Annotated in this window: 48 protein-coding genes and 1 tRNA gene (2 of these 49 cut by a window edge); 33 read left to right on the top strand and 16 right to left on the bottom strand. The window is 67.9% G+C overall.

Going from position 1 to position 57671, the window contains the following annotated elements; all coding sequences use genetic code 11:
* Window positions 1–1372, bottom strand: the 5' portion of a protein-coding gene (cysN, locus tag R9B84_RS11475; protein ID WP_423758052.1) for a sulfate adenylyltransferase subunit CysN. 557 nt of this gene lie to the left of the window's left edge; only the first 1372 of its 1929 coding nucleotides appear in the window; its start codon is at window positions 1370–1372; the stop codon falls past the left edge of the window.
* Window positions 1372–2268, bottom strand: a complete 897-nt coding sequence (gene cysD, locus R9B84_RS11470) for a sulfate adenylyltransferase subunit CysD (RefSeq protein WP_423758051.1) — start codon at window positions 2266–2268, stop codon at window positions 1372–1374. Before cysD ends, cysN begins: the two co-directional genes overlap by 1 nt.
* 214 nt (window positions 2269–2482) lie before the next feature.
* Between cysD and R9B84_RS11465 the strand changes: the two genes are divergently transcribed.
* The 4 genes from R9B84_RS11465 to R9B84_RS11450 are packed head-to-tail and all read left to right on the top strand — an operon-like array spanning window position 2483 to window position 6613.
* A complete protein-coding gene (locus R9B84_RS11465) occupies window positions 2483–3592 on the top strand; it encodes a DUF1214 domain-containing protein (protein WP_423758050.1) in 1110 nt (369 codons plus the stop codon).
* Complete coding sequence (locus R9B84_RS11460) at window positions 3589–4782, top strand: sulfotransferase family protein (RefSeq protein WP_423758049.1); 1194 nt, start codon at window positions 3589–3591, stop codon at window positions 4780–4782. Before R9B84_RS11465 ends, R9B84_RS11460 begins: the two co-directional genes overlap by 4 nt.
* Window positions 4783–4823: 41 nt before the next feature.
* Window positions 4824–5615 carry an SDR family oxidoreductase gene (locus R9B84_RS11455; RefSeq protein WP_423758048.1) on the top strand — a complete coding sequence of 264 codons (792 nt, stop codon included), beginning with the start codon at window positions 4824–4826 and terminating at the stop codon, window positions 5613–5615.
* A gap of 17 nt (window positions 5616–5632) precedes the next feature.
* On the top strand, window positions 5633–6613 hold the full coding sequence (locus tag R9B84_RS11450; RefSeq protein ID WP_423758047.1) for an acetyltransferase: 981 nt from the start codon (window positions 5633–5635) through the stop codon (window positions 6611–6613).
* Between the two features lie 68 nt (window positions 6614–6681).
* Here the strand turns inward: R9B84_RS11450 and R9B84_RS11445 are convergent, their stop codons facing one another.
* Window positions 6682–7134, bottom strand: coding sequence for a nuclear transport factor 2 family protein (locus tag R9B84_RS11445; protein ID WP_423758046.1), 453 nt, complete (start codon window positions 7132–7134; stop codon window positions 6682–6684).
* 13 nt (window positions 7135–7147) lie between these two features.
* Window positions 7148–7627 carry an SRPBCC domain-containing protein gene (locus R9B84_RS11440; RefSeq protein ID WP_423758045.1) on the bottom strand — a complete coding sequence of 160 codons (480 nt, stop codon included), beginning with the start codon at window positions 7625–7627 and terminating at the stop codon, window positions 7148–7150.
* Window positions 7628–8212: 585 nt separating this feature from the next.
* Between R9B84_RS11440 and R9B84_RS11435 the strand changes: the two genes are divergently transcribed.
* Window positions 8213–9691 carry a cryptochrome/photolyase family protein gene (locus tag R9B84_RS11435; RefSeq protein ID WP_423758044.1) on the top strand — a complete coding sequence of 493 codons (1479 nt, stop codon included), beginning with the start codon at window positions 8213–8215 and terminating at the stop codon, window positions 9689–9691.
* 30 nt (window positions 9692–9721) lie between these two features.
* Here R9B84_RS11435 and R9B84_RS11430 read toward each other — a convergent pair whose 3' ends face one another.
* From R9B84_RS11430 to R9B84_RS11420, 3 genes are all read right to left on the bottom strand, one after another.
* Window positions 9722–9844, bottom strand: coding sequence for a hypothetical protein (locus R9B84_RS11430; protein WP_423758043.1), 123 nt, complete (start codon window positions 9842–9844; stop codon window positions 9722–9724).
* Entirely contained in the window at window positions 9835–11067 is a 1233-nt protein-coding gene (locus R9B84_RS11425) for an MFS transporter (RefSeq protein WP_423758042.1), read from the bottom strand. The genes R9B84_RS11430 and R9B84_RS11425 overlap by 10 nt, the downstream gene beginning before the upstream one ends.
* A 174-nt stretch (window positions 11068–11241) precedes the next feature.
* The gene (locus tag R9B84_RS11420; protein WP_423758041.1) at window positions 11242–12183 is read right to left on the bottom strand and encodes a LysR substrate-binding domain-containing protein; all 942 of its coding nucleotides are present in this window, start codon (window positions 12181–12183) and stop codon (window positions 11242–11244) included.
* Window positions 12184–12451: 268 nt separating this feature from the next.
* Between R9B84_RS11420 and R9B84_RS11415 the strand changes: the two genes are divergently transcribed.
* Both R9B84_RS11415 and R9B84_RS11410 read left to right on the top strand, forming a co-directional pair.
* Entirely contained in the window at window positions 12452–13492 is a 1041-nt protein-coding gene (locus R9B84_RS11415) for an alpha/beta fold hydrolase (protein WP_423758040.1), read from the top strand.
* 156 nt (window positions 13493–13648) lie between these two features.
* Complete coding sequence (locus R9B84_RS11410) at window positions 13649–14404, top strand: 4'-phosphopantetheinyl transferase family protein (RefSeq protein ID WP_423758039.1); 756 nt, start codon at window positions 13649–13651, stop codon at window positions 14402–14404.
* A gap of 21 nt (window positions 14405–14425) precedes the next feature.
* Here the strand turns inward: R9B84_RS11410 and R9B84_RS11405 are convergent, their stop codons facing one another.
* The gene (locus R9B84_RS11405; RefSeq protein ID WP_423758038.1) at window positions 14426–15346 is read right to left on the bottom strand and encodes a glutamate/aspartate ABC transporter substrate-binding protein; all 921 of its coding nucleotides are present in this window, start codon (window positions 15344–15346) and stop codon (window positions 14426–14428) included.
* A gap of 214 nt (window positions 15347–15560) precedes the next feature.
* Here R9B84_RS11405 and hutH point away from each other — a divergent pair, with 214 nt between their 5' ends.
* From hutH to R9B84_RS11355, 10 genes are all read left to right on the top strand, one after another.
* A complete protein-coding gene (gene hutH / locus R9B84_RS11400; RefSeq protein WP_423758037.1) occupies window positions 15561–17084 on the top strand; it encodes a histidine ammonia-lyase in 1524 nt (507 codons plus the stop codon).
* A gap of 4 nt (window positions 17085–17088) precedes the next feature.
* The gene (gene hutC / locus R9B84_RS11395) at window positions 17089–17784 is read left to right on the top strand and encodes a histidine utilization repressor (protein WP_423758036.1); all 696 of its coding nucleotides are present in this window, start codon (window positions 17089–17091) and stop codon (window positions 17782–17784) included.
* A gap of 39 nt (window positions 17785–17823) precedes the next feature.
* Window positions 17824–19512: a urocanate hydratase gene (hutU, locus tag R9B84_RS11390; RefSeq protein ID WP_423758035.1), complete on the top strand. Its 1689-nt coding sequence runs from the start codon at window positions 17824–17826 to the stop codon at window positions 19510–19512.
* Window positions 19513–19514: 2 nt separating this feature from the next.
* Window positions 19515–20126 carry a HutD family protein gene (locus R9B84_RS11385; protein ID WP_423758034.1) on the top strand — a complete coding sequence of 204 codons (612 nt, stop codon included), beginning with the start codon at window positions 19515–19517 and terminating at the stop codon, window positions 20124–20126.
* A 4-nt stretch (window positions 20127–20130) separates the two neighbouring features.
* Window positions 20131–21354 (top strand): imidazolonepropionase, encoded by a 1224-nt coding sequence (hutI, locus tag R9B84_RS11380; RefSeq protein WP_423758033.1) that lies wholly within the window; start codon window positions 20131–20133, stop codon window positions 21352–21354.
* A 153-nt stretch (window positions 21355–21507) separates the two neighbouring features.
* Entirely contained in the window at window positions 21508–22884 is a 1377-nt protein-coding gene (locus R9B84_RS11375; protein WP_423758032.1) for a formimidoylglutamate deiminase, read from the top strand.
* 59 nt (window positions 22885–22943) lie between these two features.
* On the top strand, window positions 22944–23741 hold the full coding sequence (gene hutG, locus R9B84_RS11370; protein WP_423758031.1) for an N-formylglutamate deformylase: 798 nt from the start codon (window positions 22944–22946) through the stop codon (window positions 23739–23741).
* 746 nt (window positions 23742–24487) lie between these two features.
* A complete protein-coding gene (locus tag R9B84_RS11365; RefSeq protein WP_423758030.1) occupies window positions 24488–25294 on the top strand; it encodes a gamma-glutamyl-gamma-aminobutyrate hydrolase family protein in 807 nt (268 codons plus the stop codon).
* A gap of 12 nt (window positions 25295–25306) precedes the next feature.
* Window positions 25307–26644, top strand: a complete 1338-nt coding sequence (locus tag R9B84_RS11360) for a glutamine synthetase family protein (protein ID WP_423758029.1) — start codon at window positions 25307–25309, stop codon at window positions 26642–26644.
* A gap of 28 nt (window positions 26645–26672) precedes the next feature.
* The gene (locus R9B84_RS11355; RefSeq protein ID WP_423758028.1) at window positions 26673–28070 is read left to right on the top strand and encodes an aspartate aminotransferase family protein; all 1398 of its coding nucleotides are present in this window, start codon (window positions 26673–26675) and stop codon (window positions 28068–28070) included.
* Between the two features lie 209 nt (window positions 28071–28279).
* On the opposite strand, the gene cysC is transcribed toward R9B84_RS11355, so the two are convergent.
* The 3 genes from cysC to R9B84_RS11340 all read right to left on the bottom strand — a co-directional run bounded on the left by cysC (window position 28280) and on the right by R9B84_RS11340 (window position 30104).
* Entirely contained in the window at window positions 28280–28822 is a 543-nt protein-coding gene (gene cysC, locus R9B84_RS11350) for an adenylyl-sulfate kinase (protein WP_423758027.1), read from the bottom strand.
* A gap of 642 nt (window positions 28823–29464) precedes the next feature.
* A tRNA-Val gene (locus tag R9B84_RS11345) sits at window positions 29465–29539 on the bottom strand.
* A gap of 82 nt (window positions 29540–29621) precedes the next feature.
* Window positions 29622–30104, bottom strand: a complete 483-nt coding sequence (locus tag R9B84_RS11340) for an Lrp/AsnC family transcriptional regulator (protein ID WP_043190434.1) — start codon at window positions 30102–30104, stop codon at window positions 29622–29624.
* Between the two features lie 191 nt (window positions 30105–30295).
* On the opposite strand from R9B84_RS11340, the gene R9B84_RS11335 reads away from it, so the two are divergent.
* From R9B84_RS11335 to R9B84_RS11320, 4 genes are all read left to right on the top strand, one after another.
* Window positions 30296–31510, top strand: coding sequence for an amino acid aminotransferase (locus R9B84_RS11335; RefSeq protein WP_423758026.1), 1215 nt, complete (start codon window positions 30296–30298; stop codon window positions 31508–31510).
* A 31-nt stretch (window positions 31511–31541) separates the two neighbouring features.
* A complete protein-coding gene (locus R9B84_RS11330; RefSeq protein WP_423758025.1) occupies window positions 31542–31928 on the top strand; it encodes a RidA family protein in 387 nt (128 codons plus the stop codon).
* A 71-nt stretch (window positions 31929–31999) separates the two neighbouring features.
* On the top strand, window positions 32000–33070 hold the full coding sequence (locus R9B84_RS11325) for a porin (RefSeq protein ID WP_423758024.1): 1071 nt from the start codon (window positions 32000–32002) through the stop codon (window positions 33068–33070).
* Between the two features lie 91 nt (window positions 33071–33161).
* Window positions 33162–34580 (top strand): amino acid permease, encoded by a 1419-nt coding sequence (locus R9B84_RS11320; RefSeq protein ID WP_423758023.1) that lies wholly within the window; start codon window positions 33162–33164, stop codon window positions 34578–34580.
* An 18-nt stretch (window positions 34581–34598) separates the two neighbouring features.
* On the opposite strand, the gene R9B84_RS11315 is transcribed toward R9B84_RS11320, so the two are convergent.
* Window positions 34599–35501 carry a LysR family transcriptional regulator gene (locus R9B84_RS11315; protein ID WP_423758022.1) on the bottom strand — a complete coding sequence of 301 codons (903 nt, stop codon included), beginning with the start codon at window positions 35499–35501 and terminating at the stop codon, window positions 34599–34601.
* A gap of 173 nt (window positions 35502–35674) precedes the next feature.
* Here R9B84_RS11315 and R9B84_RS11310 point away from each other — a divergent pair, with 173 nt between their 5' ends.
* The 3 genes from R9B84_RS11310 (at window position 35675) to R9B84_RS11300 (ending at window position 40146) form a co-directional block, all read left to right on the top strand.
* Window positions 35675–37426 (top strand): acyl-CoA dehydrogenase family protein, encoded by a 1752-nt coding sequence (locus R9B84_RS11310; protein WP_423758021.1) that lies wholly within the window; start codon window positions 35675–35677, stop codon window positions 37424–37426.
* Window positions 37423–38631: a CaiB/BaiF CoA transferase family protein gene (locus R9B84_RS11305; protein ID WP_423758020.1), complete on the top strand. Its 1209-nt coding sequence runs from the start codon at window positions 37423–37425 to the stop codon at window positions 38629–38631. Before R9B84_RS11310 ends, R9B84_RS11305 begins: the two co-directional genes overlap by 4 nt.
* Before the next feature lie 102 nt (window positions 38632–38733).
* Entirely contained in the window at window positions 38734–40146 is a 1413-nt protein-coding gene (locus tag R9B84_RS11300) for an MFS transporter (protein ID WP_423758019.1), read from the top strand.
* A 139-nt stretch (window positions 40147–40285) separates the two neighbouring features.
* Here R9B84_RS11300 and R9B84_RS11295 read toward each other — a convergent pair whose 3' ends face one another.
* Together R9B84_RS11295 and argA are read right to left on the bottom strand one after the other, a co-directional pair.
* Window positions 40286–40561 carry an oxidative damage protection protein gene (locus tag R9B84_RS11295; RefSeq protein WP_006478357.1) on the bottom strand — a complete coding sequence of 92 codons (276 nt, stop codon included), beginning with the start codon at window positions 40559–40561 and terminating at the stop codon, window positions 40286–40288.
* Window positions 40562–40611: 50 nt separating this feature from the next.
* Window positions 40612–41991, bottom strand: coding sequence for an amino-acid N-acetyltransferase (gene argA, locus R9B84_RS11290; protein ID WP_423758018.1), 1380 nt, complete (start codon window positions 41989–41991; stop codon window positions 40612–40614).
* 23 nt (window positions 41992–42014) lie between these two features.
* On the opposite strand from argA, the gene hrpA reads away from it, so the two are divergent.
* From hrpA to R9B84_RS11265, 5 genes are all read left to right on the top strand, one after another.
* A complete protein-coding gene (hrpA, locus tag R9B84_RS11285; RefSeq protein WP_423758017.1) occupies window positions 42015–46214 on the top strand; it encodes an ATP-dependent RNA helicase HrpA in 4200 nt (1399 codons plus the stop codon).
* 180 nt (window positions 46215–46394) lie between these two features.
* Window positions 46395–47384, top strand: a complete 990-nt coding sequence (locus R9B84_RS11280; RefSeq protein WP_423758016.1) for a beta-propeller fold lactonase family protein — start codon at window positions 46395–46397, stop codon at window positions 47382–47384.
* Window positions 47385–47400: 16 nt separating this feature from the next.
* The gene (locus R9B84_RS11275) at window positions 47401–48375 is read left to right on the top strand and encodes a sterol desaturase family protein (RefSeq protein ID WP_423758015.1); all 975 of its coding nucleotides are present in this window, start codon (window positions 47401–47403) and stop codon (window positions 48373–48375) included.
* A gap of 111 nt (window positions 48376–48486) precedes the next feature.
* The gene (locus R9B84_RS11270; RefSeq protein WP_423758014.1) at window positions 48487–49320 is read left to right on the top strand and encodes an EI24 domain-containing protein; all 834 of its coding nucleotides are present in this window, start codon (window positions 48487–48489) and stop codon (window positions 49318–49320) included.
* On the top strand, window positions 49317–50132 hold the full coding sequence (locus tag R9B84_RS11265) for a competence/damage-inducible protein A (protein ID WP_047898512.1): 816 nt from the start codon (window positions 49317–49319) through the stop codon (window positions 50130–50132). The genes R9B84_RS11270 and R9B84_RS11265 overlap by 4 nt, the downstream gene beginning before the upstream one ends.
* A gap of 103 nt (window positions 50133–50235) precedes the next feature.
* Here the strand turns inward: R9B84_RS11265 and R9B84_RS11260 are convergent, their stop codons facing one another.
* A complete protein-coding gene (locus tag R9B84_RS11260) occupies window positions 50236–50700 on the bottom strand; it encodes a rhodanese-like domain-containing protein (RefSeq protein ID WP_423758013.1) in 465 nt (154 codons plus the stop codon).
* Between the two features lie 406 nt (window positions 50701–51106).
* Between R9B84_RS11260 and glnA the strand changes: the two genes are divergently transcribed.
* From glnA to R9B84_RS11240, 4 genes are all read left to right on the top strand, one after another.
* Complete coding sequence (gene glnA / locus R9B84_RS11255) at window positions 51107–52522, top strand: type I glutamate--ammonia ligase (protein WP_262534294.1); 1416 nt, start codon at window positions 51107–51109, stop codon at window positions 52520–52522.
* Between the two features lie 161 nt (window positions 52523–52683).
* Window positions 52684–53826, top strand: a complete 1143-nt coding sequence (glnL, locus tag R9B84_RS11250; protein ID WP_047898510.1) for a nitrogen regulation protein NR(II) — start codon at window positions 52684–52686, stop codon at window positions 53824–53826.
* 46 nt (window positions 53827–53872) lie between these two features.
* Window positions 53873–55390, top strand: coding sequence for a nitrogen regulation protein NR(I) (ntrC, locus tag R9B84_RS11245; RefSeq protein WP_423758012.1), 1518 nt, complete (start codon window positions 53873–53875; stop codon window positions 55388–55390).
* A gap of 89 nt (window positions 55391–55479) precedes the next feature.
* Window positions 55480–57597, top strand: coding sequence for a prolyl oligopeptidase family serine peptidase (locus tag R9B84_RS11240; protein WP_423758011.1), 2118 nt, complete (start codon window positions 55480–55482; stop codon window positions 57595–57597).
* 19 nt (window positions 57598–57616) lie between these two features.
* Here R9B84_RS11240 and xth read toward each other — a convergent pair whose 3' ends face one another.
* On the bottom strand, window positions 57617–57671 hold the 3' end of the coding sequence (gene xth / locus R9B84_RS11235) for an exodeoxyribonuclease III (protein WP_423758010.1). Its footprint extends 722 nt past the window's final position; the window shows 55 of its 777 coding nt (coding positions 723–777); the start codon falls outside the window, past its right edge; it ends in the stop codon at window positions 57617–57619.

Genomic DNA, 57671 nt, shown 5'->3' with positions numbered 1-57671 from the left:
CGACGTCGACGGCCTGCCAGTGCACGTTGTGCGCGCGGCGCAGCGCGAAGTGCAGCATCCCGGCGCCGACCGTGTCGTTGGTGAAGCGGTCGATCACGATGAAGCCGCCCGTATGGCGGTTCCGGTCGTACGGATCGAACGCGACGGGCCGGTCGAAGCTCAGGTTGCACACGCCGATCTCGTTGAGCGCGAGCGTGCGCGCCGCGAGATGCTCGCGCGTGTTCACGTCGATCTTGTACTTCGGCGTCGCGCAGGTCGCGCCGACCGTCTGCGTGCCGAGCTTCACGAGATACGGGCGGCCGGGCAGCAGCGGCTCGTCGTGCATCCACACGAGCGTCGCCTCGAACTGGTCGGCCACTTCCGGCGGCGCGTCCGCGCGCGCGATCAGGTCGCCGCGGCTGATGTCGATCTCGTCGGCGAGCGTGAGCGTCACCGCGTCGCCGGCGCGCGCGACGTCGCTTTCGCCGCGCTGCGTGATCACCGACGCGACCCGGCTCTCCTTGCCGGACGGCAGCACGCGCACGCGCTCGCCGACGCGGATTTCGCCCGATGCGATGCTGCCCGCGTAGCCGCGGAAGTTCAGGTGCGGGCGGTTGACCCATTGCACGGGCAGCCGGAACGGCTCGTCGCGCGTCACGCGCGCGGCGAGCGGCAGGCGGTCGAGATGCTGCATCAGCGGCGGGCCCGCGTACCACGGCATCTGCGCGCTCGGCACGATCACGTTGTCGCCGCGCAGCGCCGACATCGGGATGCTGACGATCTCCGCCAGCCCGAGCTCGGCCGCGAACGCGCGATAGTCGGCGTCGATGCGATCGAACACGGCCTGGTCGTAGTCGACGAGATCCATCTTGTTGATCGCGAGCACGACGCGCTTGATGCCGATCAGCGCGACGAGATGGCTGTGGCGGCGCGTCTGCGTGAGCACGCCCTTGCGCGCGTCGATCAGGATCACGGCGAGATCGGCGGTCGACGCGCCGGTGATCATGTTGCGCGTGTACTGCTCGTGGCCGGGCGTATCGGCGACGATGAACTTGCGCCGCGCGGTTGCAAAGAAGCGGTACGCGACGTCGATCGTGATCCCTTGCTCGCGCTCGGCCGACAGGCCGTCGACGAGCAGCGCGAAATCGAGTTCGCCGCCCTGCGTGCCGACCTTCTTCGAATCGGCCTCGAGTTGCGTGAGCTGGTCGTCGAACAGCATGTTCGATTCGTAGAGCAGGCGGCCGATCAGCGTGCTCTTGCCGTCGTCGACGCTGCCGCACGTAATGAAGCGCAGCAGGTCCCTGGTTTGCGCGTCGTCATCGGCGGCGGACGCGGCGGACGCGGCGGAGTCGTGGCGCGCGAGCCTGTCGGGCGCGGTGAGTACGTGTGCCATCAGAAATATCCCTCCTGTTTCTTCTTTTCCATCGAACCGGCCGAATCGCTGTCGATCAGGCGCCCCTGGCGCTCGGACGTGCGCGTCTCGCGCATCTCCTGCAGGATGTCGTCGAGCGTCGTCGCATCGCTGTCGATCGCGCCCGTCAGCGGATAGCAGCCGAGCGTGCGAAAGCGCACCTTGCGCATCTGCGGCACTTTGCCTTCGCGCAATGGCAAACGTTCGTCGTCGACCATGATCAGCGCGCCGTCGCGTTCGACGACCGGGCGTTCCTTCGCGAAGTAGAGCGGCACGATCGGGATGTCGTGAAGCTGGATGTATTGCCAGATGTCGAGTTCGGTCCAGTTCGAGATCGGGAATACGCGCAGGCTTTCGCCTTTGCGCTTGCGCGCGTTGTACAGCGACCAGAGTTCGGGACGCTGGCGCTTCGGGTCCCAGCGGTGCTGTTCCGAGCGCAGCGATACGATGCGCTCCTTGGCGCGCGATTTTTCCTCGTCGCGGCGCGCGCCGCCGAACGCGGCGTCGAAGCCGTAGTGATCGAGCGCCTGCTTGAGCCCCTGCGTCTTCCACACGTCGGTGTGCACGGCCGAGCCATGCGTGAACGGATTGATGTCGTTCGCGACGCCGTCGGGGTTGATGTGCACGCGCAGGTCGAGGCCGAGCCGTTCGGCCGTCTGGTCGCGAAACACGATCATCTCGCGGAATTTCCAGGTCGTATCGACGTGCAGCAGCGGAAAGGGCGGCTTCGCCGGGTAGAACGCCTTCATCGCGAGATGCAGCATGACCGAGCTGTCCTTGCCGATCGAATACAGCATCACCGGGTTCTCGCTCTCCGCGACCACCTCGCGCATGATGTGGATGCTTTCGGCCTCCAGTCGCTCCAAGTGGGTCAACATCGTTCGTCTCCTTGTTTCATGCCGGCGCCGCGCGACATGTGCGGCGTTTCGTGCATGACGCCAACGGTATCGAGCGAGGGGCATGCCGCTCTTCGTCCGGGTGGACTAAAAGGCGACCTGGCAACGCAGCGGATCTTTCCTTAGTCCACCCGGACGAAGTGGCGCGCGACACGGGCGCTTAAGGTGAGCGCTCGACCATCGGCGGAGACGACACATGACGGACGACACACGTGCCACGCAATTGCTTTCGGGCCAGACCTGGGCCGATTTCTGCGACACCCTGAAACGCAGCGGACAACAGATCCTGCGCGCCGAAGCGCCGGACGATCCGCTGACGCGCGCGGAAGGTTTCCGCTACCTGAGCCGGCTGATGCGCATCGCGCTGGAAATGCACGTCGAGTTCGCGGACGGCGCATGGCCCGGCTTCTTCTCGCCGTCGCATGAGACCGCGAAGATCGGCGCCGACAATCCCGACAACCTGTACCAGTACGCACGCGTCGACGGCCGTTGCGAATACCGCGTGACGGGGCGGCGCGGCACGGTCGCGTACCTGAGCTTCGGCACGCAGAAGGGCGGCTACGAAACCGACGGCAAGATGCTGCAGACGGGTTTTCTCGATGCGAAGCAGCTCGAGATCGCGGCGGACGGCAGCTTCGAGATCGTGCTGAGCGAAACGCCGTGCGCAGGCAACTGGGTGCGCATGGAGCCCGGCACCAACGCGCTGCTGGTGCGCCAGACCTTCCTCGACCGGCGCGCGGAGACGCCCGCGCAACTGAAGATCGAGCGCATCGGCGCGCAGGATCGCCCGGCGCCGCTCGACCCGCTCGTGCTGCAGGGCGGGCTCACGCGCGCCGCGCAGTTCGTCGAGCAGACGTCGAAGCTGTTCGCCGACTGGGCCGCGAGCTACCGGTCGCACGTCAATGTGCTGCCGCCCGCCGACCAGGCGCTGTGCCAGTCGGTCGGCGGCGACCCGAACATCTACTACTACCACTCGTGCTGGTCGCTGGCCGACGACGAAGCGCTCGTGATCGACGTCGACACGGTGCCCGACTGCGATTTCTGGAACGTGCAGCTCAACAACTACTGGATGGAGTCGCTCGACTACCGCCACTTCGACATCTGCGTGAACAAGAACAGCGCGCGGCTGAATGCCGACGGCGGCGTGACGGTGGTCGTCGCGGCAGCACGGCCGGGCGACGCGAACTGGCTCGATACGGCCGGGCACCGCACGGGCACGATCTGCTGGCGCTGGGTCGGTGCCGCGCAACCCGTGCATCCGCGCACGCGCGTCGTCAAGCTCGCCACGCTGAAGGAGGCCGCATGAACGCGCCGCTCGACCGGATCCGCACGCTGCTCGCCGCCGACGGACTGATCGCCGAAGCCGTGTCGCGTACGGGCGGGCTCACCGCGTTCGGCGACGGGCCGTATCGCGACGCGCTCGACGTGATGTGCGCATCGCTGATCGACGAAGCGAAGCTGTCCGCGCGCGGCGCGGAGATGATGCGCGAGAAGCTCGTCGGCCAGCTCGTGAACCGGCTCGTCGTCGAGTATTACTTCCGGCGTCATCCGGAGATCGCGGATATCGCGATCGACGATCCGCTCGTGATCGTCGGCCTGCCGCGCACGGGCACGACGCTGTTGCAACGGCTGCTGGCCGTCGACCCGCGCTTTCATTCTGCGGCGTGGTGGGAAACGCGCTACCCGGCGCCGCTCGCCGGCGAGACGCTCGACGCGCCGACCGTGCGCATCGCACGCGCGCAGGCCGAGGTCGCGACGATGATCGACTGCATCCCGCAGATCCTGGCGATCCATCCGCTCGACGCGATGCTCGCCGACGAGGAGTTCATGCTGATGGAGCACGCGTTCGTGTGCGCGATGGATTCGTACGCGAACGTGCCGCGCTATACGGCATGGCTCGCGCAGCAGGATCTCACGCCGGTCTACACGTACCTGAAGCGGATGCTGCAGTTCCTGCAGTGGCAGAAGGCGCAGCGCGGCGTCGCGCCGGCCGAGCGCTGGCTGCTGAAGACGCCGCAGCACCTGCATGCGCTCGACGTGCTGTGCCGCGCGTTCCCGCGCGCGCAGGTCGTGCTCACGCACCGCGATCCGGCGCAGACGATTCCGTCGATGGCGAGCATGGCGCACACGCTGTGGCAGATGTATGCGGACGATCCGGATCCGCTCGCCGTCGGCGCGCAATGGAACGCGGGGATGGCGCGCGCGATCGGCGCGGCGATGACCGCGCGTGACGCGCTGCCGGCCGACCGGTTCCTCGACGTGCGTTTCGAGGACACCGTAGCGAATCCGCTCGGCGTCGCGGAAGCCGTGTACGCGTTTGCCGGCATGCCGCTCGATGTGCGGCAGCGCGCGGCGATGACGGACTGGATGGCGCGCAATGGTCGCGACAAGCGCGCCGCGCACGACTATTCGATCGCGCGCTTCGGCTTCACCGATGCGCAGCTCGCGCACGACTTCGCCGCGTATCGCGCGCGGCACCTGCGGGCGGCCGGCTGACGGCCGCATCCGCGAGACGAACGACAACCAGGAGACAACCCATGTTGCTGAAGGACAAGATCGTCGTGATATCCGGGATCGGGCCGGGCCTCGGTGTGAAGCTCGCCGTCGAGGCCGCGCGCGAGGGGGCGCGCGGCGTGGTCGTCGCGGCGCGCACGTTGGAGAAGCTCGACGATGCCGAAGCGCGGATTCGCACACTCCGCGTCGATTGCGACGTGCTGAAGGTGCAGACCGACATCACCGACCGCGCGCAATGCCGGCAGCTCGCGACGCAGGCCGTCGAGCGCTTCGGCCGGATCGACGCACTCGTGAACAGTGCATTCGTGCACGGCACGTTTCCGGAGCCGGTCGAGGAAGCGGATCTCGACGGCTGGCGCGCGGTGTTCGACACCAACGTGTTCGGCACGATGGCGCTCACGCAGGAGGTCGTGCCGCACATGAAGCGCGAGAAGTGTGGCGCGATCGTGATGATCAACACGCAGGCGACCCGCAAGCCTTTTGCAGGCGAAGGTGGCTACGCTGTTTCGAAGGGTGCGCTCGCAGTTGCGGCAAAATACCTGGCGCGCGAACTCGGCGTGCACGGCATTCGCGCGAACAGCATCCACATGGGCTGGATGTGGGGCGTGCCGACGCAGGCGTATTTCCGCCAGGCGGCCGCCGAATACGGGATGACGGAAGAACAGATCATCGCGCCGATCGCGTCGAACATCGCGCTCGCGAAGCTGCCGACCGACGACGACTGCGCGCGCGCGGCGCTGTTTCTCGCGTCCGACTATGCGAACGCGGTGACGGGCGCGACGCTCGACGCGAACGGCGGCGATTTCATGCCCTGACGATGGAGCAAAGGATCATGCAGGACAACCACGACGCGCGGCATTTTTTCGCGTTCAACGGCGACGCGGACGGCCTGTGCGCGCTTCAGCAACTGCGGCTCGCGGAAGGCGTGCACGGCACGCTCGTGACCGGCGTGAAGCGCGACATCAAGCTGCTCGAACGGATCGATGCTCGTGCGGGCGACCTCGTCACCGTGCTCGACGTGTCGCACGACCAGAACCGCGACGCGTGCGCGCGGCTGCTGCGCGACGGCGCGACGGTCCGCTATTTCGATCACCACTTCGCGGGCGAGCTGCCCGACGATCCGCGTTTCGACGCGCATATCGACACGGCCGCCGATGTTTGCACGAGCGCGCTCGTGAACCGCTATCTCGGCGGCCGGCATGTGCGCTGGGCGATCGTCGCGGCATTCGGCGACGAACTGCCGGCGCTCGGTAACGCGCTCGCGCAGGAGCACGGGATCGACGAGGCCGGGCGATCCACGCTCGCCGAACTCGGGCTTTACCTGAACTACAACGCGTACGGCGATTGCGTCGGCGATCTGCACTTCGATCCGGCGGCGCTCGCCGACGCGATGCTGCCATGCGTCGATCCGCTCGATTTCGTGTGCGAGACCGCCGTGTTCGCCGCACTGCGCGACGGCTACCGCGACGACATGGCGCGTGCGTGCGCGCTCGCGCCGCTGCGCGAGGTGCCGGGCGCGACGCTGGTACGGATGCCTGATCAACCGTGGGCGCGGCGTGCAACAGGGATGCTCGCGAACGAACGGATGCGCAACGCGCCGCATGCGGCGCTCGCGGTGCTGTCGCCGCGCGCCGATGGCGGGCTCGTCGTCAGTGTGCGCGTGCCCGACGGCCGGCCGCTCGGCGCCGACGAGTTCTGCCGCGGCTTTGCGACCGGAGGCGGGCGCAAGCGCGCAGGTGGCATCAACCATCTGCCGGAAACCGAGTTCGACGCATTCGCCGCGCGTTTCGAGGCGGCGTTCCGGCTCGATTGATTTAGCGATCCTCGACACGCGCGCCGTGCGGCAATCGCACGGCGCGCGTCGTCGCCGGTTCAACCGGATCAGCCGGTCGCGCCCGCGAGCACGGCCGGCACGTTGTGGCCGTAGCAGCGCTCCTCGACGCGCTCGGCGATGCGCCATCCCTGCGCGGTGCGCACGAACCGGTCGACGTACCACAGCCCGAGAAACATCACCTGCGTGCCGCCGTCCGGCAGTGCGACTTCCATCGGATTGAAGCAGATCGTGCGGCCGCGCGCGGTGTCGCCGTCGAGCCGGATCGACAGGTTGCCGACCATGTGCTGGTACTGCGGGAACTGCGGCAGCACGGTGCGCAGCCACGCCTTCACGTCCGGATAACGGCCGGCGATGCCGCCCATCGCGCGATAGTCGATCGCCGCGTCGGGCGTGAATACGGCATCGAGCGCGTCGAAGTCGCGCGTATCGATCGCGCTCGAATATGCGACGACCATTTCGCGGATGTCGTGATGGTCGGACAGCGTTTGCAGATCGGGCATCGGCCGCTCCCGGTCACGCGCTGTTGCGCCGGCGCGCCGCATGCAGCGCTTCGGCGCGCTGCTTCACGTCGCGCGCGCACTGGTCGAAGCCCTGTTTTACCCACGCGCCGTGGTTCTGCATGATCGTGTCCGCGTTGACGCCGAGGAACTGGTCGGTCGTGAAGTAACGGCAGCGCTCCGGGCCGTCGGCGTCGATGTACTGGTCGCGGCGCGCGGCGTCCTTGTTGTCGTCGGTCGGGCGCTGCTCCCACGACAGCAGGCGCTCGGGCTCACAGGCGACGAGGATCTCGTTGACGGGAATCACGGTCTCCGTGCCCGGGATGCGAACCTGCATGTGCACGAAATCGCCGAGCCTGCCGGTCGTTTCGAAGCCGACGCAAAACGTGTTCCATTCGCCGTAGCGTGAGTAGTCGGTCAGCACTTCCCACACGACGGAGGCCGGCGCGTCGATGTCGACGGTGATCGAGGTGACGAGATTCGAAGGTTTGGTCATGGAGGTTTATCGGGTGAGGCTGCGTGCGCCCGGGTGGCCGGGCGCCGCGGCGGTCGGAAGGATTCGCGCCGGCATCGGCCGGCGCGCGTGGCGGGTGCGGAGCGGGACGCGCGGTGCCGGTAGCGGCGGCACGTGCCGCACATCGCGGTGCACCCGACATCGAGCGTAGGCCGGCGGACGCGGTGAAGAATCGTCGGAATGGACTAAGGCGTTTCACCGGGCGCGCGAGGTGGTGCGATGGCCGTGGCCATCATCGGTGTTGGCACGTCGAGCGTCGGCACGTCGGCACGTCCGCACGTCCGCAGGTCCGTAGGTCGGCCGGTTGGCAGGTCGGCACGTCGGCACGTCGGCACGTCGGCAAGTTGGCACGTCAGCAGGTCGGCAGGTTGGCAGGTCGGCAGGTTGGCAGGTCGGCAGGTTGGCAGGTCGGCAGGTTGGCAGGTCGGCACGTCGGCACGTCGGCACGTCGGCAAGTTGGCAAGTTGGCAAGTTGGCAAGTTGGCAAGTCGACACGTCGAGCGTCGACACCCCGCGGCGCAGCCGCGACAATACGCATCCCGTTCCGCTTTCCGCATCGAGGTGCCCGTGCCCGCCAAGTCGTCCGTTGCTCCCGCGATCGTCTGGTTTCGCGACGATCTGCGCGTGACCGACCAGCCCGCGCTGACGCGCGCGGTCGAGTCGGGCCGGCCGCTCGTCTGCGTGTTCGTCGACGACATGGGCGCCGGCGCGGGTCGCCCGCCAGGCGGCGCAGCGCGCTGGTGGCTGCACGGGGCGCTGGCCGGGCTCGACGCCGCGCTCGCGCGTCACGGCGGGCGCCTGCTGCTGTTGCGCGGCGACGCGCAGCGCGAGATCGAGCGCGTCGCGCACGACACGGGCGCGGCGGCCGTGTACTGGAATCGCCGCTACGCGCAGCCGCAGCGCGACGCCGATGCGGCGCTGAAGGCGTCGTTCAAGGCGCGCGGCGTCACGGTCGAGAGCAGCAACGGCAGCCTGCTGAACGAACCGTGGGAGGTGCTGACGGGCAGCGGTGCGCCGTACCAGGTGTTCACCGCGTACTGGCGCGCGGCGCGCCGCGACCGCACGGTCGCCGCGCCGCTGCCGGAACCGGAACGGATCGTGTTTCAACCGTGGCCGGAAACCGTGCGTGACCGTGCGCTGGCGCTCGACGCGCTCGCGTTGCGCCCGCCCGCGCCGGACTGGGCAGGCGGCCTGCGCGATGCGTGGTCCGCACCCGACGAGGCCGGTGCGCATGAACGGCTCGACGCGTTCCTGACGGCGTCGCTCGCCGGCTACACGGATGCGCGCGATCGTCCCGACCGGCCCGCGACGAGTCGGCTGTCGCCGTACCTGCGCTTCGGCAACGTATCGCCGCGACAGGTGTGGCACGCGGTGCAGGGCGCCGCGAATGCCGGCGGCGCGGCGTACGCGGCAGACGCCGACAAGTTCCTGAGCGAGCTCGGCTGGCGCGAATTCAGCTACGCGCTGCTGTATCACTTTCCGGCGCTCGCGACCGACAACTTCCGCGCGCAGTTCGACGCGATGCCGTGGCGTGACGATTCCGCGGCGCTGCGCGCATGGCAGCGCGGCCGGACCGGCTATCCGCTCGTCGATGCGGGCCTGCGCGAGTTGTGGACGACCGGCTGGATGCACAACCGTGTGCGGATGGTCGTCGCGTCGTTCCTGATCAAGCATTTGCTGATCGACTGGCGCGCCGGCGAAGCGTGGTTCTGGGACACGCTGGTCGACGCCGATCCCGCGAACAACGCGGCGAGCTGGCAGTGGGTGGCCGGCTGCGGCGCCGACGCCGCGCCGTATTTCCGCATCTTCAACCCGGTCGCGCAGGGCCAGAAGTTCGACCCGGACGGCACATACGTGCGGCGCTGGGTGCCCGAACTCGCGGGCCTCGACACCACGTCGATCCACGCGCCGTGGGAGGCGTCGCCGCTGCAGCTCGACGCGGCCGGCGTGCGGCTCGGCGTCGACTATCCGGCACCGCTCGTCGATCACGCCGCCGCGCGCGCTCGCGCGCTCGATGCGCTGGCCGCATTGCCGAAACGTCGCTGACGGTCTGCCCGCGCGGCCCGGTTTGCCGCGTCAGTTGCAGAACGCGACGTGTTCGAGCAGCGCGTACGCGACGCCCGAGTCGAAGTAGGCCGCGCCGCACCACGCGACGAACGCGAGCGTGCCGACCGCCAGCGCCGCGCGGATCACGCCCATGCCGCGTTGCCCGATGCCGGACGCGCGATGCGCGCGTCGTCGATCGGCAGGTGCAGGAGCGCCGCGAGCACGCCGAGCGCGATCGAGCCGATCCACAGCGGCAGGTACGAATGCGTCGCGTCGTACACGCGCGCGCCGAGCCAGACGCCGAAGAAGCTGCCGAGCTGGTGCCCGAAGAACACGAAACCGAACAGCGTCGCGATGTAGCGCACGCCGAACACCTGCGAGATCACGCCGTTCGTCAGCGGCACCGTGCCGAGCCACGTGAACCCCATCACGGCCGCGAACACGTAGACGCTCGCGGGCGACAGCGGTACGACGACGAACGCGGCCATCGCGAGCGCGCGCACGAGGTACAGCACCGACAACACGTACTTGCGCCGCAGCAGCCCGCCGAGATGGCCGCACGCATAGGTGCCGGCCACGTTGGTCAGCGCGATCAGCGCGAGCGCGACGCTCGCGTGGCGCGCCGGCAGCCCGTGGTCGAGCAAGTAGGCGGGTAGATGCGTCGCGATGAACGCGAGCTGGAAGCCGCACGCGAAGAAGCCCGCGTTCAGCAGCCAGAAGCCGCGATGCGCGAACGCCTCGCGCACCGCTTCGCCGATCGACTGGTCGGGGCCGGCGCCGCCGCCGGCCGCCTGCGCGGGCCGGTCGCGCAGCAGCACGGCGAGCGGCGCGAGCAGTGCCGCGACGAGCGCCAGCGCGACGAACGCGTGCCGCCAGCCGATCCCGCCGATCAGTTCCTGCGCGACGGGCACCATGCAGAACTGGCCGAGCCCGCCGATCGCACCGGCGACGCCGAGCGCCCAGCCGCGCCGGTCGGCCGGAAACAGGCGGCTCAGCGCGCCGTAGATCGACGCGAACGCCGAGCCCGACAGCGCGATGCCGATCACGAGCCCGGCGCCGACCGTGAACATGCCGGTCGATGCCGCATGCGCCATCGTGACGAGCCCGGCCGCGTACAGCAGCATCCCGGCGACGATCACGCGTACCGAGCCGAAGCGGTCGGCGACCATCCCCGTGAACGGCTGCGCGACACCCCAGATCAGGTTCTGCAGCGCCAGTGCGAGCCCGAACGCTTCGCGCGACCAGCCGTGGTCGAGCGACACGGGCGCGAGGAACAGGCCCTGCACGTGGCGGATGCCGAGCGCGGCGCCCATGATCAGGCCGCCCGTCAGCACGGGCAGCCAGCGGCGTCGGACTTCCTGCTCGATCGGGGTCATGCGTGTCTCCGGATGAAGGCGCGCGGCAAAACGGCCGCGCTCGATCCGATTAGACGATCGGGCCCGGCGTCGCTCAAGCGATCATTCGGTCAGGTTGGCATGCGTGAGGGGAATGTGACGGAGTGCGGCCGGGCGGGGCGGCAGGTCGTGGTCGCGGTCATCCGGAACGCCGGCTTACGCGGACGCCGTGTCGTGCGTGCGCATCGCGGTATCGCATTCGGCCGCTTCGGCGAGCATCCAGTCGCGCACGTCGGCGACTTCGCGGCGCGGGGCCGGATCGTGCTGGAACAGCCAGTAGCCATACGCGTCCGACAGCGCCTGCGTGTGCGGCCCGAGCACCGCGAGCCGCCCGTCCGCGAGCATCGGTGCGACGAGTGCGAGCCGGCCGAGCGCGACACCCTGGCCCGCGATCGCGGCCTGGATCACCTGGTCGTACTGGTTGAAGCGCAGCACGCCTTTCGGGCGCGCGTCGCCGAGCCCGGCCGCATGCAGGTGCGTGCGCCACTGCAATTGCGGCTGCGGCGGCCCGTCGAATTCGAGCAGCACATGGTCGGCGATCGCGGCCGCGCTCGTGACCGGCCGCGCGGCGAGCGCAGGATGCGCGACCGGCACGACGATCTCGTCGAACAGGTGCAGCGCGCCGGCCGGCGCGCGATCGCGCGGGCAATAGCGGATGCCGAGGTCGATGCCTTCGGTGCGCAAATCGAGTACCTTGTCGTTCGCGGCGACGCGCAGGTCGATCTCCGGCAGGCGCGCCTGCAGCCGCCCGAGCCGCGGCAGCAGCCAAAGCGCGGTGACGCCGATGCTCGCGGTGATCGTGACGGGCTGGCGCTCGCGCGCGGCGGCGAGCGACGCGACGGTGTCCTGCAGGCTGTGCAGCGCCGCATCCGCGACGCGGAACAGCCGCTCGCCTTCCGGCGTGAACGCAATCTTCCGGTAGCCGCGCTGCAGCAACGCGACGCCGAGATGCGCTTCGAGCGCATGCACCTGGCGGCTGACCGCCGACTGCGTGACGCACAGGTCCTGCGCGGCGAGCGTGATGCTCATGCGGCGGCCGACCGCGACGAAACCGCGGACGAGGTCGAGCGACGGGAGACGGACGAGAGGCGTTGACATGCGCGTGACTCATGCGAACGGAGCAGCAAGATTGGTTGAGAACGCGGCACGCGTCAAGTTCAATGGAGGCTGGCCGATGGGCGCGGGCGGCAGCTTGCGGCGGCCCGGACCGCGAGGCATGGGGCCAGGGCAGGCGCCGAGGCGCTGACAGCTTTGCATGGGACCGGACTAAGCGCTGAAGCGCCAAGTCCGGTCGACATCTGGCCGACCGCGAAGCATGGGATCGCAGTAAGCGCTAAAGCGCTAACTGCGATCGACAGGAGACAGGATGACGATTTCGAACGAAGGAGGCGGGGCGGTGCAGGGCAGTCGCGCGGCGGGCGCGTTGCCGCCCGAGCCCGTGACGCTGCGCGCGGCCGACGGTTATGCATTGCGCGGCCACGTGTGGCGCCATCGCGGCGGCGGTGCGGTGCGGCCCGTGACGGTCGTCAATTGCGCGACGTCGGTGCGCTGCGACTATTACTTCCGTTTCGCGGCCTGGCTGTTCGCGCAGGGGCGCGACGTGCTCGTCTACGACTATCGCGGCATCGGCGGGTCGCGCCCGGCGCAGCTCGCGAAGCTGCGTGCGAACTGGCTCGACTGGGGGCGGCTCGATTGCGAAGCCGCGCTGCAATACGCGCGCGACGCGTTTCCGGGCCAGCCGCTCGACGTCGTCGCGCACAGCATCGGCGGCTGCCTGCTCGGGCTCGCGGCATCGAACGTATATGTGCGGCATGCGGTGACCGTCGGCGCGCAGTATGCGTACTGGCGCGATTACCTGCCGGCCGAGCGGCGCAGCATGTGGTGGAAGTGGCATGTCGCGATGCCGGCGCTCGCGGCCGTGTTCGGCTACGTGCCCGCGAAGCGGCTCGGCTGGATGGAGGACACGCCGCGCGGTGTCGCGCTGTCGTGGGCGCGCTCGCAACCGCGTTTCGAGGATGGATACATCGGCGGCGTGCTCGATGAAGGCGCCGTGAGCCGCGCGGCGTTGCCCGCGCGCTTTGCCGGGCTGTCGGCGCCGATGCTCGCGATCGGCACCGACGACGACGCGTTCGGCACGGTCGACGCGATCGAGCGGCTGGTCGGTTACTACAAGGGCAGCGACGTCACGCACCTGCGAATCGCGCCGGCCGACATCGGCGTCGACACGATCGGCCATTTCGCGTTTTTCCACAGCCGCTTCACCGACACGCTGTGGCCCGTCGCGCTGCACTGGCTGCAACACGGCGTGCTGTCGGCTGACGCGCCGGGCGTCGTGCACGCACTTCATCCCGCGTCGCGCAATCGGGTGACGGGTAGCGGCGTGCCGGGCGTGGCCGCGAACGGGTGAAGCGGGGTGCGTTGCCGTGCGCGGCCATCGAATGTCGTTCGTAAAGAATCCGTCGTTCGATGCGGACGTGGCAATACGCGCACACGCCGGTTCGTGCGCCGGCGCGATCGATTAACATCGGACGTTTCATTCCACAGCACAGGCTGCCGCGTGCCGATGCCCATTCCGTCCGATTCCGCTTCCCCGGTCGATCCCCCCCGTGCCTGGCGCGTGCATGCGCTCGACGTGCCGGCCGCTGCATCCCGCGCCGGCGTGCGGATCGCGCGCATCGATTTCGACTGGCGCGTGCCGCTGGCGTCGCGCGCCTATGCGGCGCTCAGCGATGACGAGCGGACGCGGGCCGCCCGCTTCATGCGGCACGAGGATGCGGTGCGCAGCGCCGCGACGCGCGCCGCGCTGCGCGACGTGCTCGGCGCAGCCCTCGGTGTCGCGCCGCACGCGGTCGCGATCGTCGTCGACGAATCGGGGCGGCCGTCGCCGGCCCCCGCGCATCGCACGACGCTCGATTTCAACGTGTCGCATGCGGGCGATCATGCGCTGCTCGCGTGGGCGCCCGCGGGCCGCGTCGGTGTCGACATCGAATCCTGCAAGCGCACGGCCGACTGGCGCGCGCTGATACGCGAAGTCTGCGCGCCGGCCGAGGCCGCGTATCTCGACGGCCTGCCGCCCGACGCGCGCGCGGGCGAATTCATGCGGGTCTGGTCCGCGAAGGAGGCGCTGCTCAAGGCACTCGGCACCGGCATCGTCGGCGGGCTGCGCGCATTCGCGGTCGTGCCGCCGCGCGATGCGGCGACCCCCGCGACGACGATCGTCGAGCCGTCCGCGCCCGCCGCCGGCGTCGCCGCGTTCGACGCGGCGTGGGTCGACGCGGCGCCTGGCTATGCAGCGTGCGTCGCGTGGACGCGCGCGTGAGCCGGTGTCAACGAGCGGCGCTCATTCGAGCGGCGTGTCGTTCGGCGCCGCGTAGCGCGTCCTGATCACGTCGCTCATCGGGAAGTCGAACGCCAGCCCCTTCGGCGGCACCGGCTTCATGAACCACTTGTCGTACAGCGCGTTGATCTCGCCGCTTTTCATCAGTTGCGCGAGCACGCCGTCGACGAGCGCCTTGAACTGCGGATCGTCCTTGCGCAGCATGAACCCGTAGGCTTCCGACGACTGCGGCGTGCCGACGATCTGCCAGTCGCCCGGCTTCGCGGCGAGCTGGCGCGCACCCGCGAGCAGTACGTCGTCCATCATGTACGCGGCCGCGCGGCCCGATTCGAGCGTGAGGCGTCCTTCGCCGTAGTCCTTCGCGCTGATGATCTGCATGTTCATCTTCTTTTCCTCGTTCATCTTGCGCAGCAGGCGTTCGGACGTCGTGCCCTGGTTCGTCACGACCGTCTTGCCGGCGAGATCGGGAAAGTCGCGGATACCCGACGACGTGCGCGTGAGCAGGCGCGTCGTCGCGACGAAGAAGGTGGTCGAGAACGCGACCTGCGCGTGGCGCGCGGCGAGGTTGGTCGTCACGCCGCATTCGAGATCGACGGTGCCGTTCTGCACGAGCGGAATGCGGTTCTGCGACGTGACGGGGATGAAGCGCACCTGCAGGTCGGGCTTGCCGGTGCGCGCCTTCACCGCGGCGATCACGCGATCGCACAGGTCCTGCGAGAAGCCGATCACCTTGCCGCTCGTGTCGACATAGGAGAACGGCACCGACGTCTCGCGATGGCCGATCGAGATCAGGTTGGCCTGCCGGATCTTGTCGAGCGTGCCCGACAGCGGCTCGGCGGCGAGCGACGCGCCGCACGCGAGCGCGCACGTGGCGACGAGCAGGCTGCGGCGGAACAGGGCGGCGAACCGCGGCGGGATGTTCATGACGGATCTCCTTGACGAGTGGTGATCTATATGTTGCCAAAGACAAAATAATTGCAACATATGTTAATTTGCGGCACCCACCGACCGGTCCGGCGGGCCGCGCCGGGCATCAGGGAAACTCCCGAGTCGAAATCGGCGAAAAACGGGTTGTCTAGACAAGTTCAGGTGGCTACACTTCAATCCATTCCGAACTTGTCTAGACAGGATTGCTCACATGATTACGTTGACCCCCGGCCACCTGACCCTCCCGCAACTGCGCCAGATCGCACGCGAATCCGTGCAACTGACGCTCGACCCGGCCAGCTTCGCGAAGATCGACGCCGGCGCGAAGGCCGTCGCCGACATCGCCGCGAAGGGCGAGCCGGCGTACGGCATCAACACGGGCTTCGGCCGCCTGGCCAGCACGCACATCCCGCACGATCAGCTCGAACTGCTGCAGAAGAACCTCGTGCTGTCGCACGCGGTCGGCGTCGGCGAGCCGATGGCGCGTTCGTCGGTGCGCCTGCTGATGGCGCTGAAGCTGTCGAGCCTCGGCCGTGGCCACTCGGGCATCCGCCGCGAAGTGATGGACGCGCTGATCAAGCTGTTCAACGCAGACGTGCTGCCGCTGATCCCGGTGAAGGGCTCGGTCGGCGCGTCGGGCGACCTCGCGCCGCTCGCGCACATGTCGGCCGTGCTGCTCGGCGTCGGCGAAGTGTTCATCCGCGGCGAGCGTGCCAGCGCGCTCGACGGTCTGCGCGTCGCGGGCCTCGCGCCGCTGACGCTGCAGGCGAAGGAAGGCCTCGCGCTGCTGAACGGCACGCAGGCCTCGACGGCGCTGGCGCTCGACAACATGTTCTCGATCGAAGACCTGTACCGCACCGCGCTCGTCGCGGGTGCGCTGTCGGTCGACGCGGCAGCCGGCTCGGTGAAGCCGTTCGACGCGCGCATCCACGAACTGCGCGGCCATCAAGGCCAGATCGATGCGGCCGCGTCCTATCGCGACCTGCTCGAAGGTTCGCCGATCAACCAGTCGCACCGCGACTGCGACAAGGTGCAGGATCCGTACAGCCTGCGCTGCCAGCCGCAGGTGATGGGCGCGTGCCTGGACCAGATGCGCCATGCGGCCGACGTGCTGCTGATCGAGGCGAACGCGGTGTCGGACAACCCGCTGATCTTCCCGGACACCGGCGAAGTGCTGTCGGGCGGCAACTTCCACGCCGAGCCGGTCGCGTTCGCAGCCGACAACCTCGCGCTGGCCGCAGCGGAAATCGGCGCGCTGGCCGAGCGCCGCATCGCGCTCCTGATCGACGCGACGCTGTCGGGCCTGCCCCCGTTCCTCGTACGGGACGGCGGCGTGAACTCGGGCTTCATGATTGCGCACGTGACGGCTGCCGCGCTGGCGTCGGAAAACAAGACGCTTGCACACCCGGCGTCGGTCGACTCGCTGCCGACTTCCGCGAACCAGGAAGACCACGTGTCGATGGCGACGTTCGCCGCACGCAAGCTCGCCGACATCGCGGACAACACGAAGCACATCCTCGCGATCGAACTGCTGGCCGCCGCCCAGGGCGTCGACCTGCGCGCGCCGTATCACACGAGCCCGAAGCTGGCGCCCGCGATGGAAACGATCCGCGGCAAGGTTGCGCATTACGAGCTCGACCACTACTTCGCACCGGACATCGCAGCGATCGCGAAGCTCGTCGGCGAGCGCGCGTTCGCGAAGATCAGCCCGTTCTCGTTCGCATCGGAACAGTAAGCCCATGAGCGCGCCGGTCTACCAGGAGATCAAGGATTTCATCCTGGGCCGCATCCACGCCGGCGAGTGGGAGGAGGGCGACCAGGTGCCGTCCGAGAATGAGCTGGCGCGCGAGTTCAAGGTGGCGCGCATGACCGTCAACCGCGCGCTGCGCGAGTTGACGGCCGAGCAGGTGCTCACGCGCATGAAGGGCGCGGGCACCTACGTCGCGCGGCCGAAGTACGAGTCGACGCTGGTGGCGATCCGCAGTATCTCGGAGGAGGTCGGCGCACGCGGGCATGCATATCACGCCAGCGTGCTCGACCTCGAGACGATCCGCGCCGACGAGGCGCTCGCCGACGAGATGCAGGTGGCCGTGCGCGCGAAGCTGTTTCATTCGCAGGTGCTGCACTTCGAGAACGACGAGCCGGTGCAGCTCGAAGAACGATGGGTGAATCCGGCGGTCGCGCCGGATTACGCCGAGCAGGATTTCACGAACACGACGCCGAACCTGTACCTGATGCGCGCGGCTCCGCTGCAGCGCGTCGAGTACCGGATCGAAGCGGCGGCCCCGGCGCCGGAACGGCGCGAGCAGCTGCGGATGGACGACGTCGAGCCGTGTCTGGTTTTACATCGGCGCACCTGGTCGCAGGGCGTCGTCGCCTCGGTGGCGAATCTGTGGCATCCCGGCAGCCGTTATCGCTTCACCGGGCATTTCTGATTCCTATTTGATATTCATTTTCCTTCGGGAGCAGTCGTCATGAACCATCCGAAACACATCGATCCCCGTCTCGATCCGACGCGCACGATCCGCGCGCCGCGCGGCAGCGACAAGACCTGCAAGACCTGGCTGGCCGAAGCGGCTTACCGGATGATCCAGAACAACCTGGATCCGGAAGTCGCCGAGCATCCGCATGCGCTCGTCGTGTACGGCGGCATCGGCCGCGCGGCGCGCAACTGGGAATGCTACGACCAGATCCTCGCGTCGCTGAAGGATCTCGAAGAGAACGAAACGCTGCTGATCCAATCGGGCAAGCCGGTCGGTGTGTTCCGCACGCACAAGGATGCGCCGCGCGTGCTGCTCGCGAACTCGAACCTCGTGCCGCACTGGGCGAACTGGGATCACTTCCACGAGCTCGACCGCAAGGGCCTGATGATGTACGGCCAGATGACGGCCGGCAGCTGGATCTACATCGGCAGCCAGGGCATCGTGCAGGGCACCTATGAAACGTTCTTCTCGGTCGCGAACCAGCACTTCAACGGCGATCCGTCGGGCCGCTGGATCCTGACGGGCGGCTTGGGCGGGATGGGCGGCGCGCAGCCGCTCGCGGCGACGATGGCAGGCTTCTCGATGATCGCGGTCGAATGCGACGAGACGCGCATCGACTTCCGCCTGAAGACGCGCTATGTCGACAAGAAGGCGACGACGCTCGACGAAGCGCTCGGCATGATCGAGGAAGCGAAGCGCGCGGGCACGCCCGTGTCGATCGGCCTGCTCGGCAACGCGGCCGACGTGTTCGCGGAACTCGTCGAGCGCGGCATCACGCCGGACTGCGTGACCGACCAGACGAGCGCGCACGACCCGATCAACGGCTACCTGCCGCAGGGCTGGACCGTCGCGCAATGGCGCGAAGCGCAGAAGGTCGATCCGCAGAGCATCGTGAAGGTTGCGAAGCAGTCGATGGCCGTCCAGGTGCGCGCGATGCTGGCGCTGCAGGACCGCGGTGCGGCGACGCTCGACTACGGCAACAACATCCGCCAGATGGCGCTGGAAATGGGCGTCGAGAACGCGTTCGACTTCCCGGGCTTCGTGCCGGCGTACATCCGTCCGCTGTTCTGCGAAGGCAAGGGCCCGTTCCGCTGGGTCGCGCTGTCCGGCGATCCTGAGGATATCTACAAGACCGACCAGAAGGTGAAGGAGCTGATCCCCGACGATCCGCACCTGCACAACTGGCTCGACATGGCGCGCGAGCGCATCGCGTTCCAGGGCCTGCCGGCACGGATCTGCTGGGTTGGCGTGAAGGATCGCTACCGCCTCGGCCAGGCGTTCAACGAGATGGTGAAGAACGGCGAACTGAAGGCACCGATCGTGATCGGCCGCGACCACCTCGATACCGGTTCGGTCGCAAGCCCGAACCGCGAGACGGAATCGATGAAGGACGGTTCGGACGCCGTCAGCGACTGGCCGCTGCTGAACGCGCTGCTGAACACGGCAGGCGGCGCATCGTGGGTGTCGCTGCACCATGGCGGCGGGGTCGGCATGGGCTTCTCGCAGCACTCGGGCGTCGTGATTGTCGCCGACGGTACGGCTGAAGCGCATGAGCGTCTCGGTCGCGTGCTGCTGAACGACCCGGCGACGGGCGTGATGCGCCATGCGGATGCCGGCTACGAACTCGCGCAGCAGACGGCTCGCGAAGCCGGCCTGAAGCTGCCGATGCTCGGCCGCTGAGCATGACGGCGCTTGCTCAGGCGCCGGCAGACGCGACGATGATCCGCGCGGCGGATCTCGTCGCGTCGCCGTGGAAGAACGGCGGCGGCGTGACGCGCGAAATCGGCGCGTTTCCGCCCGGCGCCGCGCTCGACGCATTCGCGTGGCGCGTGAGCGTCGCGGACGTCGGCACGGCCGGGCCGTTCTCGCGTTTCGACGGGATCGACCGCACGCTCGTGCTGCTGTCCGGCGCGGGCATGACGCTCGCTGAAGCGGGCGGCACGTGCCACGTGCTCGACGCGCCGCTGGCCCGCGCGGATTTCGCGGGCGAGACGGCGATCGACGCGACGCTGCACGACGGCGCGACGCGCGACTTCAACCTGATGACACGCCGTTCGGCCGCGCGCGGCGCGCTCGACGTGTGGCGCGCAGGCGCGCACCGCATCGAGCGTGCCGATACCGTGCTGCTGTTTTGCGCGGCCGGTGCGGTCGGCGTGGAAATCGACGGCGCGCACTACGCACTGGAAGAAATGGACACGCTGCGGCTCGACGGGCCGCGGCGTGCGTTTGACGTCGTCGTGAGCGGGGGCGGCGCGCTGCTGGCCGTCTCGCTCGCCGTCGGCGAACGAGACTGAACGCATGAAACCGACTGTCTGGCATCACCTGAGGCTGTGTCCGCACGGCCATCCCGACGAGACGATCGACGATGCGGCGATCGCGGTCGACGAAACCGGCACGATCGTCTGGCTCGGCGCGTTGTCCGCGCTGCCGCACGGTTATGGGCACTGGCAGCGCGAGGATCTGCATGGCGCGTGGGTGACGCCGGGCCTCGTCGACTGCCATACGCACCTCGTGTACGGCGGCACGCGTGCCGACGAATTCGCGCAGCGTCTTGCGGGCGTCAGCTACGAGGAAATCGCGCGGCAGGGTGGCGGGATCGTGTCGACGGTGCGCGCGACGCGCGCGGCCGACGAGACGACGCTGTTCGTGCAGGCCGCCGCGCGCCTGCAGCCGCTGCTTGCCGAAGGCGTGACCGCGATCGAGATCAAGTCGGGCTACGGGCTCGACCTCGCGACCGAACGCAAGATGCTGCGCGTCGCGCGCCAGCTCGGCGAGCGCTTCCCGGTTACCGTCTACACGACCTTCCTCGGCGCGCATGCGCTGCCGCCCGAATACGCGGGCCGTGCGGATGCGTACATCGACGAAGTGTGCGAGCGGATGCTGCCGGCGCTGGCCGACGAGGGCCTCGTCGACGCGGTCGACGTGTTCTGCGAACGCATCGGCTTTTCGCTCGCGCAGACCGAGCGCGTGTTCGAGGCCGCGACGCGGCGCGGGCTGCCCGTGAAGCTGCATGCCGAGCAACTGTCGAACGCGGGCGGCACGGCGCTCGCCGCGCGCTACCGCGCGCTGTCCGCCGATCACCTCGAATTTCTCGACGAAGCCGGCATCGAGGCAATGAAGGCGGCCGGTACGGTCGCCGTGCTGCTGCCCGGCGCGTACTACTTCATCCGCGAAACGCAATTGCCGCCGATCGAACTGCTGCGCAAGCATGGCGTGCCGATCGCGCTCGCGACCGATCACAATCCGGGCACGTCGCCGCTCGAATCGCTGCTGCTGACGTTGAACATGGGCTGCACGCTGTTCCGCATGACGGTGCCCGAGGTGCTGCAGGGCGTCACGCGCCATGCGGCCGCGGCGCTCGGCCGTGCGGATCGGCACGGTGCGCTCGAGGTCGGCCGCCAGGCTGACTTCGCTGCATGGTCGGTCGGCTCGCTGTCGGAGCTTGCTTACTGGATCGGCCGGCCGCTGTGCGAGCAGGTCGTACGCGGCGGCGCGACCGTGTTTCGCCGGATGAACGGATAGTTCTGCATGGGACCGGACCTGGCGCGGAAGTGTGCCGCGGTCCGGTCGACTGCAACGGGGCATGAGTAAGCGCCGATGCGCCGGCCCCTGCCAACCGTGGAATGGGACCAGACCAAACGCTGCAGCGTCGATTCTGGTCGATAAGGAATCGCAATGACCGACACCCTGTTGTTCGCGGACCATGCCTACCTGCCCGATGGCTGGCGCCGCAACGTGCTGCTGCGCTGGGACGCGGCCGGCACGCTGACCGAAGTGACGCCCGACACCGACGCGCCGGCAGGCGTCGCGCGCGCGGCCGGCCCGGTGCTGCCCGGCATGCCGAACCTGCACTCGCATGCATTCCAGCGCGCGATGGCCGGGCTTACCGAATACCGCGCGAATCCCGCCGACAGCTTCTGGAGCTGGCGCGACCTGATGTACCGTTTCGCGCTGAAGATCACGCCCGACGCGCTCGCGGCGGTCGCACGCTGGCTGTATGTCGAGATGCTCAAGTGCGGCTACACGTCGGTGTGCGAATTCCACTACGTGCATCATGCGCAGGACGGTTCGCGCTATCCGCAGATCGCGGAACTCGGCACGCGCGTGGTCGACGCCGCGCGCTCGGCCGGCATCGGCATCACGATGCTGCCCGTGTCGTACCAGTTCGCCGGCTTCGGCAACAAGCCGCCGCGCGACGACCAGCGCCGCTTCATCAACACGCCCGAAGGCCTGCTCGAACTGCTCGACGTCATGCGTCGCGCCGCGCCCGAGCACGGCGGGCTGCGCTACGGCGTCGCGCCGCACTCGCTGCGCGCGGTGTCCGAGAGCGGGCTGCGCGCGCTGCTCGACGGGCTGCCCGACGACGCACCCGTGCATATCCATATCGCCGAGCAGACGGCCGAAGTCGACGACTGCGTGCGTGCATACGGCGCACGGCCCGTACAATGGCTGCTCGATCGTTTCGACGTCGATGCGCGCTGGTGCCTCGTGCACGCGACGCACGTCGACGCGGCCGAAACGGCAGCGCTCGCGAAGCGGCGCGCGGTTGCCGGCCTGTGCCTGACGACCGAAGCGAACCTTGGCGACGGCGTGTTCCCGGCGGTCGACTATCTCGCGCAGGGCGGCGTGATCGGCGTCGGCTCGGACAGCCACGCGTCGGTCGACTGGCGCGCGGAGTTGCGCCTGCTCGAATACGGGCAGCGGCTCGTGCATCGCGCGCGCAACGTGCTGGCGAGCGACACGCAGGCGCATGTCGCCGATCGCCTGTTCGATGCATCGCTCGCGGGCGGTGCGCAGGCCAGCGGGCGGCACGTCGGTGCGCTGCGCGAAGGCTGCCGCGCCGACTGGCTCGTGCTCGATCCCGATCATCCGGCGATCGCCGAACACGGCAGCGCATCCTGGCTGTCGGGCATCGTGTTCGCCGAGCACGGCGAGACGCCCGTGCTCGACGTCTACACGGGCGGCGAGCGCGTCGTGAGCGGCCGCCGCCATCGCGACGAAGCCGTCGCGTATGCCGACTACCGCGCCGCGCTGGCGCAACTGCTGCGCTGACGCGCGGCAACCGGCGCACGCCGCCCGCGTGCGCCGGCAGACTCTAACGGTGATGCGACATGACTGAACAACCGGCTGTATTCACGCTGAAGCAGGGCACGCTGCCGCTGCTGATCTCGATTCCGCACGCAGGCACGCACATCCCCGACGACATCGCCGCGACGATGACGCCCGACGCACGCTTCGTCGACGATTGCGACTGGCATCTCGAGCGGCTGTACGGGTTCGCGGCGGCTCTCGGCGCATCGATCCTGGTGCCGTCGAATGCGCGCTACGTCGTCGACCTGAACCGTCCGCCCGACAACGAGAACCTGTATCCGGGGCAGGACACGACGGGGCTCGTGCCGGTCGATACGTTCGACAAGGCGCCGCTGTATCCGGCGAACGCGCTGCCCGGCGACGACGAGATCATGCGTCGCCGTGACCGCTATTGGCGTCCGTATCACGATGCGCTGCAACGCGAAGTCGCACGCCTGAAGGGCGAGCACGGCCGCGCGCTCGTGTGGGAAGCGCATTCGATCCGCTCGCACGTGCCGCGCTTCTTCGAAGGCCGCCTGCCGGACTTCAACTTCGGCACGTCGAGCGGCGCGAGCGCAGCGCCGGGCCTCGCGGAGGCGCTGGCCGCGCGCGTGCTCGCGCATGGCGACTATACGGCCGCCGCGAACGGGCGCTTCAAGGGCGGCTACATCACGCGTCACTACGGCGTGCCCGACACCGGTGTCGAAGCCGTGCAGCTCGAGCTGTCGCAGATCACCTACATGGAAGAGACGCGTCCTTACGCGTACGACGAAGCGCGTGCAGCACGGATCGTGCCGCTGCTGCAGACGCTCGTCGAAACGGCGCTCGCGCATCGCTGAGCACGGGCCGCCCGCTTGCGGCGGCGCGGCGGCGCAACGGGCCGCGGCCCTGCGACGCGCAGCGTGTGCGCCGACGCCATGCACAACACGGCATCGATCCCGGCGATCGATGCCGTTTTTTTTCGTCTGATCGATATCGTCATCGGCACCTGAAAATTTGACGCAATTTTTAGGTGATATAAGCTGAATGTCAGGAAGTCGTCACGCGCGCACCGGCGGCGCAGCCATCGATCATGGCCGCACCGCACCGGAATCCGTTGCGAGACACCTTGCCGACGTGTCGCCGCGCGGCATTGCCGCATGCGCTTCATCGCGACACGTGTCCTGCATTCATCAGTCAGTCGAGTACGATCGTGAAAGCCGCCAGCCCTTCGATACGCCGGACGCGAAGTCCGTCGGCGGGCGCGCCGCCTCAGGCCGGGCCGATCCGGCATGCTGATCGCGGCACGTGTGCCGCCCCGTTACGCGAGCCTCGTCTCTTCGCCATTTCCCATCGCGGCCTGCGCCGCTTCAATCTCGTGACCGCGCGCGTGTTCAGCGCGGTGCAGTGCGACGGCAGCGCATCCTTGTTGCCCTAGCGTTCTTTTCCGCTTCCGTTCCGGGCCGCACCGCCTGTTGCCGCATCGTCCGCGCGGCAGGATCGCGCATGCCCATGCGTCGCATCGTGGTGCGTGCGTGCGGCGCAACCGCGGACCCTCATCGTTCCGCGCGCGAACGTGTTGCGCGCAATCATCGGAGAGACGCCCATGCCTGCGCGCCCGATCGTAGCCGTCACCGCCGACCGCATCCTGCGCGGTGCGCATCCGAACCACGCGACGGGCGAGAAGTACCTTGCCGCGCTCGTCGACGGCGCCGGTGCGCTTGCGTTCGTGCTGCCCGCGCTCGGCGCGCGCCAGCCGGCCGACGCGATTGTCGCGGCGGTCGACGGGCTGCTGTTTACCGGCAGCTATTCGAATGTCGAGCCGCATCACTACGGCGATGCCGCGAGCGCGCCCGACACGCTGCACGATCCGGCGCGCGATGCGACCGCGCTGCCGCTGATCCGCGCGGCGATCGACGCGGGCGTGCCGGTGCTCGCGATCTGCCGCGGCATGCAGGAGCTGAACGTCGCGTACGGCGGCACGCTGCATCAGCGGCTGCATGCGACGACCGGCTTCGACGACCATCGCGAGCGGCCGGCCGATCCGCTCGAACGGCAGTACGGCCCCGCGCACGTCGTGCAGCTCGCGCCGGGCGGCCTGCTGCAGCGGGTCGCGCGCGGCGCGCACGAAGCGACGGTCAATTCGCTGCACGACCAGGGCATCGCGCGTCTCGGCACGGGGCTCGTCGTCGAAGCGAGCGCGCCCGACGGACTGGTCGAGGCCATCAGCGTGCGCGGCGCGCGCGCGTTCGCGCTTGGCGTGCAGTGGCATCCCGAATGGCGCTTCGCGGAGCAGCCGCTGTCGCGCGACATCTTCGCGGCATTCGGCGCGGCGTGCCGCGCGCGCATGACGCACCGCATTCATGCGGCCGGCGGCGCGATGCCGTCGCCTGCCGCATCCGACGTCGACTGAACGAGGCCGATCATGCAACCCGAACTGAGCGAATTCCTGCGCCAGCACCGTATCACCGAGGTCGAGGCGATCATTCCCGACATGGCCGGCATCGCGCGCGGCAAGATCATTCCGCGCAACAAATTCGAGTCCGGCGAATCGATGCGCCTGCCGCAGGCCGTGATGGTGCAGACCGTCACCGGCGACTATCCGGAGGACGGCTCGCTGACCGGCGTGACCGACCCCGACATGGTGTGCGTGCCCGATCCGTCGACGATCTGCCTGATCCCGTGGGCCGTCGACCCGACCGCGCAGGTGATCCACGACTGCGTGCATTTCGACGGCTCGCCCGTCGAGATTTCGCCGCGTTATGTGTTGCGCCACGTGCTCGACCTGTACAAGGAGAAGGGCTGGAAACCCGTCGTCGCACCCGAACTCGAGTTCTACCTCGTCGACATGAACGCCGATCCGGACCTGCCGCTGCGTCCGCCGGTCGGCCGGACAGGGCGTGCGGAGACCGGCCGCCAGTCGTATTCGATCGAGGCCGTCAACGAGTTCGATTCGCTGTTCGAGGACATCTACGAGTACTGCGAGATGCAGGGCCTCGATATCGAGACACTGATCCACGAAGTCGGCGCCGCGCAGATGGAGATCAACTTCGTGCACGGCGACGCGCTGCCGCTGGCCGACCAGGTGTTCCTGTTCAAGCGCACGGTGCGCGAGGCCGCGCTGCGGCACAACATGTATGCGACGTTCATGGCCAAGCCGATGGAGGGCGAGCCGGGGTCCGCGATGCACATCCACCAGAGCCTTGCGGACGCGCACACGGGGCGTAACCTGTTCGCCGACGAAGGCGGCGCCGTATCGGCGCTGTTTCACAGCTATCTCGCGGGGCTGCAGAAATACACGCCGGCGCTGATGCCGATTTTCGCGCCGTACATCAACTCGTACCGCCGCCTGTCGCGCTTCATGGCCGCGCCGATCAACGTGCAGTGGGGCTACGACAACCGCACGGTCGGCTTCCGCATCCCGCAGTCGAGCCCGGTGGCGCGCCGCATCGAGAACCGGATTCCGGGCGTCGACTGCAACCCGTACCTCGCGTTCGCGGCGACGCTCGCGGCCGGCTATCTCGGGATGACGCAGCAGCTCGCGCCGACCGAGCCGATCGCGTCGGACGGCTACGACCTGCCGTACCAGCTGCCGCGCAATCTCGAGGAAGGCATCTCGCTGATGGCTGCGAGCGAGCCGCTCGCCGGCATCCTTGGCGACAAGTTCGTGAAGGCCTACCTGGCGCTGAAGGAAACCGAATACGAAGCGTTCTTCCGCGTGATCAGCTCGTGGGAACGCAGGCACCTGCTGCTGCACGTATGAGCGTGCGGCACGGTTTTACGGAGGAAACATGACCGATCGAAACGAAGCCGTTGCACCGCGACCGGCCACGCACACGACCGCCGAATACCGCGCGCTCGACGCCGCGCACCACATCCACCCGTTCTCGGACATGGGTGCGCTGAACCGCGCGGGCAGCCGCGTGATCGTGAAGGCCGACGGCGTCTATCTGTGGGACTCGGACGGCAACAAGGTCATCGACGGGATGGCCGGCCTCTGGTGCGTGAACGTCGGCTACGGCCGCAAGGAACTCGCCGATGCCGCGTATCGCCAGCTGCAGGAACTGCCGTTCTACAACACGTTCTTCAAGACGACGCACCCGCCGGTGATCGAGCTTTCCGCGATGCTCGCGGAAGTGACGCCCGCCGGCTTCAACCACTTCTTCTATTGCAACAGCGGCTCGGAAGGCAACGACACCGTGCTGCGCCTCGTGCACCAGTACTGGCGCGTGCAGGGCCAGCCGCAGAAGAAATACGTGATCTCGCGCAGGAACGGTTATCACGGCTCGACGATCGCGGGCGGCACGCTCGGCGGGATGGGCTACATGCACGAGCAGATGCCGTCGAAGGTCGAGCATATCGTGCACATCGACCAACCGTACTTCTTCGGCGAAGCGCAGCCGGGCGAGACGCCCGAAGCGTTCGGCCTTGCGCGTGCGCAGCGGCTCGAAGCGAAGATTCTCGAACTCGGCGCGGAGAACGTCGCGGCATTCATCGGCGAGCCGTTCCAGGGCGCGGGCGGCGTGATCTTCCCGCCGTCGACGTACTGGCCGGAGATCCAGCGGATCTGCCGCAAGTACGACATCCTGCTCGTTGCCGACGAAGTGATCGGCGGCTTCGGCCGCACCGGCGAATGGTTCGCGCATCAGCACTTCGGCTTCGAGCCGGACCTGATCACGATGGCGAAGGGCCTCACGTCGGGTTATGTGCCGATGGGTGCGGTCGGGATTCACGAGCGAGTGGCGCGGCCGATCATCGACAACGGCGAATTCAACCACGGCCTCACGTACTCGGGCCATCCGGTCGCCGCGGCCGTCGCGGTCGCGAACCTGAAGCTGCTGCGCGACGAGGGGCTCGTCGAGCGCGTGAAGAACGACATCGGGCCATATTTCCAGCGCCGGCTGCGCGACGCGCTGGGCGACCATCCGATCGTCGGGGAGATTGCGGGAACGGGGCTGGTCGCCGGCGTTCAGCTTGCGCGCGACCGCGGCCGGCGCGAGCGGTTCGGCGCGGATGTCGATATCGGCACGATCTGCCGCGACTTCTGCTTCAACGGCAACCTGATCATGCGTGCGACCGGCGACCGGATGCTGCTGTCGCCGCCGCTCGTGATCCGCGAGGCGGAGGTCGACGAGATCGTCGACAAGGCACGGCGTGCGTTCGATGCGACGGCGGAGCGGGTGGGGTAGTCGCGCAACGATTTACGTGAGGCCGCAATCATGCGGCAGCGCGGTGCGTCATTTTCGACTGAGATTCGATGAATTCCGGTGGGCCGGACAGTCGTGCGGTTCCGGGCGACGCTGCTCGGCGTTCCCTGTACCGCGCGGCCTTTGAGGCGGGCCCGATCGCCGGAAAGCGAGCGGCGCGTCGCTGGACGTGAAATAACGACGGACCGGGATTACGCGTGCGTGAATCGCTGCCGCTCGAAATCCATGACGAGCGCGACAGAAGAGGCGATATCCATCGTTCCCGTATCAACGATGAGATCGGGAGCGGTTGGTATTTCGTATGGATCCGAGATGCCGGTGAATTGTGTCGTCTGACCGGTGATCGCTTTTGCGTAAAGCTGCTTCGGATCACGTGCGGCACAGGTTGCAATATCGGTTTTCAAGTAGACCTCGACGAACCGGTCCGGACCGATGATTTGTCGTGCCCGTTGTCGGTCGGCCTCATAAGGCGAGATCAGGGCGACGATTACGGTAAAACCTTGGGCATTGAGCAATTTCGCGATTTCAGCGGTGCGACGACAGTTTTCGGTACGATCTTCTCGCGTAAAGCCGAGACCGGTAGAAACGCCCGCCCGCAATTCGTCGCCGTCGAGTATGCATGTCGGAATATTGCGTGCGCGCAACTGCCCGGCAATTTCGCGCGAGAGGGTTGACTTGCCGGCGCCGCTCAGGCCGGTAAGCCACAGGGTGTAATCGTTCTTCTGTGGGGACATGGGGGTGCAATTTCTACCGCCAGCTCACCATCGCAAGTCATGATTCCGTGCCTGAATGCGATGCCGATTCGGATGGCTGTTATATGGCGTAGCGATTCTATGCATCCGGATTTCTACAAATGTTACAGAAAAATTACCAAAAATTACACTGGCAATTTTCTTTCGTTCGTGCTGAAAACCTGGTGATGGTTTGAGTGAAATGTCTGAACTTTGCGTGGATACCTGATTGGTCGATGCCGCCAACCTTACGGTGCTTGTTTGGCGAAGTAATAGGGTGTTTTGCGACCGATAGCCGATTTGTCTGATTTATATCGCCGATACACGCTATTTGTGTTTGGCGAATTGCGCGGTATCAGTGGCCAGGCAACATTTGCGAGAGGTCGTTCCTGAAGAGGATTTCGATTGGCGGTATCTCGCTGTTGTTGGGAAATCGCACAGCTTCAGCGAATTTGCCGGGCCGGCATTGATATCCCGCAGGTCAAATAATGGCGCCAGCAATAGCAGGGAGCCTGCTGTTCGAGTTCGAGGTAGTGGATGCGTGCCGCGGGAGGGGCGATGCCCTTATCGACGCGAGTGGGCAGTGAATGCCGGGCACCAAAACGAAAAGGGCCTGCGTCGTGAGACGCAGGCCCTTGAATTCTTTGGTGGGCGGTACTGGGATCGAACCAGTGACCCCTGCCGTGTGAAGGCAGTGCTCTACCGCTGAGCTAACCGCCCAAAGAAGCTGAAATTATGTCAGAGCTTTTGGGGTTCGTAAAGCCCTTTCTGCAATTTTTTTCCAGACCCGCGCAAGGATCGGTCAGCCGGCCGTCGACGGTTCGACGAGATCGAGGATCGACCCGTCGCGCTTGAGCGTCGCGAGCACGATGCTCGAATTGATCGACATCACGCCCGCGGCGCGGTGCAGCCGGTTGATCACGAAGTCCGAGTAGTGGTCGAGGTCGCGCGCGCGCACCGTCAGCACGTAGTTCGATCCGCCCGTCACGATCTGCGCCGCGATGACTTCCGGCCACTGCTGGATCGCCTCGACGAACCGGTCGTGCCACTCGGGCACGTCCGGCCGCATCGAGACATGCACGAGCGCCTCGAACGCGACGCCGACCTTCTTCGGCTCGATCGTGCAGCGATACCCCGCAATGGCACCGCGTTCCTCGAGCAGTTTCACGCGCCGCAGGCATGCCGACGGCGACAGTGCGACCGCGTTCGCGAGGTCCTGATTGCTGATGCGTCCGTCACGTTCGAGGTGCCGGAGGATCCGCATGTCGGTTCGATCCAGAGTCATTTCGCAGAATCCGGTGAATTGTGAGATAGGAGCCGCAGACTCTACTGCAATCGAGCCGGTTCGTCATCGAAAAGTGAAGCTCATTCTATTTCGTCCTCGATAACATGCGCCCCATGTCTCGACCGCACGGCCTGACGCAACGCGATGCCGCCGGTCCTGCCGCCGCCTTCAACCTTCACTGTCATTCCGCCATGTACGAACACATTCCCGCCTATCCGGGCGATCCGATCCTGTCGCTGTTCCAGGCGTTCCAGCAGGATGCGCATCCGCACAAGGTCAACCTGAGCATCGGCCTCTATTACGACGACGCGGGCCGGATTCCGGTGCTCGACAGCACGCGCGTCGCGGCCGGGCGCTTGCGCGACGCCGGTGCGCCGCATACGTATCTGCCGATGGAAGGGCTCGCCGCGTACCGGCAGGGCGTGCAGCGTCTCGTGTTCGGCGACGATTGCGCGGCGCTCGCGCAAGGGCGCATCGCAACGCTGCAGACGCTCGGCGGATCGGGCGCGATCCGGCTCGGCGCGGAATTCGTGAAGCGCTATTTCCCCGACAGCGCGATCTGGATCAGCGACCCGACGTGGGACAACCACCGCGTGATCTTCTCGGCGGCCGGCCTCGACGTGCATACGTATCCGTACTACGACGAAGCGCGCAACGGCATCCGCGTCGACGCGATGCTCGCGACACTCGGCGCGTTGCCGGCGCGCAGCGTCGTGCTGCTGCAGCCGTGCTGCCACAACCCGACGGGGCTCGACCTCGACCGCGATGCATGGCGCGCGGTGATCGACGTGCTCGCGCGGCGCGGGCTGATTCCGTTCCTCGACATGGCGTACCAGGGTTTCGGCGACGGTCTCGCCGACGACGCATGGGCCGTGCGCGCGATCGTCGATGCGGGGCTGCCCGCGATCGTCGGCAACTCGTTCTCGAAGAACTTCTCGCTGTACGGCGAGCGCGTCGGCGGGTTGTCGATCGTCTGCGCGAACGCAGGCGAGGCCGCGACGGTGCTGAGCCAGTTGCAGGCCGGCGTGCGCCGCACCTATTCGAGCCCGCCGCTGTTCGGTGCGCAGATCGTGTCGACGGTGCTGAACGACGACGCGCTGCGCGCGCGCTGGGAAGACGAAGTCGCGCAGGTGCGCACGCGCATCAAGCGGATGCGCGGCGAACTGAAGGCACGGCTCGATACGCGCCTGCCGGGCCGCGCGTTCGACGCGCTCGTCGCGCAGCGCGGGATGTTCAGCTACACGGGCATCGCCGCGGCCGACGTCGACCGGCTGCGCGCATCGCACGGCGTCTATCTGCTGCGCTCGGGCCGCATGTGCATCGCGGGCCTGAACGATGCGAACGTCGACCATGTCGCGAACGCGATCGCCGACGTGCTCGGCGGTGCGTCGCGCCAGGCCGCCTGAGCTTCCAGATCCCGATCCGAAGGAGGACACGATGGCTGAAACGATCCCGGTCGACTTGCCGCAGCTCGCGCAACCGTTCTCGTGGGCGACCCGCGCGGGCGGACTGATGTTTACCGGTCACGGTCCGGTCGATGCGTCCGGCGCGATCGTCGGCGACACGATGGCCGAGCAGGCGCGCATCACGCTCGCGAATCTCGCGAAGGCCGTCGCGGCGGCCGGTGCGACGATGGACGATGTCGCGCAGGTGCTCGTCTACCTGTCCGACGTGAAGGCGATGCCCGAATTCGACGCCGAATACCGGTGTCACTTCCGCGAACCGTATCCGAACCGGACGTGCGTCGGCGTGCAGGGTTTCGCGCATCCGGCGATGCGCGTCGAACTCGTCGCGTATGTCGCGCTGCCGGCGGCGCGCACCTAGCAGGAACACCGCGTTGTGCGGTGAGTAGTCACCACAATCATCGAGAAACGACAACAGGACTGGAGGAGAATATGAGGAAGTCAAATAGATTCGTACTGCCAATGATGGTGGGTACGCTCGCCGCGAGCGGCGCGATGGCGCAGAGCAGCGTGACGCTGTACGGCATCGTCGACCAGAGCATCCGCTACACGACGCATGCCGACGCGTCGAACGGTGCGAGCGTGCAGATGACCAACGGCGCGATCACGAACAGCCGCTGGGGGCTGAAGGGCAGCGAAGCGCTCGGCGGCGGGCTGAAGGCGATCTTCCGGCTGGAGAGCGGTTTCGAGCCGCAGAACGGGCAGCTCGACGGCGCGCTGTTCGGCCGCTACGCGTATGTCGGCGTCGCGAGCGACTGGGGCACCGTGAAGCTCGGCCGCCAGGCGACCGAGGCGTTCAACCTGTTCGGCGATCTCGATCCGCTGACGGTCGGCAACTACACGGCCAACATGTGGCCGTACTTTCTCACGCAAGGCCGCGCGAGCAACGCCGTCAGCTACGACGGCACGTTCGGCGGGCTGAACGTCGGCGCGAGCTACGGATTCGGCGGCGTCGCGGGCAGTCTTGGCGCGAATGCATACTGGGGCACGCGAGTGTCGTACACGCAGGGCGGGTTGATGGTCGGCGCGATATACCAGCAGGTGCGCGACCTGAACAGCCGCGCGCAGCAGGCCTGGGGCGCGGGCGCAAGCTACGCGTTCGGTGCGGCGACGCTGTACGCGGGTTATCTCGGCGGCATCGACCGCTCGGGCGTGCTCGACCAGGCGCTGCTGAACGCGCCGGGCCGCCAGGTGAGCTACGGTTCGTTCGCGGACAATCCGCGCCGCGACGCGATCTTCTATACGGGTGCGAGCGTCAAGGTCACGCCGGCCGTGTCGGTGACGGGCGTCGCGTATTACGACGACATCCGCAACGTCAACGGCGTCGCCGGCAACGGCGGCAAGCGCTATACGGGCGTGCTCGAGGCCGAGTACGCGCTGTCGAAGGCGACCCAGGTCTACGCGACGGTCGACTACAACCGCGTGACCGGCGGTGCGTTCACCGAAATGCCCGGGCGCGGCAACCAGACGGGCGTCGCGGCCGGCCTGCGCCATCTGTTCTAAACCCGCGGCGCGCGGCGGCCGGCCGGTCCGGCGCCGGCCCGCGCGCCGCCGAAGATTCGACCGGACAATCGCTTTCGAACGAGGTCATTCAATGCAACCTGAAGGGCAATTTCAGCATATCGCGGCACGCGAGCAGGGTCTGCGCCGCACGCTTTCCGCACGGCAGATGGCGATGATCGCGATCGGCGGTGCCATCGGCACCGGTCTTTTTCTCGGCAGCGGCTTCGCGATCGGCTTCGCGGGCCCCAGCGTGCTCGTCAGCTATGCGATCGGCGCATTCATCTCGCTGCTGCTGATGGGCTGTCTCGCCGAGATGACGGTCGCGCACCCGACATCCGGTTCGTTCGGCGCGTACGCCGAACATTACGTGAGCCCGTGGGCCGGGTTCCTCGTGCGCTATGCGTACTGGGCGTGCATCGTGCTCGCGGTCGGCACCGAGGTCACCGCGATTGCGCTGTACATGAAGTACTGGCTCCCCGGCGTGCCCGGCTGGCTGTGGATCGTTGGTTTCTCGGCGCTGCTGGTATTCGTCAACGCGCGCAGCGTCGATGTGTTCGGCGCAGTCGAATACGGCTTCTCGGTCGTGAAGATCGCGGCGATCGTCGGCTTCATCGTGCTCGGCGCGTATGTCGTGTTCGGTAATCCGGGGCTGGTCGGCGACGGCGCGGCACGCGCGGGCTTCCACCATTACACGGATCGCGGCGGCTTCTTTCCGAAGGGCCTGTGGGGGACGTGGGTCGCGGTGATCGTGTCGATCTTCAGCTACCTGAGCATCGAGATGATCGCGGTCGCGGCCGGCGAAGCGGAGGATCCCGAGCATGCGGTCACGCGTGCGTTCCGCTCGACGATCGTGCGGCTCGTGCTGTTCTACCTCGTCACGCTCGCGCTGATGCTCGCGATCGTCCCGTGGACGGCGGCGGGGCGCGACGAAAGCCCGTTCGTGAAGGTGATGGAGGCGATCCACCTGCCGGGCGCGGCCGGGCTGATCAACTTCGTCGTGCTGGTTGCCGCGCTGTCCGCGATGAACAGCCAGCTCTACATCACGACGCGGATGATGTTCAGCCTGTCGCGCGCGGGGCATGCGCCGAAGGCGCTCGGCGAAGTGAACGCGCGCGGCGTGCCGTTCGGCGCGCTGATGCTGTCGACGCTCGGCATCGCGCTCGCGACGGTGCTGAGCGTGCTGTATCCGGACGCGTCGTTCACGATCATGATGGCGGTGTCGATGTTCGGCGCGCTGTTCACGTGGATGATGATCTTCGTCACGCATTACTGTTTCCGGCGGCGCCGCGCGGCGCTCGGCCTGCCGGCGCCGGCGTTCCGGATGCGCGGCTTCCCGCTGCTGACGCTGCTCGGCGCGGGCCTGATGCTCGCGGTGATGGTGACGACCTACTTCACGGCCGAATTCCACATGACGCTGATCTTCGGCATTCCGTTCCTGGTCGCGCTGTCGGTCGTGTACGCGGTGTGGTATCGGCGCGCACGGCCGGTGCTGCAGCCCGAAGCGAAGTAGCGAAGGGCGGCCGCCTGCTCAGCCCGCGAGCGCGGGCAGCGCGTCGATCGACGCGCGCACGTAGTCGGCGAAGCGCAGCGCCACCGGTTCGGCGGTGCCGCTGCGTTTCAGCGCGAGCGTGCGCGATTCGAGCGATGCGTCCTTCAGCGGCCGGAATGCAAGCCGGTCGCTTTTCACCTGCTGCAGCACGCGCGGCACCAGCGCGATGCCCATCCCGAACTCGATCATCGACAGGATCGTCTGCCACAGTCGCGCCTCGTGGCGGATCAACGGGCTGAATCCCGCGTTCACGCACTGCGCGATGATCAGGTCGTGATAGTGCGGCGCCGCTTCGCGCGGAAACAGGATGAACGGTTCCGCCGCGAGCGCGGCGAGCGCGACCTGCCTGCGCCGCGCAAGCGGATGCGCGGCCGGCAGGCAGCACACGAACGGTTCCGCATAGACGGGCACCGATTCGACCTCGGGCGGGAAGTGGCCCCAGTGCGCATAGCCGAGATCGATCTGGCCGCGCTGGATCGCCTGCACCTGCGCCTGTGTGTTCATCTCGCTCAGCACGACCTCGACGCCCGGGTAGTCGGCTTCGAAGCGACGCACCGCATCGGGTAGCCCGCGATACAGCATCGAATGGACGAAGCCGATCCGCAGCCGGCCCGCGAGGCCCGACGCGGAGCGCACCGTCAGGCGCTCGGCCTCGGCCGCCTGCAGCAGCAGCCGGCGCGCTTCGCCGAGCAGCACCTCGCCCGCGTTGGTCAGCGCGACGGTCTTGTTGGTGCGCGACAAAAGCTGCACGCCGAGCGCTTCCTCGAACTTGCGGATGTCGAAACTCAGCGCCGGCTGCGAGATGAACAGGCGTTTTGCCGCGCGCCCGAAATGCAGCTCCTCGGCGACCGCCACGAAGTAGCGCAACTGCCTCAGTTCCATGGTGTCTCCTCCCGGCGTCGGCATCGATAAGCGATATCTATCGTACCGGATAAATCCTGTATTGGACGCTTATCGATCGCGCGCCTACGCTCTGCGGAAGCCTTTGCACACGGCCGGCCGCGCGCCGCGGCGCCAGCGCCGGCCGACGTGCAGGCAACCCAGGAGACGCATGCATGAACGACACCGCCCGCACGCCGGATACCGGCGCATCCAACATCCCCGACAGCCGGGGCATCGATTTCTTCACCGCCGATCCCGATCTCGGTGCGTTGCTGAAGCTGCATCTCGGCGACGCGCTTTATGCCGAACTCGAGCCTCAGCTCCGTGCGCTCGGCGCGCGCGTGTCGGGCGAGCTGGACGAATGGGCGTCGCGCGCGGACAAGCACCCGCCGGTGCTCGAGCACCGCAACCGGCGCGGCGAGGCCGTGCAGCGAATCGACAAGGATCCCGCGTATGTCGCGCTCGAACGCGTCGCGTATTCGGAGCTCGGGCTCGCGTCGCTGAGCCACGGTGCTGAATCCGTGCCGCCGCTCGTCAAGTACGCGCTGACGTTCCTGTTCGTGCAGGCGGAATTCGGGCTGTGCTGCCCGGTCAGCATGACCGATTCGCTGACGCGCACGCTGCGCCGCTTCGGCGATCCGGCGCTCGTCGCGCGCTACCTGCCGATGCTCGCGTCGCGCGACTTCGACACGCTGTACCAGGGCGCGATGTTCATGACCGAGCAGGCGGCCGGCTCCGACGTCGGCCGGATCGCGACGCGCGCGTCGCGCGAGACCGACGCGCACGGCGAGACGGTCTGGCGCCTGACCGGCGACAAGTGGTTCTGCTCGAACGCGGATGCCGATCTCGCGATGGTGCTCGCGCGGCCCGACGGCGCGCCGGACGGCATCAAGGGCCTCGCGCTGTTCCTGCTGCCGAAGACGCTGCCGGACGGCACGCGCAACCGTTACCGGATCGTGCGATTGAAGGACAAGCTCGGCAGCCGTTCGATGGCGAGCGGCGAGATCGCGCTCGAAGGTGCGCAGGCCTACCTGATCGGCGAGATCGGCCGCGGTTTCCACCAGATGGCCGACATGATCAACATGTCGCGGCTGTCGAACGGCGTGCGCGCGGCCGGGCTGATGCGGCGCGCGCTGAACGAGGCGCTGCACGTCGCCGCGCACCGCGAGGCCTTCGGCCGCAAGCTGATCGAGATGCCGCTGATGCAGCGCCAGTTGATGAAGATGCTGCTGCCGGCCGAGGCCGCGCGCGCGATGTTCATGCAGATCGCGCTGCTGCTGCCGCAGGCCGATGCGGGCGACGAGCAGGCCGCGCGCTGCGTGCGGATCCTGACGCCGCTGATCAAGTTCCGCGCGTGCCGCGATGCGCGCCGCGTGACGGGCGACGCGATGGAGGTGCGCGGCGGCACCGGCTACATCGAGGAATGGAGCGACGCGCGGATCGTGCGCGATGCGCATCTCGGTTCGATCTGGGAAGGCACGAGCAACATCGTCGCGCTCGACGTCGCGCGGGCCGCGCAGCGCGAACATGCGCTCGATGCGCTGCGCGTGTTCCTCGGCGACCGGCTCGGCGCGGCGCCGCTGCCCGACGCGAGCCGCGAGGCGCTGCGGCGCGTTCTCGCGCGCGCATGCGACGCGCTCGCACGGGTCGCGACGGAAGGCGACGACGCGCGCGTGCGGCAGGCCGCTTCCGCGTTGTACTACACGAGCGCGGCCGTGCTGATGGCCTGCGAGGGCGTGCGGCTCGCGCCGGATTTCCGGCGCCTCGCGCTCGCGCACCTGGTCGTGCGCCACAAGCTGCTGCCGGTCGATCCGCTCGCGCCGGCCCCGCGCGACGACGAATCGGCCGCATTCGACGCGCTGCTGCGCGGCACGCCGGTGTCGCTCGACACGGCGCTCGACCTGCTGCCGGAGGTCGAACGATGAACGCGACGCGAGGCGCACTGGACGGCCTGAAGGTCGTCGACCTGAGCCGCGTGCTCGGCGGCCCGTACTGCACGCAGGCGCTCGCCGACCACGGCGCGACGGTGGTCAAGATCGAGCCGCCGGCCGGCGACGAAACACGCGGCTGGGGGCCGCCGTTCCTCGGCGATACCGCGTGGTACTTCATGGGCGTCAACCGCAACAAGGAAGGGCTCGCGCTCGACCTGTCGCGCGACGAAGGGCGCGCGATCCTGTGGCGGCTGCTCGAAGAGGCCGACGTGCTCGTCGAAAACTTCAAACCCGGCACGCTCGCGCGCTGGGGGATGGACTATGCGCGCGACCTGCAGCCGCGCTTTCCGCGCCTGATCCACTGCGCGGTGACGGGCTTCGGCGCAGACGGTCCGCTCGGCGGGCTGCCCGGCTACGACGCGGTGATCCAGGCGATGGCCGGGCTGATGAGCGTCAACGGCGAGCGCGACGGCGACGCGACGCGCATCGGCCTGCCGATCGTCGACATGGTGACCGGGCTCAACGCGCTCGCGGGCATCCTGCTGGCGCTTGCGGAGCGCGAGAAGAGCGGGCGCGGGCAGTCGGTTGACATCGCGCTGTACGACTGCGGCGTATCGCTGCTGCATCCGCACCTGCCGAACTTCTTTGGCTCGGGGCGCGTACCGGCGCGCAGCGGCAACGCGCATCCGAACATCGCGCCGTACGACAGCTACCGCACGGCGACCGTGCCGATCTTCGTCGCGGTCGGCAACGACCGGCAGTTCGCGCGGCTCGTCGCGCATCTCGGCGCGCCGGCGCTCGCGGCCGATCCGCGCTTCGTCGACAACCGCAGCCGCTGCGCGCACCGGGCCGAGCTGAAGGCCGAACTGGAAGCGCGGCTCGCCGCGCACGCGTGCGAGCCGCTCGCGCGCGACCTGATGGCGGCCGGCGTGCCGTGCGGGCCGGTGCGAACGGTGGCCGACGTCGCGCACGATCCGCATGCGCTGCACCGGAACCTGTTCGTCGAAATCGGCGCGTATCGCGGCGCCGCGTCGCCGGTGAAGCTGTCGCGCACGCCGGCCACCTACCGAACGCCGCCGCCCGCGCTCGGCCGCGACACGCGCGCGGTGCTCGATCGGCTCGGCGTCGATCGCGCGCTTCAGCAGCAACTGCTCGATGCCGGCGTGCTGAAAACGGTACCCGGCCAGGCGCCCGACTAGGCGCCCCCGACCGGCATAACGCCGCCGGCCGGCGGCGTTATGCCGGCCATCCGGGAAAGGCGCGCGGCAGTCGCGCCCCGGAACACAAACCTGGAGACATCGATGAGCCGTCCGCAATTCCCGCCCGCCGCGCACCCGCGGCCTGGCCGCGCCGCCTTCGCGGCGTTCGTCGGCACCACGATCGAGTGGTACGACTTCTACATCTACGGCACGGCCGCGGCGCTCGTGTTCGGCAAGGTGTTCTTTTCGAGCACGATGGACCCCGGCGTCGCGACGCTGCTCGCGTTCGTCACGTTCTGGGCCGGCTTCGCCGCGCGACCGCTCGGCGGGATCGTGTTCGGGCATCTCGGCGATCGCGTCGGCCGCAAGACCGCGCTCGTGATCACGCTGGTGATGATGGGCCTCGCGACGACCGGCATCGGCCTGCTGCCCGGTTATGCGCAGATCGGCGTATGGGCACCGGCCGGCCTCGTCGTGCTGCGCGTGCTGCAGGGCATCGCGGTCGGCGGCGAGTGGGGCGGCGCGGTGCTGATCGCGAGCGAGAATGCGCCGAAGCACCGCAGCATCCTGTATGCGGCGTTCGCGCAGCAGGGCTCGCCCACCGGCAACCTGCTCGCGACGGCCGCGTTCTTCGCGCTGAGCGCATTGCCGACGCCGTCGTTCCTGATGTGGGGCTGGCGCATTCCGTTCCTGCTGTCGGCCGTGCTCGTGATCATCGGCATGGTGATCCGGCTGAAGCTCGAGGAATCGGTCGACATGCAGCGCGTGCTCGCGCGCAAGCGCACGGTGAAGCTGCCGCTGCGCGACGTCGTGCGCGATCACTGGGTGGTCGTGCTGCTCGCGGCAGGCACGCTGCCGGTGATCAACGTCACCTATTTCCGCAGCACGTTCGCGCTGTCGTGGGCGACGAAGGAGCTCGGCTACGCGCAGGGCACGTTCCTCGGCATCCTGTCGATTTCGCTCGTCGTGCAGTTCCTGATGCAGCCGGTCGGTGCGTGGTTCGTGTCGAAGGTCGACATGCGTCGCGCGATGTGCTGGATCCTGATTCCGGAAATCGTGCTGATGCCCGTGATGTTCCATGCGCTCGCGACGCGTTCGTACTGGGTGGCCGTCGCGGGCATGTGCGTCTCGACGATTCCGTCCGCGATGTTCTACGGCGCGGTCGGCGGCGTGCTCGCACGCGTGTTTCCGGCCAACATCCGCTACACGGGCCTGTCGCTCGCGTATCAACTGAGCGCGCTCGTCGTCGGCGGCGGCACGCCCGTGCTCGCGCAGGCGATCCTCAATTCGACGGGCAGCATCGTCGGTGTCGCGGTCGCATCGGGGCTTTACGCGCTCGTGTCGCTCGTCTGCATGCTGGCGCTGCTGAACCGCACCGGGTATCGCGCGGACGAACTGTCGACCGCCGAGCGCAGCGACGCTGCGGAATGGGGCACCGAAGGCGGTAGCGCCGAAAACGCGGGTCGCGAGGCGGAGCAGCCGGGCGATGGTGGCGCGCTGAAACCGGCGGGTTGAACTGCGCGAGTGCCGCAGCCGGGGAGGCCCGATCGCATCGATTGCACCTCCCCAAAAGGAAAACGGCACCGTGCGATACACGGTGCCGTTTTCTCCGGAGCGCGCGGCAGGCAGGCTGCCGGCCGCGCGCATCACGTCATCAGCCTTCCGTCGGCGGCACGTAGCCGGACGCCTGGTCCGCGCCGTCGCCGAAGAAGTACTTCTCGGTCTGCTTCATCAGGTACTGGCGTGCACGCGGGTCGGCCATGTTCAGGCGGTTTTCGTTGATCAGCATCGTCTGCTGCTTGAGCCAGCCCTGCCATGCTTCCTTCGAGACGCTTTCATAGATGCGCTTGCCGAGTTCGCCCGGCAGCGGCGGGAAATCGAGACCTTCGGCTTCCTTGCCGAGCTTCGCGCATTGAATCATACGGGCCATCGTGTACTTCTCCTGTAATCGGACTGGGGGGAGGGCAGTCGTGCCTGCGCTCAGAGCTGCTTCATCAGCACGAGCGACTTGCGCTGCCAGTTATAGAGTTTGCGGCGGTCTTCCGGCAGGTCGTCGACGCTGACCTTGACGAAGCCGCGCTTGAGGAACCAGTGCTCGGTGCGCGTCGTGAGCACGAAGATGTGCGTGAGGCCGCGCGCGCGGGCGCGCTGCTCGATGCGCTTGAGCAGGCGTTCGCCGTCGCCCGAGCCCTGCGCTTCGGGCGCGACGGTCAGGCACGCCATTTCGCCGATCTTCTCCAGCGGATACGGATAGAGCGCCGCGCAGCCGAACAGCACGCCATCGTGCTCGATCACCGAGAAGTGGTCGATGTCGCGTTCGATCTGGTGGCGGCCGCGCCGCACCAGCGTGCCGTCCGTCTCGAGCGGCTCGATCAGCGACAGGATGCCGCCGACGTCGTCCGGCGTCGCTTCGCGCAGGCTCTCGAGGTTCTCGTACGAGATCATCGTGCCGACGCCGTCGTGCAGGAACAGTTCCAGCAGCATGCTGCCGTCGAGCGATTGCGGAATCAGGTGCGCACGGGTCACGCCGCCACGGCAAGCGCGGATCGCATGCTTCAGGAAGAACGCGTCGTCGCCTTGCAGGTCACCGGAATCGAGCAGGTCCGCAGCCGAATCGAGCGACATTTCGCGGATCAGCTCGCCTTCGTCGTCGACGATGCCGGGGCCGTCGGTCAGGAACACGATCTTGTCGGCGCGCAGCGCGATCGCGGCAGCCGACGCGACGTCTTCCATCGACAGGTTGAACGCTTCGCCGGTCGGCGAGAAACCGAGCGGCGACAGCAGCACGAGCTTGCGGCTCGCGAGCGAATGGCGGATCGATTCGGCGTCGATCTTGCGCACGATGCCCGTATGCGCGAAATCGACCCCGTCGAGAATCCCTACCGGCCGCGCGGTCACGAAGTTACCCGACACGACGCTGATGTGCGCGTGCGCCATCGGCGAGTTCGGCAACCCCTGGCTGATCGCGGCCTCGATGTCGAGACGCACTTCGCCGGCCGCTTCCTTCGCGGATTCGAGCGCGCGCGCATCGGTGATGCGCAGGCCGTGCGAAAACTCGGATTCGACACCATGCAGGCTCAGCTGCTCCTCGACCTGCGGGCGCGAGCCGTGCACGAGCACGATCTGGATGCCCATCGCCTGCAGCAGCGCGATGTCGGACACGAGCGCGTTCAGCAACCCCTGCTGCACCACCTCGCCGCCGAACCCCACGACGAACGTGCTGTTGCGGAACTTGTGGATATAGGGCGCGACGGAGCGCATCCAGTCGACGAACTGCGCGTGGCTGGCGGCCGAATCGTCGGCGGCCGGCGGCGTCGCGGCACCGGTCTGGGCGGGAGGGAGGTCGGTTTGGGAATTCATGGGCGGGATTATAATGCGCCCCCATGTCGAATGTACCTAAAAGTCCCGCGCCGACGCGGGCCAAAGCGCCGTCGGCCCGGCACCCGGATGGTGCGGCCGATGCGCGCGAGCAGCAGGGCCAGCCGCCGCGCCAGCAGCACGAAAAGCAGGCGGGCCAGGCGCCACTCGTGCCGCGCGGGCCGCGCGGCGACGAACGCCGCGGCGATGCGCGCCAGCCGGCCACGACGAATGCGCCCGATGCACGCCCCCCGCGCCGCGAGCGTCCGCCGCGCGCTGCCGTCGCGCCGAATCCCGTTCCGCCGATCACGTACCCCGAAAGCCTGCCGGTGTCGGGCAAGCGCGACGACATCGCGCGCGCGATCGCCGGTCATCAGGTTGTCATCGTCTGCGGCGAAACCGGCTCGGGCAAGACCACCCAGTTGCCGAAGATTTGTCTCGATCTCGGCCGCGGCCTCGGCGCCGGCGGCACGGGCCTGATCGGCCATACGCAGCCGCGCCGGCTGGCCGCGTCGTCGACCGGCCGCCGGATCGCCGAGGAGCTCGGCACGCCGTTCGGCGAGGTGGTCGGCTACAAGGTGCGCTTTACCGACAACCTCGCGCCGGGCGCGTCCGTGAAGCTGATGACGGACGGCATCCTGCTCGCCGAGACGCAGACCGACCCGCTGCTGAAGGCGTATGACACGCTGATCATCGACGAGGCGCACGAGCGCAGCCTGAACATCGACTTCCTGCTCGGCTACCTGAAGGAAATCCTGCCGAGGCGGCCGGACCTGAAGCTGATCGTCACGTCCGCGACGATCGACGCCGACCGTTTCGCGCGCCATTTCGGCACCGACGAGCGCCCGGCGCCCGTGATCGAGGTGAGCGGGCGGCTGTATCCGGTCGAGATGCGCTACCGCCCGGTGGCCGAGGATCGCCCGGCCGTGAAACATGCCGAAGGCACGGCCGGACGCGACCGCGTGAAGACCGCGCGCGAAGCCGAGCGCGACCTGATGGACGCGATCGTCGACGCGGTCGACGAGCTGTGCCGCGAAGGCCCCGGCGACGTGCTGGTGTTCCTGCCCGGCGAGCGCGAGATCCGCGAGGCGGCCGAGGCGCTACGCAAGCATCATCCGCCGCACACCGAGATCCTGCCGCTGTTCGCGCGGCTCTCGGCGGCCGACCAGGACAAGGTGTTCAAGGCGTCGAACGCGCGCCGGATCGTGCTCGCGACCAACGTGGCCGAGACGTCGCTGACGGTGCCGGGCATCCGCTACGTCGTCGACACCGGTCTCGCGCGCGTGAAACGCTATTCGTACCGGAACAAGGTCGAGCAACTGCAGGTCGAGTCGATCTCGCAGGCCGCCGCGAACCAGCGCGCGGGCCGCTGCGGCCGCGTGGCCGACGGCGTCTGCATCCGTTTGTACGAGGAAAGCGACTACCAGGCGCGCGCGCGCTTCACCGATCCGGAAATCCTGCGCTCGTCGCTCGCGTCGGTGATCCTGCGGATGAAGTCGCTGCACCTGACGGCGATCGAATCGTTCCCGTTCCTCGAACCGCCGCCCGGCCGCGCGATCGCGGACGGCTACCAGTTGCTCAACGAACTCGGCGCGGTCGACGACGACAACGCGCTGACGCCGCTCGGCCGCGAACTCGCGCGGCTGCCGCTCGACCCGCGCGTGGGACGGATGATTCTCGCCGCGCGCGACCAGCAGTCGCTGCGCGAGGTGCTGATCATCGCGAGCGCGCTGTCCGTGCAGGACCCGCGCGACCGGCCGATCGAAGCGCAGGAGCAGGCCGACCAGGCGCACCGCCGGTTCGCCGACGAGCGTTCCGAATTCCTGCAGTGGCTGAAGATCTGGGCGTGGTTCGAAGAGGCCGTCGCGCACAAGAAGTCGAATCGCCAGCTCGTCGACGCGTGCCGGCAGAACTTCCTGTCGCACCTGCGGCTGCGCGAGTGGCGCGACGTCCATTCGCAGTTGCTGACCGTCGTGCGCGAGCACGGCTGGCGGCTCAACGAAGTCGAGGCGACTTATGAACAGGTCCATCTGGCCCTGTTGACGGGCCTGCTCGGCAACCTGGGCCTGAAGGCCGACGACGATCCGCACTACCTCGGCGCGCGCGGGATCAAGTTCTACCTGTGGCCGGGCTCCGTGCTCGCGAAGAAGGCCGGCCGCTGGGTGATGGCGGCCGAGCTCGTCGAGACGAGCCGGTTGTACGCGCGCTGCCTCGCGAAAATCGAGCCCGAATGGGTCGAGAAGATCGGCGCGCACCTGCTGAAGAAATCGCTGTCGGAGCCGCACTGGGAAAAGCGCCCGGCGCAGGTCAGCGCGTACGAGCGCGCGACGCTGTACGGGCTGCCGATCTATCACCGCCGGCGCGTCGCATTCGGCAAGCAGGATCCGGCGCGCGCGCGCGAGCTGTTCATCCGCGGCGCGCTGGTCGAAGGCGAGTTCGACACGAGGCTCGCGTTCTTCGCGCACAACCGCAAGCTGCTCGCCGACATCGAGCAGCTCGAGCACAAGTCGCGCCGGCAGGACGTGCTGGTCGACGACGAGCTGATTTACGCGTTCTACGACCAGGCGATTCCGGAAGGGATCCATACGGGCGTCGCGTTCGAGCGCTGGTATCGCGACGCAGTGAAGCAGGGCGGCCAGCCCGAGGACAAGCAGCGGCTGCTGTACCTGTCGCGCGACGACCTGATGCGCCACGAGGCGGCCGGCGTGACGACCGAGCTGTTCCCGAAGCGCGCGACGATGGCCGGCGTCGAGATGGCGCTCACGTACCACTTCGAACCCGGCACGCCGCGCGACGGCGTGACGCTCGCGGTGCCGCTGTACGCGCTGAACCAGGTCGACGCGCGCCGCTGCGAGTGGCTCGTGCCGGGGATGCTGAAGGAAAAGGTGCAGTTGCTGCTGAAGTCGCTGCCGCAGAAGCTGCGCCGGCACTGCGTGCCGTTGCCCGAGTACGCGGCCGGCTTCGTCGAGCGGATGGGCCGCGAGCGCTTCGGCGCGGGCGGGCTCGTCGAGGCGTTGATCGCCGACGTGCGCGGCGAGACGCAGGTCGCGATGAAGACCGCCGACTTCAAGCTCGAGACGCTGCCCGCGCACCTGTTCATGAACTTCAAGGTGATCGACGAGCATGGCCGCCAGCTCGCGATGGGGCGCAATCTCGCGCAGCTTCGCCAGGAGCTCGGCGCGCAGGCGCAGCAGCAGTTCCAGAAGATCGCCGCGGCGTCGACGATCTCGGCCGGCGGCGAGGCCGATGCCGGGCCGGCAGTCGGCACGGCGCCGGCGCCTGTCGCCACGGCTGGTGCCGCCGGGCGCAGCGCGAACGCCGGCAAGGGCGCGGCGCCGCAGACGGCCGCTCCGGCGGAACCCGGCGTGACGGCGCTGTACGAGAACCTGACGACGTGGAATTTCGGCAAGCTTCCCGAGCTGCTGGAGATCCGCCGGCGCGGCCAGACGCTGTACGGCTACCCGGCGCTCGTCGATCGCGGCACGCATTGCGACGTCGAGGTGTTCGATTCGCCGGAGGAGGCCGCGCGCATCCACCGGGCCGGCTTGCGGCGGCTGTTCGCGCTGCAGCTGAAGGAGCCGATCAAGTTCCTCGAAAAGAACCTGCCGGGCCTGCGCGAGATGGCGATGCAGTACATGTCGCTCGGCACGCAGGACGAGTTGCGCGACCAGTTGATCGACACGGCGCTCGACCGCGCGTGCCTGCAGGATCCGCTGCCCGACGACGACGCGAGCTTCCACGCGCGGCGCGACGAGGGTCGCAGCCGTCTGAACCTGCTCGCGCAGGAAATCGCGCGGCTCGTCGGGCAGATCCTCGCCGAATACGCGGGGCTCGTGAAGAAACTCGCGCAGGCCAAGCCGTTTGCGCAGGCGCATGCGGATCTGCAGCAGCAGCTCGCCGCGCTGGTCGGCAAGCGCTTCGTGATCGATACGCCTTACGGTCAGCTTGCGCACTTCCCGCGCTACCTGAAGGGCATCGCGCTGCGGATCGACAAGCTGAAGGCCGATCCGGCGCGCGACGCGAAGCAGTCCGCCGACCTGTTGCCGCTCGCCCAGCAGTACCAGCGCGCGGTGTCGCAGCGCGGCGGCGTCGCCGATCCACGGCTCGCGGAATTCCGCTGGCTGCTCGAGGAACTGCGAATTTCGCTGTTCGCGCAGGAACTGCGCACGCCGATGCCGGTCTCTGTCAAGCGTCTGCACAAGGTCTGGGAGTCGATGCAACGCTAGCGCAACATCGGTTTTCCGGGCCAGCACCGGCGGCCGGCCCCGGCCGGCCGCACGGCGCATGCCGCGCCGGCCTGTCCGGGCGTTGCGGCGTGCGTCGAAGTGGCGCAACGGCGGTTGACGTCAACCGGCGGGGCCGGTTGAGCGTTTTACAATGACGGTTGTTCCACGACGTGAGTCTTCATGCGCACTTTCCTTTCCCTCGGCCGCACGCTCGCGCTGGCCGCCGCCGTGCTGGCGCCCGCCGCACACGCGAATAACGTGATCGTCCTCAATTCGGCCGAAGCGACGCTTTCCCTGATCGACCAGCAGACCCGCGAAGTCGTCGGCACGATGCCGACCGGCAAGGAGCCGCACCACCTGATGGCGACGCCCGACAATTCGTCGCTGATCGTCGCGAATTCGGTCTCGAACAGCCTGATGTTCGTCGATCCGAAGACGGGCAAGCTGCAGCGCACGGTCGAAGGCATCGAGGATCCGTACCAGCTCGGCTTCTCGCCCGATCACAAGTGGTTCGTGTCGACCGGGCTGCGCCTCGATCGCCTCGACATCTACAGCTACGACGGCCGTGACGTGAAGATCGCGAAGCGCCTGCCGCTCGCGGTGATGCCGAGCCACCTCGCGTTTACGAAGGACAGCAAGACGGTGCTCGTGTCGCTGCAGGTGTCCGGCGAGATCGCGGCGGTCGATCTCGCTACCCAGACGGTCAAGTGGAAGATGCCGGTCGGCAAGGTGCCGGCGGGCCTGTGGCTCACGCCGGACGACAAGTACCTGCTCGTCGGGATGACCGGCGCGGATTACGTCGCGGTGGTCGACTGGCGCAACCAGAAGGTCGTCAAGCAGATCCACACGGGCAACGGCGCGCACAACTTCCGCTCGCTCGCCGACGGCACGCACGTCGCGATCACGAATCGGGTCGCGAACACGATCAGCATCATCGACGAGAACACGCTCACCAACGTCGGCGACATCACCGGTTTGCTGCCGGGCCCCGACGACATGGAGCTGTCCGCCGACAAGAAGACGTTGTGGGTCACGTTCCGCTTCGCGAAGAAGGTCGGGATCATCGACCTCGCGTCGCGCAAGCTGGTGCAGACGATCGCCGTCGGCCGTTCGCCGCACGGGATCTACTTCTACGACCGCGCGCCGTGGAAGGCGGCGAACGGCGCGTGACGGGCGGAGGCGAACGATGCTGCACCTGATCGATGCGTTCGTGTCGGACATCCAGACCTGGCTGTACGTCGATGTCGTGCAGCCGCTCCTCTTCAAGTTCAACCTGATGGACTATGACGAGGACACCTACGACGCGCTGTACTGGGTGATCATCGGCGCGCTGCAGATGGTGCTGATGTTCGCACTGCTGCGCCCGCTCGAGGCGCTGCTGCCGGTCGAGCGCTGGAAGAACCGCCGCGCGGTGCGGGTCGACGTGATCTACACGGCGATCTCGAAGCTCGGCATCTACACGCTGTTCTTCTTCTTCGCGCTGCAGCCGGTGTTCGACAGTTTCCAGGCATGGCTGCGCCTGCACGGCGTCGCGAACGTCAACCTCGACTATCTGTGGCCGGGCGTGACCTCGCGGCCGATCGTCGCGTTCGCGATCTATCTCGTCGTGCTCGATTTCGCCGGCTACTGGTATCACCGCTGGCAGCACAAGTTCGGCATCTGGTGGGAGCTGCACGCCGTGCATCACAGCCAGCGGCAGATGTCGCTGTGGTGCGACGACCGCAACCACCTGCTCGACGACGTGCTGCAGTCGTGCTTTTTCGCGTCGATCGCGCTTGTGATCGGCGTGACGCCGTCGCAGTTCGTCGTGCTGACCGCGTTCACGAACTTCATGCAGAGCATTCAGCACACGAATGCACGGCTGTCGTTCGGCTGGCTCGGCGAGCGCCTGCTCGTGAGCCCGATCTTCCACCGGCGCCACCATGCGGTCGGCTACGGCCACGAAGGCACCAAGTACGGCTGCAACTTCGGCGTGCTGTTCCCGTGGTGGGACATGATGTTCGGCACCGCGTCGTGGAACCGCACGGTCGAGCCGACCGGCATCCGCGAGCAGGTCGAGGGCGTGTCCTACGGCGAAGGCTTCTGGGCGCAGCACGGCCTCGCGTTCGTGCGGATCTTCCGGCGCCTGTTCCCCGCGAAGCGCGGCGCGGCGTCGGCCTGACCCGGCCACACTCCCGTTGAACGGCTCTCCCACGCGGCCCGCATGCGCTTTGGCACATGCGGGCCGCGTGGTTTATCCTTTCCCCGTTTTTCTCCGTCCATACAGGCTCGCATGAACGACTTGCTGCGCTCCTTCGTCCGGGCATTGGCGAGCGCATTGCATCCGCGCATGCTCTGGCTCACGCTGATGCCGTTCCTCGTCTCGGCCGTCCTGTGGGGCGTCTTGCTGTGGTTCTCGTGGCAGACGCTGATCGACGCCGCGCGCGGCGCGCTCGACGGCTTCGTGCTGACGTCCGCGCTGTATCGCGCGTTCGACGCGATCGGCATGTCGCAGCTGCATGCGGTCGTCGCGCCATTCGTGGTCGTGTCGCTCGCGATCCCGCTGATCGTGCTGACCGTGCTGCTGCTGATCGCGACGATTTCGATGCCGGTCGTGATCAAGCACCTGTCGAACCGGCAGTTCGCGGCGCTCGAGGCGAAGCGGGGCGGCACCTTCTTCGGCAGCGTGTTCAATTCGCTGGGGGCGGCGCTGGCCGGCGTCGTCGTGCTCGTCGTCACGATCCCGCTGTGGCTGATCCCGCCGTTCTTCGCGCTGCTGCCGCCGGTGATCTGGGGCTGGCTCACGTACCGCGTGATGACCTACGACGCGCTCGCGCTGCACGCGAGCCGCGACGAGCGCCGCGCGCTCGTGAAGCAGCACCGCTGGCCGCTGATCGGCATCGGCGTCGCGACCGGGCTGCTCGGCACCGTGCCGACCTTCGTGTGGGTATCGTCGGTCTGGATGATGGTGCTGTTTCCGTTCGTCGCGGCGGCCATGATCTGGGTTTACGCTTTCATCCTCGTCTTCTCGGCGCTGTGGTTCGGGCACTATTGCCTGCGCGCGCTGGAGGACCTGCGCGCGAGCGCGAGCGCGCGCGCCACCGCAATCGACATGGGGCAGGCATGAGCATCGGCATCATCATCATCGGCGACGAAATCCTCTCGGGCCGCCGGCAGGACAAGCATCTGGCGAAGGTCATCGAGCTGCTCGGCGCGCGTGGCCTCGCGCTCGACTGGGCCGAATACGTCGGCGACGATCCGGCGCGCATCACGGCGACGCTCGCACGCGCGATCGCGTCGGGCGACATCGTGTTCTCGACGGGCGGCATCGGCGCGACGCCGGATGACCACACGCGCCAGTGCGCGGCCGCCGCGCTCGGCGTGCCGCTCGAACTGCATCCGGAAGCGAAGGTGCTGATCTCGGAGCGGATCCGCGAAACCCACGGCGATCCGGCCACGCCGGTCGACTTCGATTCGCCGGAGAACCAGCACCGCTTCAACATGGGCGTGTTCCCGGTCGGCGCGACGATCATCCCGAATGGCTACAACCGGATTCCGGGTTTCTCGGTCGGCGATCTGCACTTCGTGCCGGGCTTCCCGGTGATGGCCTGGCCGATGATCGAATGGGTGCTCGATACGAAATACGCGCACCTGCATCACGCGACGCCGCACGCGGAGCGTTCCCTGTACGTGTTTGAACTGCCGGAATCGACGCTCACGCCGCTGATGGAGCGTATCGAGCGCGACTTCCCCGGCGTGCGCGTGTTCAGCCTGCCGAGCGTGGGCGACGCGGAGCGCGGCGGCATCTATGCGCGCCGTCACATCGACCTCGGCGTGAAAGGCGAGCCGGAAGCGGTCGCAGCCGCGTTCGTGAAGCTGCGCGAAGGCGTGCACCTGCTCGGCGGCGACGTCGTCGAGCCGGACACGCCGCGCGCCTGACCCTCCGCACAAAAGCAACGGGCCGCGCAACGCGGCCCGTCATTGGCATGTCATCGCCCGGCTCGACGATGGGGTTGTCGCAACCGGTCGGGAACGCGCGCCGTCAGGCGCCGATCCACGGCAGTTTGCGGAAGCACCAGCCGTCGACCGTCTTGCGGTGGCCTTCGGCGTCCTTTGCCCCCTCGAAGCCTTCGAGCAGATCGAACGCCTTCGTGAAACCGGCCTGCGACGACGCGACCGCGGCGAGCTTCGAGCGCGCGGCGCTGCGGCACAGGAACAGGATGGGTGTATCGGGCGCGATGGCCGCCTTCAGGTCGTCGACGAATTCGGCGTTCGGCACGCCGCCCGGGTAGCGCGTCCATTCGAGGTGCAGGTACTGGCCGTCGCCGACGAGCGGGCGGCCGATCCAGTCGAGCTCGGCGCGGGTGCGCACGTCGATGAGGCGCGCCGACGGGTCGAGCTGCAGCAGTTCGAATGCCTCGACCGGCAGCAGTGCGCCGGCATAGTTGAGCGCGCCTTGTGCGCGGCGTTCGTCGGCCTTCGCGTAAAGCTGGTCGAGCGTACTCATGGCGGGGAGTCTCCGTATCGGTCAAACGAACATTCTAGCGCGGCGTCGCGGCACGGATAGCCGCATGCAGCACGGTGCACGCACCGCACACGCGTTCACCAAAAGAGTGCAGAATGGTGCGAATGCACCAGAATGATTCCGCGGGCGCGGCGCATCGCGACGATTGCACCACGGCGGTGCCATCGGTTGGCGGCCGGTGCGGCGCCGAGCCCCGGAGTTGCGCAGCACAGCCCCGTCGCGGCGAGCGCCGGCGCGATTCGCGCCGGTCTTGCACATAGGTGGCACGGAAGCTGCTTTATAGGTTTCGGTCGAATCGGGGCGCGCTGCGCCAAAGCAAGACCCCGATCAGCTCGATAAACGAGGCGGTTCCCAGTCCGCCGGAATTGTTCAATCAGGAGAAGAGGTTATGAGTAAAACCGTCGCCGACGTCATGCAGCTCGTGAAGGACGAGGACGTCAAGTTTGTCGATTTCCGCTTCACGGATACGCGCGGCAAGGAACAGCACGTGTCGGTGCCGGTTTCGGCGTTTGACGAAGACAAGTTCGAAAGCGGTCATGCATTCGACGGTTCGTCGATCGCGGGCTGGAAGGGCATCGAGGCGTCGGACATGCTGCTCATGCCGGACCCGACCGCCGCATTCGTCGACCCGTTCTATGAAGAGTCGACCCTCGTGCTGACCTGCGACGTGGTCGAGCCGGCCGACGGCAAGGGCTACGAGCGCGATCCGCGTTCGCTCGCGAAGCGCGGCGAAGCGTACCTGAAGAGCACGGGCATTGGCGACACGGCCTACTTCGGTCCGGAACCGGAATTCTTCATTTTCGACTCGGTCCAGTGGAACACGGACATGTCGGGCTGCTTCGTGAAGATCAACTCGGAAGAAGCACCGTGGTCGGCCGGCAAGGAATTCGAAGGCGGCAACACGGGCCACCGTCCGGGCACGAAGGGCGGCTACTTCCCGGTCGCGCCGGTCGACACGTTCCAGGACATCCGTTCGGAAATGTGCCTGCTGCTCGAACAGCTCGGCATCCCGGTCGAAGTGCACCACCACGAAGTGGCAGGCCAGGGCCAGAACGAAATCGGCACGAAGTTCTCGACGCTCGTGCAGCGCGCCGACTGGACGCAATGGTCGAAGTACATCATCCATAACGTCGCGCACTCGTACGGCAAGACGGCGACGTTCATGCCGAAGCCGGTCGTCGGCGACAACGGTTCGGGCATGCACGTTCACCAGTCGATCTGGAAGGACGGCCAGAACCTGTTCGCGGGCAACGGCTACGCCGGCCTGTCGGAACTGGCGCTGTTCTACATCGGCGGCATCATCAAGCACGCCCGTGCACTGAACGCGATCACGAACCCGACGACGAACTCGTACAAGCGTCTGGTCCCGCACTTCGAAGCACCGGTCAAGCTGGCCTACTCGGCACGCAACCGTTCGGCATCGATCCGCATTCCGCACGTGTCGAACCCGAAGGGCCGCCGTATCGAAACGCGCTTCCCGGATCCGATGGCGAACCCGTACCTGTGCTTCACGGCGCTGATGATGGCCGGCCTCGACGGGATCCAGAACAAGATCCATCCGGGCGAAGCAGCCGACAAGAACCTGTACGACCTGCCGCCGGAAGAGGATGCAAAGATCCCGACCGTCTGCGCGGGCCTCGACCAGGCACTCGAAGCGCTCGACAAGGATCGCGAGTTCCTGACGCGCGGCGGCGTGTTCACGGACGGCATGCTCGACGCGTACCTCGCGCTGAAGGAGCAGGAGCTGGCGAAGTTCCGCATGACGACGCACCCGATCGAGTTCGAGATGTACTACTCGCTGTAATCGGCGATGGTGCTTCGATTCAGCGCCGTTTTGCCGGTTCGTTCCCGTCGCGCAGGCTGCGGCGGGAACGGCGGAGTCTGAAAGGGGACGGCGTCCAGCCGTCCCTTTTTTGTTCCGACGATTTTCATTTTCTGGCCCGTTGAGGCGCGACAAGCACGCAGATGGTTCTGAAGAATCTGATCAAGGCGAAAACGGGGCAGCCCGAGCGACTGACGGACGACGAGCGGCTCGCGCGGTCGGGCCTGCTTGCGGGGCTGGAAGCGTTGCCGACGGTCGTGATCGTGCTCGACCGCAAGACGCTGCGGATCGCGTTCGCGAACCCGTCCGCGGAGGCGATGCTCGACATCTCGCGCCGGCAGCTCGCGCAGCGGCCGTGGGGCGAGATTTTTCCGAACGCGAACGAGCTTGCGTCGACGATCACCGCGATCGGCGAGGAGCGCTTTCACGCGACGCATCTCGATACCGTGCTCGACCGGCCCGGCCGCGAACCGCTGCATGTGCACGCGATCGTCGGCTTCCTCGAGACCGCGCCCGATTTCGTGCTCGTCGAGCTGTTCGAGAACGAGCGGCAGTCGCGCACCGATCGCGAGGAGCGCATCCACGACCTGACCGCGGTCAACAAGCAACTGATCCGCAACCTCGCGCACGAGATCAAGAACCCGCTCGGCGGAATTCGCGGCGCAGCCCAGCTGCTCGAATTCGAGCTCGGCGAGCGCGAGCGCGGCGAGTTGCGCGAATACACGCAGGTGATCATCAAGGAATCCGACCGCCTGCAGACGCTCGTCGACCGGTTGCTGGAGCCGCACCGGCATCCGCACATCGTCGGCGACGTGAACATTCATGAAGTGTGCGAACGCGTGCGCGCGGTGATGCTCGCGGAATTCCCGCGGGGGCTCACGATCGAGCGCGACTACGACGTGAGCGTGCCGGACCTGCGCGGCGACAAGGAGCAACTGATCCAGGCGCTGCTCAACATCGTGCGCAATGCCGCGCAGGCGCTGCGCGAACGGATCGCGCAGGGCGACGCGAAGATCGAGTTGCGCACCCGCATCGCGCGCAAGATCACGATCGCGAAGCGCCTGTACAAGCTGGCACTGGACTTGCACGTGATCGACAACGGGCCCGGCATTCCGGAAGAGATCCGCGACCGGATTTTCTACCCGCTCGTGTCCGGGCGCGAAGACGGCAGCGGCCTCGGCCTCACGCTCGCGCAGACGTTCGTGCAGCAGCACGACGGGATGATCGAGGTCGAAAGCCGGCCCGGACGTACCGAATTTCAGATTCTGCTGCCGCTCGACCATTGAGCGGTAACAGCACGATTCACCGGATCCACCCATACCTGACCGACCTATGAAGCCGATCTGGATAGTAGACGACGACCAATCGATCCGCTGGGTGCTTGAAAAGGCACTCGCCCGGGACAGCTTCGCGACGAAGAGCTTCGCGAACGTGCGCGATGCGCTGGCCGCGCTCGACCACGAGACGCCGCAGGTGCTCGTGTCCGACATCCGGATGCCGGGCGGCTCGGGCCTCGAGTTGCTGCAGGCGATGCACGAGCGGCTGCCGGGCCTGCCCGTCATCATCATGACCGCGTTCTCCGATCTCGACAGCGCTGTCGCCGCGTTCCAGGGCGGCGCGTTCGAATATCTCGCGAAGCCGTTCGACGTCGACAAGGCGGTCGAGCTGATCCGTCGCGCGGTCGAGGAAAGCCTGCGCGGCGGCGCGCCGCAGGACGAGCGCGTGGCCGAGGCGCCCGAGATGCTCGGCCAGGCGCCCGCGATGCAGGACATGTTCCGCGCGATCGGCCGCTTGTCGCATTCGGCGGCGACCGTGCTGATCACGGGCGAGTCGGGCACCGGCAAGGAGCTCGTCGCGCGTGCGCTGCACCGTCACAGCCCGCGCGCGAACGGGCCGTTCATCGCGCTGAACACCGCGGCGATTCCGAAGGACCTGCTCGAATCCGAGCTGTTCGGCCATGAGCGCGGCGCGTTCACCGGCGCGCAGACGACACGGCAGGGCCGCTTCGAGCAGGCCGAGAACGGCACGCTGTTCCTCGACGAAATCGGCGACATGCCGTTCGACCTGCAGACACGCCTGCTGCGCGTGCTGTCGGACGGGCAGTTCTATCGGGTCGGCGGGCACAACCCGCTGCGCGCGAACGTGCGCGTGATCGCCGCGACGCACCAGAATCTCGAATCGCGCGTGCGGCAGGGGCTGTTCCGCGAGGATCTTTACCACCGGCTCAACGTGATCCGGCTGCGCCTGCCGCCGCTGCGCGAACGAAGCGAGGACATCGCGCTGCTCACGCGCCACTTCCTGCAGAAGAGCGCGCGCGATCTCGGCGTCGAGCCGAAGCGCGTGTCCGACGATGCGCTGGCGTACCTGACGTCGCTGGCGTTTCCCGGCAACGTGCGGCAGCTCGAGAACCTCGCGAACTGGCTGACCGTGATGGCGCCCGCGCAGACGGTCGAGATCAAGGACCTGCCGCCCGACCTCGTGCCGGCCGGTGCGCCGGTGGTCGCGACGGGCGACGGTGCGGATGCACACGGCAGCGTTGGCGATGCGGCGTTCGCGCAACCGGCGATCGGTGCGGCACCGATGGCGTCCGCGCCTGTCGCGGCCGCGCCGAACGGCGGTGCGCCGGCCGGCTATCCGCTGTGGGAGCACGGGCTGCGCACCGAAGTCGCACGGCTGTTGCGCGAGAACTCGGCCGACGTGATGGACGAGCTTGCACGCCGCTTCGAGGCAGCCGTGATCCGTGAGGCGCTCGACTTCACGCGCGGCCGCAAGGTCGAGGCCGCGGAGCGGCTCGGCATCGGCCGCAACACGATCACGCGCAAGATCCAGGAACTCCATCTGGAGCCCTGAGCACGATTTGCGGCATGCGCGGGCATCGCGCATGCCGCGATCGGACATAATCGCGGTTTGCCCGTCGTTTCCCAATCCGCCGATCCGCAATGTCCGATTCCTTCCGCTGGCCCGCCGGGGCCGACCCGTTCCGTTTCCTCGAAGCGCTCGACAGCAAGCGCGCCCGCACGTGGGTCGACGAGCAGAATGCGCGCACGCGCGCCGCGCTGCGCGACGACGACGCGTATCGCGCGCTCACGGCGCGTCTCGCCAAAGCGTATCTGCCGCGCGAACGCCCGGTGATTCCGACCCGCTGGCGCGACTGGGCCTACGACCTGTGGCAGGACGACCTCCATCCGAAGGGGCTGTGGCGCCGCACGCGCTGGGACGACTGGCGTGCCGGCCAGCCGGCGTGGGAAACGCTGCTCGACGTCGACGCGCTTGGTGTCGAGGAGGGCGAGTCGTGGGTGTTCGAGCAGGACGCGATCCTCTATCCGGACGGCGATCGCGCGCTGCTGTCGCTGTCGCCGGGCGGCGCCGACGCGGTCGTCGTGCGCGAGTTCGATCTCGTCGAACGCCGTTTCGTCGACGGCGGTTTCACGATCGACGAGCCGGGGCATCACACGGTCGGCTGGATCGACCGCGATACCGTCTACGTGAGCTGGGACCGCGGCGAAGCGCATGCGACCGCGGCCGGTTATCCGTATGAAGCGCGGCGCTGGGTGCGCGGCACGCCGCTTGCCGACGCGCCCGTCGTATTTCGCGGCGAACCCGACGACATCAGCGCGGGCGCGGGGTTCGATCCGATCGACAACCGCCACGTCGCGTGGCGCAGCGTCGACTTCTTCGACGCGCATGCGTACCGGCTGACGGACGCGGGCGAGTGGGCGCGCTACGACGTGCCGACGCATGTCGAGGTCGGGTTCTGGGAAGGCTGGCTACTGCTGGAGCCGCGCCTCGACTGGGATTGCGATGGCGTGCGCCATGCGGGCGGCTCGCTGCTCGCGATCCGCGAGCAGGCGTTCCTGGCCGGGGCGCGCGAACTCACGACGCTGTTCGCGCCGCAACCGTCGACGTCCGCCTGCACGTGGACGAACACGCGCACGATGCTGATCGCGAGCTGGCTCGACGACGTGCACAACCGCACGATGCTGTGGCAGCCGCGGCAGGCCGGCGACGGCACGTGGACGTGGGACGCGCGGCCGTTCGACTGGCCGGGTGACGCGCAGATCGATGTCGAGCCCGTCGAGTCGACGCTGAACGACGAAGTCTACGTGGACGTCGACACCTATCTCGATCCGCCCGAATGCTGGCTGGCCGATCTTGCCGATCGCGCGGCCGATGCGCCGTCGCGCCGCGTGCTGCTCGACCGGCCGCCGGTGCAGTTCGATGCGGCCGGGCTCGTCGTGCGTCGTGCAAGCGCGCGCTCGCGCGACGGCACGGTGGTGCCGTACACGCTGATCGGGCCGCGCGATGCGCTTGACGCACTCGATGCGCCCGACGGTGCCGCGCGCGTGGCGCGGCCGTGTCTGCTGTCGGGCTACGGCGGCTTTGCGATACCGAACCTGCCGGGCTACAGCGACGCGTTCGGCATCGGGTGGCTCGAACGCGGCGGCGTCATGGCGTTCGCGCACATCCGCGGCGGCGGCGAGTTCGGGCCGCGCTGGCACGTCGACGCGCAGCGCGAACACCGGCAGCGTTCGTTCGACGACTTCATCGCGGTGGCCGAGGATCTGGTCGCGACCGGCGTGACGACCGCCGCGCAACTCGGGATCGAGGGCGGCAGCAACGGCGGGCTACTGGTTGCCGCATGCATGGCGCAGCGGCCGGAGTTGTTCGGCGCGGTGCTGTGCCGCGTGCCGCTGCTCGATATGCGCCGCTATCCGAAACTGCATGCGGGCGCCGCGTGGCTCGACGAATACGGCGACCCGGACGATCCGCGCGAGGGCGCGGCGCTGGCTACCTATTCGCCATATCACCGCGTGCGCGAAGGCGTCGCGTATCCGCCGTTGCTGTTGACGACCTCGACGCGCGACGATCGCGTGCATCCCGCGCATGCGCGCAAGATGGCCGCGCGCATGCATGCACTCGGTCACGAACGGGTGTGGTACTGGGAGAATACCGACGGCGGCCACGGCAGCGCCGACGATCTGGAACGCGCCGAATCCGACGCGGCCGAATTCGGGTTCCTGTGGACCCATCTCGGGCCGGCGCCCGCGCGGCGCTGAACGCGCGCGGGCGGCGCGATCAGCCGACGACCGCGACGACGGGCGTGTGGTCGGACGGCTGTTCCCACGTGCGG

This window comes from Burkholderia sp. NLJ2 (assembly GCF_049487195.1).
GTDB lineage: Bacteria > Pseudomonadota > Gammaproteobacteria > Burkholderiales > Burkholderiaceae > Burkholderia > Burkholderia pyrrocinia.
The sequence above is the reverse complement of the archived record's forward strand: the minus strand, read 5'-3'. Positions and strand labels throughout refer to the sequence as shown.

Excerpts from the sequence above, each read along its gene's own strand:
- cysD (WP_423758051.1), bottom strand. The coding sequence starts at position 2,268 with ATGTTGACCCACTTGGAGCGACTGGAGGCCGAAAGCATCCACATCATG.
- R9B84_RS11465 (WP_423758050.1), top strand. The coding sequence starts at position 2,483 with ATGACGGACGACACACGTGCCACGCAATTGCTTTCGGGCCAGACCTGG.
- R9B84_RS11460 (WP_423758049.1), top strand. The coding sequence starts at position 3,589 with ATGAACGCGCCGCTCGACCGGATCCGCACGCTGCTCGCCGCCGACGGA.
- R9B84_RS11455 (WP_423758048.1), top strand. The coding sequence starts at position 4,824 with ATGTTGCTGAAGGACAAGATCGTCGTGATATCCGGGATCGGGCCGGGC.
- R9B84_RS11450 (WP_423758047.1), top strand. The coding sequence starts at position 5,633 with ATGCAGGACAACCACGACGCGCGGCATTTTTTCGCGTTCAACGGCGAC.
- R9B84_RS11445 (WP_423758046.1), bottom strand. The coding sequence starts at position 7,134 with ATGCCCGATCTGCAAACGCTGTCCGACCATCACGACATCCGCGAAATG.
- R9B84_RS11440 (WP_423758045.1), bottom strand. The coding sequence starts at position 7,627 with ATGACCAAACCTTCGAATCTCGTCACCTCGATCACCGTCGACATCGAC.
- R9B84_RS11430 (WP_423758043.1), bottom strand. The coding sequence starts at position 9,844 with ATGGGCGTGATCCGCGCGGCGCTGGCGGTCGGCACGCTCGCGTTCGTC.
- R9B84_RS11425 (WP_423758042.1), bottom strand. The coding sequence starts at position 11,067 with ATGACCCCGATCGAGCAGGAAGTCCGACGCCGCTGGCTGCCCGTGCTG.
- R9B84_RS11420 (WP_423758041.1), bottom strand. The coding sequence starts at position 12,183 with ATGTCAACGCCTCTCGTCCGTCTCCCGTCGCTCGACCTCGTCCGCGGT.
- R9B84_RS11415 (WP_423758040.1), top strand. The coding sequence starts at position 12,452 with ATGACGATTTCGAACGAAGGAGGCGGGGCGGTGCAGGGCAGTCGCGCG.
- R9B84_RS11410 (WP_423758039.1), top strand. The coding sequence starts at position 13,649 with ATGCCCATTCCGTCCGATTCCGCTTCCCCGGTCGATCCCCCCCGTGCC.
- R9B84_RS11405 (WP_423758038.1), bottom strand. The coding sequence starts at position 15,346 with ATGAACATCCCGCCGCGGTTCGCCGCCCTGTTCCGCCGCAGCCTGCTC.
- hutH (WP_423758037.1), top strand. The coding sequence starts at position 15,561 with ATGATTACGTTGACCCCCGGCCACCTGACCCTCCCGCAACTGCGCCAG.
- hutC (WP_423758036.1), top strand. The coding sequence starts at position 17,089 with ATGAGCGCGCCGGTCTACCAGGAGATCAAGGATTTCATCCTGGGCCGC.
- hutU (WP_423758035.1), top strand. The coding sequence starts at position 17,824 with ATGAACCATCCGAAACACATCGATCCCCGTCTCGATCCGACGCGCACG.
- R9B84_RS11385 (WP_423758034.1), top strand. The coding sequence starts at position 19,515 with ATGACGGCGCTTGCTCAGGCGCCGGCAGACGCGACGATGATCCGCGCG.
- hutI (WP_423758033.1), top strand. The coding sequence starts at position 20,131 with ATGAAACCGACTGTCTGGCATCACCTGAGGCTGTGTCCGCACGGCCAT.
- R9B84_RS11375 (WP_423758032.1), top strand. The coding sequence starts at position 21,508 with ATGACCGACACCCTGTTGTTCGCGGACCATGCCTACCTGCCCGATGGC.
- hutG (WP_423758031.1), top strand. The coding sequence starts at position 22,944 with ATGACTGAACAACCGGCTGTATTCACGCTGAAGCAGGGCACGCTGCCG.
- R9B84_RS11365 (WP_423758030.1), top strand. The coding sequence starts at position 24,488 with ATGCCTGCGCGCCCGATCGTAGCCGTCACCGCCGACCGCATCCTGCGC.
- R9B84_RS11360 (WP_423758029.1), top strand. The coding sequence starts at position 25,307 with ATGCAACCCGAACTGAGCGAATTCCTGCGCCAGCACCGTATCACCGAG.
- R9B84_RS11355 (WP_423758028.1), top strand. The coding sequence starts at position 26,673 with ATGACCGATCGAAACGAAGCCGTTGCACCGCGACCGGCCACGCACACG.
- cysC (WP_423758027.1), bottom strand. The coding sequence starts at position 28,822 with ATGTCCCCACAGAAGAACGATTACACCCTGTGGCTTACCGGCCTGAGC.
- R9B84_RS11340 (WP_043190434.1), bottom strand. The coding sequence starts at position 30,104 with ATGACTCTGGATCGAACCGACATGCGGATCCTCCGGCACCTCGAACGT.
- R9B84_RS11335 (WP_423758026.1), top strand. The coding sequence starts at position 30,296 with ATGTACGAACACATTCCCGCCTATCCGGGCGATCCGATCCTGTCGCTG.
- R9B84_RS11330 (WP_423758025.1), top strand. The coding sequence starts at position 31,542 with ATGGCTGAAACGATCCCGGTCGACTTGCCGCAGCTCGCGCAACCGTTC.
- R9B84_RS11325 (WP_423758024.1), top strand. The coding sequence starts at position 32,000 with ATGAGGAAGTCAAATAGATTCGTACTGCCAATGATGGTGGGTACGCTC.
- R9B84_RS11320 (WP_423758023.1), top strand. The coding sequence starts at position 33,162 with ATGCAACCTGAAGGGCAATTTCAGCATATCGCGGCACGCGAGCAGGGT.
- R9B84_RS11315 (WP_423758022.1), bottom strand. The coding sequence starts at position 35,501 with ATGGAACTGAGGCAGTTGCGCTACTTCGTGGCGGTCGCCGAGGAGCTG.
- R9B84_RS11310 (WP_423758021.1), top strand. The coding sequence starts at position 35,675 with ATGAACGACACCGCCCGCACGCCGGATACCGGCGCATCCAACATCCCC.
- R9B84_RS11305 (WP_423758020.1), top strand. The coding sequence starts at position 37,423 with ATGAACGCGACGCGAGGCGCACTGGACGGCCTGAAGGTCGTCGACCTG.
- R9B84_RS11300 (WP_423758019.1), top strand. The coding sequence starts at position 38,734 with ATGAGCCGTCCGCAATTCCCGCCCGCCGCGCACCCGCGGCCTGGCCGC.
- R9B84_RS11295 (WP_006478357.1), bottom strand. The coding sequence starts at position 40,561 with ATGGCCCGTATGATTCAATGCGCGAAGCTCGGCAAGGAAGCCGAAGGT.
- argA (WP_423758018.1), bottom strand. The coding sequence starts at position 41,991 with ATGAATTCCCAAACCGACCTCCCTCCCGCCCAGACCGGTGCCGCGACG.
- hrpA (WP_423758017.1), top strand. The coding sequence starts at position 42,015 with ATGTCGAATGTACCTAAAAGTCCCGCGCCGACGCGGGCCAAAGCGCCG.
- R9B84_RS11280 (WP_423758016.1), top strand. The coding sequence starts at position 46,395 with ATGCGCACTTTCCTTTCCCTCGGCCGCACGCTCGCGCTGGCCGCCGCC.
- R9B84_RS11275 (WP_423758015.1), top strand. The coding sequence starts at position 47,401 with ATGCTGCACCTGATCGATGCGTTCGTGTCGGACATCCAGACCTGGCTG.
- R9B84_RS11270 (WP_423758014.1), top strand. The coding sequence starts at position 48,487 with ATGAACGACTTGCTGCGCTCCTTCGTCCGGGCATTGGCGAGCGCATTG.
- R9B84_RS11265 (WP_047898512.1), top strand. The coding sequence starts at position 49,317 with ATGAGCATCGGCATCATCATCATCGGCGACGAAATCCTCTCGGGCCGC.
- R9B84_RS11260 (WP_423758013.1), bottom strand. The coding sequence starts at position 50,700 with ATGAGTACGCTCGACCAGCTTTACGCGAAGGCCGACGAACGCCGCGCA.
- glnA (WP_262534294.1), top strand. The coding sequence starts at position 51,107 with ATGAGTAAAACCGTCGCCGACGTCATGCAGCTCGTGAAGGACGAGGAC.
- glnL (WP_047898510.1), top strand. The coding sequence starts at position 52,684 with ATGGTTCTGAAGAATCTGATCAAGGCGAAAACGGGGCAGCCCGAGCGA.
- ntrC (WP_423758012.1), top strand. The coding sequence starts at position 53,873 with ATGAAGCCGATCTGGATAGTAGACGACGACCAATCGATCCGCTGGGTG.
- R9B84_RS11240 (WP_423758011.1), top strand. The coding sequence starts at position 55,480 with ATGTCCGATTCCTTCCGCTGGCCCGCCGGGGCCGACCCGTTCCGTTTC.